We start from the raw sequence: 55,840 nt of genomic DNA, 5'->3' as shown, positions 1-55,840 counted from the left end.
AATGCGCGCATGAGCACGGTGGCGCCAATCGAGGAGTCAGTTTCGCGATGGGGAGTCGTATCCGTCGTGGAGAATTCCGCGCTGGGCATATTCATCACAATCACCTTTCGAATTTTCGGCAAAAAATTGATCGGGTGCTCTCTGCCGGGCTTGTGGCTCGGGTTCAAGCGGCGCGTCCACTTTGACAGGTGAGCTTCTTGGGCCACACCTCAAATGAGACAAGTCACTTATGTTGCGAACCGTCGAAGATATCTGCTGACGCTCCGATGGTCAAGAAAATATTTCCGCGCCATCGGTAGCAACCCGCGCAACGGCGAGAAAAGTTGCCATAAGTGTCGATGCGGCTTCGTGTTTTTCCCCAGCGGGGCGAAAGTTTGTTAGCATCCGCCAGTTTTACGACAATTTCGATCGATTACGCGCACGCTCGCTGCGCCGACCCCCAACGGATGGCATCAGACAAGGAACTCGCCGATTTTCTGGCGGGCGTCGAAAGGCGCGCGTTCAAGCAGACGGTCTACGCCGTGCGGGACGACGACGCCTCGCTCGACATCGTGCAGGACGCGATGATCAAGCTCGCCGAAAAATACGGTGACCGTCCAGCAGCCGAACTGCCGCTGCTGTTTCAGCGTATTCTGCAAAATGCCATGCACGATTATTTTCGTCGGCAGAAAGTACGCAATACTTGGGTTAGTCTGTTCTCGTCGCTCGGTAACGCCGAAGACGACGAGTTCGACCCGCTGGAGACATTCGAAGCACAAGAAGGCTCAATCGGCGCCGAAAGCAGCGAACAAAAGCTCGAACGCGAACAAGTCTTACAGTTGATTGACGACGAGATCCAAAAATTACCGGCACGTCAACGGGAGGCGTTTCTCATGCGTTATTGGGAAGATATGGATGTCGCCGAGACTGCCGCCGCAATGGGCTGCTCCGAAGGCAGTGTGAAGACGCACTGCTCGCGGGCCACTCATACGCTGGCGCAAGCGCTCAAGGCCAAAGGAATCACGCTATGAGCTCCTCTCTCGAAACAAAAGAACTTGAGTTTGCGAGGCAAGTGCGCCGCGCGCTCGATGAAAACGCCGCCAGTCTTTCGCCCGCCACCGTCGACCGCCTCGCCGTGGCGCGCCGTGCCGCACTCGCCCGCAAGAAGCCCGAACCTGTGACGGCGCCCGTGTTCGTACCGGCGCTTGCCGGTGCCGGCGGACTGTCCATGCCGCAGGTCGAACTCCCGTCACGCCGCCGCTCGCCGCTGCGGCGCTTCGCGCTCGCGTGGCCCCTCGCCGCGCTGGTCGTGAGCCTGGTGGCGATCGCCTACTGGGAAGATCAGCAACGCACCGCGGAACTCGCCGATATTGATGCCGCCATGCTGAGCGACGATCTGCCGCTCAACGCATATCTCGATCACGGCTTCAACGCGTATCTGTCGCGCGCGCACTGAGCGGAGACTCTTCGGGTGAGTTACAAGCGCGGCCTGGCCGTTGTTTTCGGATGTGCGATCGCGGCCCTGGTGTCGTTCGCCGCGACCTATCCACGTTTCTACCCGAGCGCCGTCACAGCCGCAGCAATCCCCAACAATGCCAGTGCCGGCGCGCCTGCCAAGGCCGCCGCGCCGAGCCTCGGCGTCGAGCTCCCAGGCTTGCCCAGCAACGGCCCGCTGTCATGGGCGAGGCTCACCGAAGCCGAGCACGTCGCACTCGCGCCGTTCGCGACTCAATGGGACACTTTCAGCGACGAACGCAAGCGAAAATGGATCAAGATCGCGTCGCGTTACTCAAAGTTGACGCCTGAACAGCAAAAAGGTCTGCACGACCGCATGACCGAATGGGTTCGTCTGACGCCGGATCAACGGCGTGTCGCGCGGGAAAACTACCAGGTATCGAAGGAACTGACGCGTGAAGCGCGTCAGAAAGCCTGGAAGGCCTATCAGGCGCTGCCGGAAGAACAGAAAGAGAAGCTCGCCGCGAGCGAACGCAAGCGCCGCCCCACGGTGGTCAGCGCGCCGCCGTCCGGCAAGAGCGAACTGAAGGACATCAACCGCCTCGTCAACGCGCGCGAGCACAACGCAAGCGGGGTGGTCGCCTCGGTCAACGCGTCGGGAACCGGCGCCGAACTGCCCGTCCCGCCAGCGGTTCCGCCCGCCGGAAGTTTCGTCCCGGCCACGCCCACGCCGGTGTCGCCACGCGAAGCGCCGGCGCTGTACAACGGTTCCTGAGCACCCACGCGCCCGCCCGCCTGTGACCCGTCCAGCGACCCACCCGCTCACGACCGCCGCTACGCCCCCAGCCGCGCCGCCGGCTACGCCTTCCGTGCGCCGCCGGCTGGCCACGATGCTCTACGAGGGCGTGATCCTGTTCGGCGTGGTGTTTCTCGCCGGCTACCTTTTCAGCACCCTCACGCAGCAACGCAATGGTTTGACGCACCACAACCTGCTGGCCGCGTGGATCGGGTTCGTGGTCGGCCTGTATTTCGTCTGGTTCTGGACGCATAGCGGCCAGACCCTGCCCATGAAGACGTGGCGGCTGCGCGTGGTGGCCGCAAATGGCGCGCCGCTCTCCACGGCGCGTGCCATCCTGCGCTACGCACTTGCGTGGCTGTGGTTTTTACCGCCGCTCGCACTCCATCCGCTGCTTGGACTCTCGGTGCCCCACACCCTCGTCATCGCCGCAGTCTGGTTTTTGCTATGGGCTGCGACGGCCCGCTTCGGCGCTAGCCGACAGTTTCTGCACGACCGGCTTGCGGGTACGAAAGTGGTTGCGGTGGGATAAAACCGCCCGCCTGACCGGCTCCCTCCCGCGTCCCAACCTTCCCCACGTAATAAGAAGTTCTTGTGACTGTCACGGCACGGTCACGTGCCGATGGCGCAATACGGGCACTGCAACTCGACGCGTGAGCCATGGACCCAAAAACGTCCGCGACTTCCCTGTTCCGCCAAACTGGCCCGAGCGTCGACCCCGTCGCTTTCCGGCCCGACCCCACCTCCTTCGGTAGCGGAGGGCTGCCACTGCCCCTGCCGCCACTCGGATCGGAGCCGCAGCCCGGCCGTCATGACGATGACCACGAAGAGCCGCACCGCTACCGCACCATCTGGCTCTCCGACATCCATCTGGGCTCGAGCGGTTGCCAGGCCAACTATCTGCTCGACTTCCTGCGCCACAACGACTCCGAGTACCTGTATCTGGTGGGCGACATCATCGACGGCTGGCAGCTGAAAAAGGGCTGGTACTGGCCGCAGGCGCACAACGACGTCGTACAGAAAATCCTGCGCAAAGCCCGTAAAGGCACCCAGGTCGTTTATATCCCCGGCAATCACGACGAAGCGGCACGCCAGTTCTGCGATCTAGCGTTCGGCGACATCCACGTGCGCGGCGAAGCCTTCCACACGACGCTCGCCGGCAAGCGCCTCTGGATCGTGCACGGCGACCTGTTCGACGGCGTCATCCAGCATGCCAAATGGCTCGCCTACCTCGGCGACACGCTCTACACGCTGATCCTCGTGCTGAACCGCTGGTTCAACCGTATCCGCAGCCGGCTCGGCTTCCAGTACTGGTCGCTGTCGCAGTACCTGAAGCATCAGGTGAAAAACGCGGTGAATTTCATCTCGTCATTCGAACGCGTGATGACCGACGAAGCGCGCCGCCGCGGTTGCGACGGCGTGGTCTGCGGCCATATCCACAAGGCCGAGATTCGCGACATTGACGGCGTGCTGTATTGCAACGACGGCGACTGGGTTGAAAGTCTGTCGGCGCTCGTCGAGACCTTCGAAGGCGAACTCAAGGTGATCTACTGGACCGTGATGCGCGCGCCGGAAGTCAGCGCGCAAAAGGCCCGGGCGACCGCCTGATCCTGCTTTGACGGCCGCTTCGCAGCGGCCGCTAACGACCATTTGGCAGCTGGCACCCGCGTAGTCCCTTTTAACTTCTATTGGGCCAAAACCGATGAAGATCATGATCGTCACCGATGCATGGGAACCGCAGGTCAACGGCGTGGTACGTACGCTGAAAAACACGACGCGCGAACTGACCGCACTCGGCCACCGCGTCGACCTGTTGACGCCGCTCGAGTTCAAGACGATTCCGTGCCCGACCTACCCGGAAATCCGCCTGTCGCTGTTCCCCAAGCGCAAGCTGCACCAGCGGATCGACGCGTTTGCACCGGACGCGTTGCACATCGCCACCGAAGGCCCGCTCGGCATGGCTGCCCGCGCCTACGCGCTGCAACACAAGCTGCCCTTCACGACTGCCTATCACACACGCTTTCCCGAGTACGTGCAGGCGCGCTTCGGCATTCCGCTCGCCGCCACCTATAAATTCCTGCACTGGTTCCACAAGGCGTCGCTCGCGGTGATGGCGCCCACGCCGGTCGTCAAGGCCGACCTCGAAAAGTTCGGCTTCACGAATGTCGTGCTGTGGACCCGCGGCGTCGATCTGGACATCTTCCACCAGATGGATTCGAAGGTGCTCAACACGGCGCGGCCGATTTTTCTGTACGTGGGACGCGTGGCCGTGGAGAAGAACGTCGAAGCGTTTCTGAAGCTCGACCTGCCCGGCTCGAAGTGGGTCGCCGGCGAAGGCCCGGCACTCGCCGAGCTGAAGTCGCGCTATCCGCAGGCGAACTACCTGGGCGTGCTGACCCAGGCTGAACTGGCCAAGGTCTACGCCGCCGCGGACGTCTTCGTGTTCCCGAGCCGCACCGATACGTTCGGCCTCGTGCTGCTGGAAGCGCTGGCCTGCGGTACGCCGGTCGCGGCCTACCCGGTCACCGGTCCGATCGACGTACTGGGCGACGGCGGCGCCGGCGCGATGCACGAAGATCTGCGCGAAGCCTGCCTCGAAGCGCTGAAGATCGACCGCAATCATGCGCGCGCATGGGCCGAACGCTTCTCGTGGGCAGCGGCGTCGGAGCAATTCGCCGCGCATCTGAAGCCGCTGCCGCGGCCGTCCTCGTTCCGCGAGGAGAGCGCGGCCGCGTGATGCGCCCCGCCGAGCCGCCCATGCGAGCAAGAGCTTCCACCGGGCAGCGCGCGCCGAATGGCGCGCTGCGCCCGCTCGACCCCGACGAGGCCGCCGTCGAACCGTTCGACGATGTACACGAAAGCGGCGCGCCGTTCGCTGCCGACGGCCGGGCAGACGGGTATAACGGCCATCCAGCCGCTGTGCGTGGGCCGTCGATTCGCCATGCGGCCTCGCGACCGCATGACCCCGACGCGCCCGCCGGGACCGACGCCGGCGCCGATACCCTGACAGGCGCGGATTCATTCGCCGGGAGCGGCCTGAACCGCACGCCGCGTGTGCCAACCTCGCAGCCCGAGCAACCCGAGCAGTCCGCCGACGCCCACGAACCGCTCGGCCCCGACGATCCCCTTGCTCCGCTGCCGTTCAATCCGTACAAGGGCAATCGCGGCATCACGCGGGCGTGGCACGCGATGAAAAACTCGCTGGCCGGCTTTCAGGTCGCGATCCGCGAAGAAAGCGCGTTCCGCCAGGAACTGACGCTCGCGGCGATCCTGCTGCCCTGCGGCATTTTCGTGCCCGTCGAGCCGGTCGCGCGGGTCATGTTGCTCGGCTCGGTGCTGCTGGTGCTGATCGTCGAGTTGCTCAATTCGAGCGTCGAGGCCGCCATCGATCGGATTTCGCTCGAACGCCACGAGCTTTCGCGCCGCGCGAAAGATCTCGGCAGCGCCGCGGTGATGGTCGCCCTGGGAATGTGCGTGATGACGTGGGCGCTGATCGTCGGCCCGCTTCTGGTGCATTGGATCGCCCGCTGGCTTTAGCCGCAGCCGCCGGGCCGCCCCGGCGGCCCCTTCAAGTCGCAAGAAAACCGTCACTCCGGCCTTGGTACGCGAACGCTCGGTTTATAATCGTCCGACAGTCTCAAAATATACCAACCGCGTCCGGGTGGAACGCAGCAGCGGCACGCCGCCGCGCGCCCAGCCCGGCGAAACCAGGGCCGGACGACATGGAAGCCAAACCTCCCCGCCGCACCCGCGAACGGATTCTCGAACTGTCGTTGAAGTTATTCAACGAAATCGGCGAGCCGAACGTCACCACGACGACGATCGCCGAGGAAATGGAAATCAGTCCGGGCAACCTGTACTACCACTTCCGCAACAAAGACGACATCATCAACAGCATCTTCAGCCAGTTCGAGCAGGAGATCGAAAAGCGCCTGCGCTTTCCGGACGATCACCGCGCGACGATCGACGAGATGTGGTCGTATCTGCAGTACATGGTGGATTTCACCTGGCGCTACCGCTTCCTGTACCGTGACCTGAACGACCTGCTCGCGCGCAACCGCACGCTGGAAACGCATTTCAAGCAGATCATCAGCCACAAGGTGCGCTTTGCGAGCCAGTTCTGCGAGCAGCTCGTCGCAGACGGCGAGATGGTCGTCACGCCCGACGAGTTGCACGTGATCGCCACCAATGTGGGCGTGATCGGCACCTACTGGCTGTCGTACCAGTTCGTGATGAATCCGCGCAAATACAACGAACAGGAAGCGATCCGCACGGAACTGCATCAGGTCAGCGTGCAGATCGTCTCGCTGATGGCGCCGTATCTGCGCGGCCGTTCGCGCGAACTGTTCGATGACCTGGTGTCGGGCAAACTGCCCAAGCGCGAATTCTACGATTTCCTGCCCGCCAGAGAGGGCGCGGCGCAGCGCAACGAATCGAAGGACGTTTGACGATGAAGTCGGTGTGCGTGTATTGCGGCTCCTCGAACGGAGTCAAACCCCTCTACGCTGAAGCGGCTCGCGCGTTCGGACGCGCCCTGGTCGAGGCCGAACTCGCGCTCGTCTACGGCGGCGGCAAGGTCGGCCTGATGGGCGTGATCGCCGACACCGTGATGGCCGCCGGCGGCCGCGCCATCGGCGTGATTCCCGAGTTGCTGGTCAACAAGGAAGTCGGCCACAACGGCCTGACCGAATTGCACGTGGTGCCCGACATGCATCAGCGCAAGAAAATGATGGCGGACCTGTCCGACGCGTTCGTCGCGATGCCCGGCGGCGTCGGCACGCTCGAAGAGCTGTTCGAAGTCTATACGTGGGCACAGCTCGGTTATCACCAGAAGCCGGTGGCGGTGCTCAACATCGACGGTTTCTACGACCCGCTGATTACCATGCTGCGGCACACAGTGGAAGAAGGTTTCATGCGCGGAACCTATTTCGATGTCCTGCAGGTCGAAGCCGAACCGGCCGCGCTGATCTCGAGGCTGCAACGCTATCAGCCGCCTCCCCAAGACAAATGGGCCGATAACCGCAACGCGGTTTGATGTCCGCATCGCCCTGACGGGCACCTCACGAGGTGGCAATGTCGAAGGTCGTTCTGATTACTGGCGCGAGCCGCGGCATTGGCCGCGCAACCGCGCGACTCCTCGGCGCACGCGGCTGGTCGGTCGGCGTGAACTATGCGCACAACGAAGCCGCTGCCCAGGAAACCGCGGCCGAAGTCGGCCGCGCCGGCGGTCACGCCCGCGTGATTGCCGGCGACGTCTCTCAGGAAGCGGACGTGATCGCGATGTTCGATGCCGTCGAGCACGCCTTCGGGCGCATCGACGCACTGGTCAACAACGCCGGCATCGTCGCGCCCTCGTCGCAGTTGGCCGACATGGACCTCGAGCGTCTGAAGCGCGTGTTCGACGTCAACGTGCTCGGCGCGTATCTGTGCGCGCGTGAAGCGGCGCGCCGCATGTCGAAAGACCGCGGCGGCGACGGCGGCGTGATCGTCAATCTATCTTCGGCGGCGGCGCGGCTCGGCGCGCCCAATGAGTATGTCGACTACGCCGGCTCGAAAGGCGCCGTGGATACGATGACCATTGGCCTTGCCAAAGAACTCGGTCCGCAAGGCGTGCGCGTCAATGCCGTGCGGCCCGGACTGATCGACACCGAGATCCACGCGAGCGGCGGCAAGCCCGACCGCGCGGCGGTGCTAGGCGCGACCACACCCATGGGCCGCCCGGGTAGCGCCGATGAAGTGGCCGAAGCGATCGTCTGGCTGCTGAGCGACGCGGCGTCCTACGTGACCGGTGCCGTGCTGGATGTGGCCGGCGGCCGCTAGCGCGGTTCTCTCAGAACGACGAGCCCGGTTTGCGCAAAAAGGCCCGTTCCGCCTCGCTGGACATCCGCCCCAGCAGCGCGTTGCGATGGGGAAACCGCCCGAACCGCTCGATAATCGCGGCGTGCCTCACTGCAGAGCGGTAATAGCTGGCGCTTTCGGGCTGCGCTTCAAACGGCTTGAACAGCCTGAGCGATTCGCGCTGACTGTCCGGCGACTCGTCATGCTCGAACGGCATATACGCAAAGGCCCGGTGAAACAGACCGGGGAGCATTTGGTCGGCACCGCTTGCAACCATGTGTTTCGCGATCCTCAACGCCTGCGCATCGAACGCAAACGCACGGGCGGTGCCGCGATAGCAATTGCGGGAGAACTGATCCAGCAGGATCACGAGCGCCAGCGCGCCAAGCGGGGTCTGCTGCCACCCGTCCAGGCCGCCCTTTTCCGCCTGCTCCAGTAACGCACCGAAACGCTCGTGCAGCCGCGCGTCGAAGCTGGCGTCGCGCTTGAACCAGACCTTGCGGTCCTTGCCGAACATCGAACTGCCAGGCGCGCCGAACCAGTCGTCCAGCACCTCGCGCGCGCGTGCGTCGAGCCCGGCGTAGTCCGCGGCAGCGTCATAAGCCGGGGAACCGGTCGGCGCGCTCATATTCATGCAAACTCGAGCACCAGCCGCCGCGTACGGGCGCTCTTCTTCTCGAGCTTCGCTACGCGCACCACGCCGATTTCCTGCGTGTTGCGCACATGCGTGCCGCCGCACGGCTGCAAATCCACGCCTTCGATACGCAGCAGCCGCACGCGGCCGAGGCCCAGCGGCGGCTTCACGCTCATGGTGCGTACGAGTTCGGGACGCTCGGCCATTTGCTCGTCGGTGATCCATTCGGTTGAGACGCCATGTGCGCCGCCGACCAGTGCCGCGAGCCGCGCATCCACGTGCTCCCGTTCGATTGGCTCGACAGTCGCGAAGTCGAGCCGCGCGTAGTCGCTGGTGATGCTGCAGCCGTCGACTGCATACGGCAGCACTGCGCACATCAGGTGGCTCGCCGTATGCAGGCGCATATGCCGGTAGCGGCGCGTCCAGTCGATCTGCGCCGTCACACGCATGCCAGCCGCGAGACGCGCGAGCAGCGCTTCCTGGCCGGGTGCGGGCACGTGAACAGCGTCGTTGGGCGTCGCGCCTTCGAATTTCGCCTTGCGGGTATCCGCAATCGCGATACGGGTGCCGTCGGCCAGGCTCAGCACGCCGGCATCACCCGCCTGGCCGCCGCCGAGCGGATAAAACACGGTCTGATCGAGATGAATGCCCTGCTCGTCCACAGCGGTAATGGCCGCTTCGCAGTGCGTGAGATAAGCGTCGTCGCGAAAGAGGGCGCGCGTCGTCATGGTGGGGACCTTTTCCAGTCATGCTGCAAAAGGTCATTATGCCGACCCCTCCAGCTGCGAGGAAGCTAGCCGAACGGCCAATCTGGCAACCCGCAGGCGTCGCCGTATTGGCCGAATGACCGGGCCAGTTCGATCGGCCCGGCGCGAGGTTTCAACCCGGCTGGTTGCGCATCCAGTCTGCCGTCTCGAAGAACGAATGCAGCAGACGCTCGCGCAGCGGCTCGGACAGCCCCACGTCTTCCATGGCCCAGGCCATGCAACGCAGCCACTGATCGCGCTCGTTCGACGCGATCGCAAACGGCAGATGCCGCGCGCGCAGGCGCGGATGGCCGAAGCGACTGATGTAATGATCCGGCCCACCCAGCCAGCCGCACAGGAACCAGAAGAATTTGTCGCGCGAGCCTTCGAGCGTCGGCGGATGCAGCGCGCGGATGCCCGCGAATTCGGGCTCGAGGTCCATCAGGTCATAAAAACGGTCGATGAGTTCGCGCACGCGCGTCTCGCCGCCCACCAGTTCGAAGGCCGTTTGGGCCGGCGCTTCGTCGATCGGATCGGTCATACGTCGGTCAACTGCAATCTGCAAAAGGAGTCAAATGAAAGCGCGGCTCGCGCCGCACGCAGGCGCCGTCAGGCGGCACGGTCACGCGTCGCGCAGCGACTGCAGCGCAGGTCGCGCCAGCACGTGACGCAGGCTCAGCCAGCCGCCCACGCCGGCGCACGCCACGCCCGCCGCAATGCCGGCCGGCAGGAGCCAGGGATCGAAGTTCAGGTAGAACTGGAACACCCGCGTGGCGAGCTGCCAGCCAATCACCTGCGCGCCGAGCGCCGCCATCAGCCCGGCCAGCGCGCCCACGGCGACGAACTCCGCCACCTGCACCGCACGGACTTGCCGGTGCGATGCGCCGAGCGCGCGCAGCAGCGCGGATTCTCGCATACGCTCGTCGCGCGTGCCCGCGAGCGCCGCGTACAGCACCAGCACGCCGGCGGCGAGCGTGAAGGCGAACAGGAACTGCACCGCGCCGATCACCTGCTCCAGCATGCGCTGCATCTGCGCGAGGATCGGGCCGACGTCGATCACCGTGAGGTTCGGATACGCGGCAATCAGGCCGTCAATGGTCGCGCTCTTCTGCGCGGGCAAGTGAAAACTGGTGATGAAAGTGGCCGGGAAGTCCTGCAATGCGTCCGGCGGCATCAGCACAAAGAAGTTGACCTTGAACGAGCCCCAGTCGAGCTTGCGCACGCTCGTCACCGGCGCGTCCACCTGCAGGCCGGTCACGTCGAAGCGAAGCTTGTCGCCGGGCTTCACGTGAATCAGTTTCGCCAGACCTTCCTCAATGGAGATCTGCGGCGCCCTGGTCTCGCCGTACCAGTTGCCCGCCACGATCCGGTTGTCGTCCGGCAGGCTGGTCGTATAGGAAAGGTTGAATTCGCGGTCGACGAGGCGCTTCGCGTCGTCGCTCTTGTATTCGTCCGGATTGACCGGCTTGTCGTTGATCGCGATCAGCCGCCCGCGCACCATCGGCGAGAGCACCGCATCCGGCACGCCGTGCGTGTCGAGGTAGTGCGTGACGGCGGCGCGCTGATCCGGCTGAATGTCGATGATGAACTGGTTGGGCGCATCCGGCGGCGTCGATTTGCGCCAGCCGGCAATCAGATCGTTGCGCGTCATGGCAATCAGCAGCAGGCACATCAGGCCGATGCCCAGCGCGGTGATCTGCAACGCGCTCGCACTGCTGCGCCGCTCGAGCGACGCCAGCGCATACCGCCAGCCGATGCCCGCGTTGACGCGCTCGCTGCGTACCAGCCGCGCCGCGCCCCACAATGCGAGCCGCGCCAGCGTGGCGAACACCAGCAAGCCGGCCGCAAAGCCGCCGGCCACGATGCCCCCCAGCTTGAGTTCGCCCGCCGCGACGATCAATAGTCCGGCGAATAGCACGATGCCGAGTCCATACGCGGCCCACGCGGTCCGTCCCTCTTCGCCCCATTCGCGGCGCAGCACCCGCACCGGCGGCACCTGGGTCAACGGCAACAGCGGCGGCAGCGCGAAGCCGAGCAGCAGCACGAGCCCCGCCGCAATCCCTTCGAGCGCGGGCCATGCGGTCGGATACGGCAAGACCACGTCGATCAGGCTGCCGAGCCAGCTCAGCAACGCAAGGTGTCCGGCATAGCCGAGCACGACGCCCAGCGACCCGCCCATCAACCCGAGTCCGAGGAATTCCAGCAGAAACAGCGAACGCAGCGTGCGCTGGCTGACGCCCAGACAACGCATCACCGCGCAGCCGTCCAGATGGCGGCGCATATACCGATGCGCCGCCATCGCAATCGCCACGGCCGCCAGCAAGGCCGTCAGCAGCGATACCAGCGTGAGAAAGTGGCTCGCGCGCTCCAGCGTCTCGCGCACTTGCGGCTGGCCGTCCTGCAGCGATTCGAGCGCGACGCCGCGCATCTTGCCGTCGTCGACGCGCGCATGGGCAAATTCAGCGAACTTCGCCACGTCGGGATTGGAGCCTGCCACCAGCAACCGGTACGTCACGCGGCTGCCGAACACGATCAGGCCGGTCGACTGCACTTCGTCGGCACGCAACATCAGGCGCGGTGAAAAATTCACGAAGCCGAAGCCGCGATCCAGTTCACGCGTGATGATCGCGCCAATCGTAAAAGTGCGATTGCCGACCTTCACCGGGTCGCCAACACGCAGCTTCAAGGCATCGAGCAGCGCCGGATCCACCCACACGGTGCCGGGCGCCGGAATCCCTTGCGCGGGGTGATCGGGCTGACCCGGCGCGCCGGCGATGCGCAACGCGCCGCGCAACGGATAGCCCGCCGACACCGCCTTGAGCGCGGCGAGCCGCGACACCGGCTGGGCCGCCGTCGAACTGATCATGCTGGGGAAAATGGCGGTGGTCGCCATCTGCAAGCCGAGCGTTCTGGCCTGATTGCTGAACTGCGGATCGACCGGATGATCGGAGCGCACGATGAAGTCGGCGCCGATCATGCGCCGGGCGTCGCGCTCGAGCCCTTGATGCAGCCGGTCCGCCAGAAAACCGACGCTGGAAAGCGCCGCAACGGCCAGCACCAGGGCGAGCAGCAGCATGGTCAGCTCGCCGGCGCGCCAGTCGCGCTCGGTCATGCGCCAGGCCTGGCGCAGCAGGTCGGTCCAACTCAAACGACGTCCCGGCGCAGCTCGTACCAGGGGCGCCGGCGCAACCCGTGCCGAATCGCTCAATCGTGCCGACTCCTGACGAGACGCGACACCATATGAGTCGCCATGCCGCGAAAGCCGCCCTGCACACCGCGCCACAAACGCGGCAACGCCCAGGAGGCCAGCATCAGGAAACCCACCATCAGCATCAGGAACAGCACCGGCACGAACAGCGCGAGCAGGACGCCGCCGAACACGAGGCCGTCCTCAGCCGTGGATGTCACGACATTCGAGACCGGTTCAGGCGACAGATTGATCAGCGCCCGAGTGCCCGCCTTGGCGAGATGCGCGGTGCCGGCGAGCGTGCCGCCCGCAAGCGCGGCCACGGTGAGCAGCGCCGGGTCGGCATGGCCGAACGCGCCGGCAGCCAGTACGGCGCCGGCCGGAATGCGGATAAAGGTATGAACGGCGTCCCACAGCGAATCGAACGCGGGGATCTTGTCAGCGAGGAATTCTGTGACGGTCAGCACCGCCGCTACGCCGATCACCCAGGGCGACGCCAGCGCGGACAAGGTATCGGGCAGATGGATCAGGCCGAAGCGCGCCAACACGCCGGCTATCAGGACCGTGAGATAGAGGCGAAGGCCACTGCCCCAGGACAGGCCCGCCGCAAGCGAGAGTGGTTCAAGCATGGCCGCCTCCAGGCGCGCTGCGCGTGCCGGGCGCTTCGGCCTGCAGCGGGGGCCGCTGCGACGAAGCCGCCAGACCCGCGCCTAGCCGGACGCGGGACAAGTAAAAATTGAGATCGCCTTCATTATAGCCACGTTAATTCGCAGACCGCAGAGCGGACAGTAATTTCCTGCTGCAATTGCGTCGCGCAAATGCAGCAAGAATGGCCAAAAAGACGCCGGACCGGCGCGGACAGCGCGAGGGCGGTCCTGCTGAAGTTTTGCTGAAGGTCTGCTAATAACGGGCAGGCGATTTAATGTCCTGACGAAAGCTTCAACCCGATCAGGCCGACCACGATCAGCGCGGCGCTCGCCACCCGCGCCGCAGTCAGGGCTTCGCCCATCATGACGATGCCGAAAATAAACGCACCCACGGCGCCGATTCCCGTCCATACCGCGTACGCCGTGCCGAGCGGCAACTGACGCATCGCCATTGCCAGCAGCGCAAAACTGCCGAGCGCCGTCACCACCGTGAAAACGGACGGCCACAGCCGGGTGAAACCCGCGGAGCTTTTGAGACCGGCTGCCCATGCCACCTCGAGCAAACCGGCAATCAACAGAAGAAACCACGACATGAAACACCCCCATGGGTCAGATGGGGCCGTCCCCGTTCACTGCACATGCGTAAGGTCGTCCTTACGACCTGTAATTATATCAAGACAGGCGTTTTGCCGGTTTTTCCGGGTGCGACGCAAAGACGCGGCCGGGCATGCACGCGCACGCCTCGGAGCGGGCACTCAAACCGCGCCGACCAGCCGGTAACCCACGCCCGTTTCGGTGACGATATGTTCCGGCTGTGCCGGATCCCGCTCCAGCTTCTGCCGCAAATGCGCCATGTAGATGCGCAAATAGTGATGGCTCTCCACATGCGACGGCCCCCAGACGTCGCGCAGCAACTGGCGGTGCGTCAGCACGCGGCCCGCGTGTCGCACCAGCGTGGCGAGCAGGCGGTATTCGATCGGTGTCAGATGGATCGCGGCGCCTTCACGCGTCACCTGCCGCAGCGCCAGGTCGACGGTCACGGCGCCGAAATGCACCTGCGGCGAATCGTTTGCGCCGCCCTGGTTGCGGCGGCGCATATGCGCGCGGATGCGCGCCAGCAGTTCCGACACGCCGAACGGCTTGGTCAGATAGTCGTCGGCACCGGCGTCGAGCGCCGCCACTTTCTCGGTCTCCTGAGTGCGCGCCGACAGCACGATCACCGGCAAGTCGCTCCAGCCGCGCAGTTCGCGGATCACGTCGAGACCGTCGGTGTCGGGCAGGCCCAGGTCGACGATCACCAGGTCGGGTTTGCGCGTCGCGGCTTCGACGAGGCCCTGCTTGCCGGTTTCGGCGTCGTGCACCACGATGCCCTCGCCTTCCAGCGAGGCGCGCACGAAGCGGCGAATCTGTTTTTCGTCTTCGATCAGGACGACGGTAATGCTAGGGTCACTCATGGGAGGGCTTCGAAATCTGCTGATTGGACAACTCGGGGGACAACCCGGCCGGCTGCGCGGTTGAGGGTTCAGCCGGCGGCTCGCCGTACGGCAGCGCAACCGTATCATGCGGGGCCGCTGCCCGCGACGCATCGACGGATTTATCCACGTCGCTCATGTCGTGCTCGTCTTCCAGCACTTCAGGCGTGGGCGGCGGCGTTTCCACTGGCAAGGTAAACCAGAAGCGCGCGCCTTCGACGCGGCCGTCCGAGGCGACCCGGTTGAGCGCGCCGATCGCGCCGCCGTGGGCCTGAACAATCGCGCGGCAAATCGCGAGGCCAAGACCAATGCCCGGCTTGGCGGATTCCTTCTCGCCGCGCGTGAATTTTTCGAACACGCGCGCCTCCATGCCGGCGGGCAGGCCCGGGCCGGTATCGTCGATGGTCACGCGCACGAACGGCTTGCCGTCTTCTTCGATCACCTGCGCGCCGATCACGAGCGGCGTGTCAGCCGGCGTGTACTTGGCCGCGTTCTCGAACAGGTTGGAGAACAGGCGCTCCATCAGGACCGCGTCGAGTTGCAGCAGCGGCAGATCGGCCGGCAGTCTGGTCTGCACCGGGTGTCGCGCCAGAACGCGCCGGCAGGCGCGCAACGCGGCGCCCACCGTCTCCTCCAGCAGCGACCACTGACGGTTCAGTTGCAGGCCGCCCGCCTGCAGACGCGCCATGTCGAGCAGATTGGTGACGATGCCGGTCATGCGCAATGCTTCTTCGTGGATTGCTTCGACGAGATCGTCGCCGGGTTGCGCGGGCTGCCCTTCGCGGCTTTGCGCGAGCATCGACGAAAAGCCCACGATCGTCGTGAGGGGCGTGCGCAGATCGTGCGAGATGGCCGACAGCAGCGAGTTGCGCAAGCGCTCCGATTCCATGTTGACGAGCGCGTCGCGTGCAATGTCGACGTAGTGCACCCGCTCGAGCGCGAGCGCAATCTGCGCGGCGAACGCATCGAGCATGCGCTGCTGTTCGGGCACGGCGAGCTCGCGCTTGTCGCGCATCACCACCGCCAGCACGCCCCGCGTGCGCATCGGCGCCTTCAACGGCAGATACAGCGCAGCGGCGGCGGGCAACGTGTCGGTGCCGTGGCCGGCCGGCTTCTGCTGGTCGTAGACCCACTGGCCGACGTCGATATCCAGCGCGCTGCCTTCCAGTGTCACGGCGGCGTCCGGGTCTTCGATCTTCTGCTTCACCTGATCGGCGCTGTCCGGCAGCAGGATCGCCACCCGTGCGCCGAACACTTCGCTGACGTGCCGGCTGCCCATCGCGACGATCTGCTCCATCGTCAGCGCCGCGGCCAGTTCGCGCGCCATCGCGTACATCGCGCTGGTGCGTTGCTCGCGGCGCCGCGCCACGCTCGCCTCGCGCCGCAAGCTCGAGGTCAGATGGCTGATCACGAGCGACGTCAGCAGCATGCTGAAGAAGGTCAGCAAATACTGAGTATCCGACACCGAGAACGACATGCGCGGCGGTACGAAGAAAAAGTCGAACGCCGCCACGCTGACGAACGATTGCACCACGCCTGGCCCGCGCCCCAGCCTCACGGCCGTGAAAATCACGCCGAGCAGGTAGAGCATCACGAGATTGGCCGGGTCGATGTGGTCGAACAACTGGCCGGCAATCGCCGTGATGCCGGCACAGATGCCCAGCGCCCAGCCGTAGGCTCGCGGCGGCGAACGGCGTTCGCGGGCGGCGGAAAGCGCCTCGCGCCACGCGCTCGCGCCTTCGTCGCGCATCGCGCGGCGTTCGGCGCCATTGCGCTCGGAGGACGCCGGGATCAAGGTCAGATCGAGGTCGCCCGCGTGTTCGGCGATGCGGTCGCCAAGCGGCCGCCTCAGCCAGCGCATCGCGCCGGTGCGCGATGACGCGCCCGCCACCAGCTTCGAGACGTTGCGCACCCGAGCATAGCTGACCAAGGCACTCACCGCATCCGCGCTCGCAAGAGTCGCGGTTTCCGCGCCAAGCTCGGCGGCGAGCCGCAGCGCGTTCAGCGTGCGTTCGCGGCGCTCGTCGGGCAGACGCTGCAGCTTCGGCGTCTCCACATACACCGCGAGCCAGTCGGCCTTGAGGCTGGCGGCAAGGCGCGCCGCCGCGCGCACCAGCATGGGCGCTTCGGGGCCCGGGCCGACGCACACCAGCAGTCGTTCACGCGCCTGCCAGACGCGCTGGATCGAACGGTCCGCGCGGTACTCGCGCATTTGCGCGTCGACACGGTCAGCCGTGCGCCGCAGCGCCAGCTCGCGCAACGCGATCAGATTGCCCTTGCGAAAGAAGTTGCGCACCGCGCGTTCGGCCTGCAGCGGCAGATAGACCTTGCCGTCACGCATCCGGTCGAGCAGTTCCTCGGCGGGCAAGTCGACCAGCGTGACTTCGTCGGCCCGGTCGAACACGCGGTCGGGCACCGTCTCCCAGACGCGGATGCCGGTGATCTGTCCGACCACGTCGTTGAGACTTTCGAGGTGTTGAACGTTGACCGTGGTGTAGACGTCGATGCCCGCGTCGAGCAGTTCGTAGACGTCCTGCCAACGCTTCAGGTGACGCGCGCCCTGCACGTTCGAATGCGCGAGTTCGTCGACAAGAATCAGCTGCGGCTTGCGTGCTAGCGCGGCGTCGAGATCGAATTCGCCCAGCTTGCGGCCACGATACTCGATATGCGCGAGCGGCAGCACGTCGAGGCCTTCGAGCAGCGCAGCCGTTTCGCTGCGCCCGTGCGTCTCGGCGATGCCGACCACGACGTCGACGCCGTCGTCCTTGCGGCGCCGCGCCGCCTGCAACATCGCATACGTCTTGCCCACCCCGGCCGACGCGCCGAAAAAAACCTTCAGCTTGCCGCGCTGGCGCTTCTCTTCATCGCGTTGCAGCTTGTCGAGCAACGCGTCGGGATCTGGTCGGTTCATGCGATGTGGTTATGGTTCTGGGTTGACCGCACGCCTGCGTGGAACCACGCGGCTGCGTCGGGTACATGGTGGCACGGCTGCGGCCAGGCCGCAAATGCACGGTCCTCGCGAATGGCGGCCACGAAGGGCGGCCCCCGCAAAGGGCGGCCCCTGCATAGGGCGGCCCCTGCAAAAGGGCGGCCCCCGCAATTGGGCCCCCGCGAACAATCAAGCCCGTGGCGATGGCCTCGCAAAAGACAAAGGCGGCGCCACGCCGGGCGCCGCCTTCGCTCAGCCACGCTTAACCTTGATGGGCAGCGTCCAGTGCGAGATTCAGTTCCAGCACGTTGACACGCGCCTCACCGAGCACGCCAAGCTGACGTCCCGTGGTGTAACGCTCGACCAGCGCCTCGACGTCGTTCGGCGACATCTTGCGGGCCTTCGCAACGCGGTCGATCTGATAAGCCGCCGCAGCCGGGCTGATTTCCGGATCGAGGCCGCTACCCGACGACGTGACGAGGTCGATCGGCACCGGCTTCGACATGTCGGTGCCGGCCGCCTTCAACGCGTCGATACGGCCTTTGACCTCATCGGACAATGCCGGGTTGGTCGGACCGAGGTTCGAGCCTCCCGAAGACTGCGGGTTGTACGGCATCGGGCTGGTGGCCGACAAACGGCCCCAGAAATACTGCGGCGCATCGAACTGCTGGCCGATCAGCTTCGAGCCGACCACCTTGCCGTTCACCTCGATCATGCTGCCGTTGGCCTGATCGTGGAACGCCGCCTGGCCGAAGGCCGTCATCACGGCAGGATAAGCGAGCCCGGTGATCGCCGACAGGATGACGAAGATCACAATGAGCGGACGAAATAATGATTTCATGATTGGCAATTCCTCTTGGGATGCGGCTGACGAACCGTCGGTCCGTCAGCCGTCACCTCGTTAAACCCAGCCGAGCGCGGCCAGCACCATGTCGATCAGCTTGATGCCGATAAACGGCACGATGATCCCCCCGAGGCCATACACCAGCAGGTTACGGCGCAACAGGATCGCGGCGCCGAGCGGCCGGTACTTCACGCCCTTCAGTGCCAGCGGGATCAGCGCGACGATGATCAGCGCGTTGAAGATCACCGCCGACATGATCGCGGACGACGGTGTGGCCAGATGCATGATGTTCAGCTTGTTCAGCGCCGGATACGTGCTCGCAAACGCCGCCGGGATGATGGCGAAGTACTTGGAGACGTCGTTGGCGATCGAGAACGTCGTGAGCGAGCCGCGCGTCATCAGCATCTGCTTGCCGATCTCGACGATCTCGATCAGCTTGGTCGGGTTCGAATCGAGGTCGACCATGTTGCCGGCTTCCTTCGCCGCCTGCGTGCCGGTATTCATCGCCACCGCAACGTCGGCTTGCGCCAGCGCCGGAGCGTCGTTGGTACCGTCGCCGGTCATCGCCACCAGCTTGCCTTCGGCCTGGTGCGCGCGGATCGTCGTCAGCTTGGCTTCCGGCGTGGCTTCCGCAAGGAAGTCGTCCACCCCGGCTTCCGCTGCGATCGCCGCAGCGGTCAGCCGGTTGTCGCCCGTCACCATGATGGTCTTGATACCCATCTTGCGCAGTTCGGCGAAACGCTCCTTGATGCCGCCCTTGACGATGTCCTTCAGCTCGATCACGCCCAGCACGCGCGCGCCCTGTTCGCCCTTCTCGGCCACCACCAGCGGCGTGCTGCCGCGGCGTGCCACTTCGGCGACGGCGTTGTTCACTTCAGCCGGATAACGGCCGCCGTTCACTTCGACGTAGTGCTTGACCGCGTCGGCGGCGCCCTTACGGATCTCGCGGCCCGGCAGGTCGACGCCGCTCATGCGCGTCTGTGCCGTGAAGGCGAGGAACACGGCGTGCAACGAAGCCATGTCGCGAGCGCGGATGTTGAAGCGCTGCTTGGCCAGCACCACGATACTGCGGCCTTCCGGCGTTTCGTCCGACAGCGACGACAGTTGCGCGGCATCGGCGAGCGCTTCCTCGGTCACGCCCGGCGCCGGCACGAAGGTCGAAGCCTGACGGTTACCGAGCGTAATCGTGCCGGTCTTGTCGAGCAGCAGCACGTCGACGTCGCCAGCCGCTTCAACCGCACGGCCCGAAGTCGCAATCACGTTCGCCTGCATCATGCGACTCATACCCGCCACGCCGATGGCTGACAGCAGGCCGCCGATGGTGGTCGGAATCAGACACACGAGCAGTGCGACGAGCGCGGTGATCGTCACCACATGGCCGGCCTTGACGGCGTCGACGGCGAACATCGAGAACGGCAGCAGCGTCGCAGTGGCAAGCAGCATCACGATGGTCAGTGCGACCAGCAGAATCGTCAACGCGATTTCATTCGGCGTCTTTTGACGCTTCGCGCCTTCGACCATGGCAATCATACGGTCGAGGAAGGCTTCGCCAGGATTGGCCGTGACGCGCACGACGATCCAGTCCGACAGCACGCGCGTGCCGCCCGTCACCGACGAAAAGTCGCCGCCCGATTCGCGGATCACCGGCGCGGATTCGCCGGTAATCGCCGACTCGTCCACCGACGCCACGCCTTCGACCACTTCGCCGTCAGCCGGGATCACGTCGCCGGTTTCGACCAGCACGACGTCGCCCTTGCGCAGATCGGTCGCGGTCGTGATGCGGATCGGCGACTTCGGATGCGGCTCGTTGAGCTTCTTGGCCATCACGTCTTTCTTCGCACTGCGCAGCGACGCAGCCTGGGCCTTGGAACGGCCTTCGGCCAGCGCTTCCGCGAAGTTGGCAAAGAGCACCGTGAACCACAGCCACAGCGTGACCGCGAGAATGAACCCCGCGGGCGCTTCGGCCTCACCGCCGAGCGCGGCGATCCAGAGAATGGTGGTCAGGATACTGCCCACGTACACGCAAAACATCACCGGGTTACGGAACTGTGTGCGCGGGGTGAGCTTCTTGAATGAGTCCACGATCGCCGGACGCACTAGCGCCGGATCGAACATGGACCTCGTAGCATTATGTTCAGTCATTGAATCCTCGTTTTTCCCGAATTGCCCGTATCAATGGCCGGCGATCATCATCAGATGTTCGACGCCGGGGCCGAGAGCGAGCGCAGGCACGTACGTCAGTGCGCCGACGAGCAGCACGGTGCCGAGCAGCAGCACCACGAACAGCGGACCATGCGTGGGCAGCGTGCCGCCCGTCACAGCCAGGCGTTTCTTGGCCGCGAGCGAACCGGCAATCGCCAGCACCGGAATCAGCGAGCCGAAGCGGCCAAACCACATCGCAATCGCGGTCAACCAGTTGTAGAACGGCGTGCTCACCGTGAGGCCTGCAAACGCGCTACCGTTGTTGTTGCCCGCCGAGCTGAAGGCATAGAGAATTTCCGAGAAGCCGTGCGGACCGGGGTTGGCGATACCTGCCTTGCCCGCGTCGGTCAGCACCGCGATCGACGTGCCCACGAGCACCAGCAGCGGCGTGAGCAGCACCACGATCGACACCATCTTCATCTCATACGCTTCAATCTTCTTGCCGACATATTCAGGTGTACGACCGATCATCAGGCCTGCCACGAACACGGCGAGCATGGCGAACACGAGCATCCCGTACATACCGGAGCCCACCCCGCCGAAGATCACTTCGCCCAGCTGGATCAGCAGCATCGGGTAGAGGCCGCCGAGCGGCGTCAGCGAGTCGTGCGTGTTGTCGACTGCACCGCACGACGCAGCCGTCGTGGCAACGGTGAAGATGCCCGACTGCGCGATACCGAAGCGCGTTTCCTTGCCTTCCATGTTGCCGCCCGCCTGCAGGCCGCTCGCGGACTGGTCGACGTTCAGCGCGGTGAAGGCCGGATTGCCTGCCTGCTCGGCGCTGATTTCACCCACCACGCAAGCGGCGAAGGCAATCGTCATCACGGCGAGCACGGCAATCCCCTGCTTGCGGTCCGCCACCATCTGGCCGAACACCAGGGCGAGCGCCGCCGGGATGATCAGCATCGCGACGAGCTGCAGGAAGTTGCTGAACGGCGTCGGGTTTTCGTACGGGTGTGCCGAGTTCGCGTTGAAGAAGCCGCCACCGTTGGTGCCGAGCATCTTGATCGCTTCCTGCGTCGCCACCGGGCCCATTGCGATGGTCTGCGTCGTCACCTTGGTGTCGACCGTCACCGCGTTACCCTTCGCATCCTTCACCGGATTGCCTTGCGCATCGAGCTTCGGTGCGGCGTAGGTGGTGGTCTGCAGGGTCGGCACGTCCTCATACGCCTTGAAGTTCTGGATCACGCCCTGGCTCATCAGCAAGCCTGCGACGATGACGGACATCGGCAGCAGCACGTACAGCGTGACGCGCGTGATGTCGACCCAGAAGTTGCCGATGGTCTGCGCGGTATGGCGTGCAAAGCCGCGAATCAGCGCGATGACCACGACGATGCCGGTGGCAGCGGACAGGAAGTTCTGTACCGTCAGACCGAGCATCTGCGTCAGATAGCCGGCGGTCTGCTCCGGCGTGTAATCCTGCCAGTTCGTGTTGGTGACGAAGCTGACCGCCGTATTGAAGGCGCTGTCGACCGACATCGCACCGAACTGCTGCGGATTGCCCGGCAGCCAGCCTTGAATACGCAACAGCAGGTACAGGACCAGCACGCCGAGCACGTTGAACGCGATCGTGGCGACCGCGTAGTGCTTCCAGCTCATTTCCGTCGACGGATCGACCCCGGCGATGCGGTACAGCAGCCGCTCGAGCGGGCCGCCGAAGCGCACCACGCGAGAGGTGCCGTCCATTACGCGCGTCAGATAGCGCGCAACGGGTACGGCGAGTGCAAGCAGCACGACCACGAAAATGACCGTCTGCAGGACATTATTCGAGTTCATTCAATGTCCTCCGCGCGCAGCAGCGCATAGACGAGGTAAGCGAACAGCAGCGCAGTGGCAGCGCCCGATAACCACAGAATCCAGGTCATGAGCGTGCTCCCTGGCCACGCCGGAACTGCATCAACTTCTCGCAGCCGGCAATCAAAGCAAAGGTCAGCGCCGCAAATAGCACCATCCCCCCGACGTACAGCACATCCATTTGTGTTCTCCAGTAGCGGACTTTGGATGAGTAGAACGTTATGCCGATCGACGTAAAGGCCTGGTCAAAGATGGCATGGGCGGTGTAAAAATCGCGTAAACGAAACAGGCCGCCGCGCTGGGTGCGGAACGGCCTGGTGCCGGTGGAGACTGGCTTGACGGGAGTTTTCCCGCAACCACAGGGGGCTGCCGGAGGCGCCTGATTTTTATAATGTCGTTACTGCGCCTTGATGGGCTTGCTTACGGCAAAAGGACGGTCGAGCCGGTCGTGCGGCGGCTTTCGAGTTCGCCGTGCGCGAGGCCGACCTCCGCCAGCGAATAGCGCTGGCTGATGCTCGTCTTGATGGGCGGTAGCGCCCCCGCCGCGTTACCGAAGCTCACGAAGATGCCAGATGCGAGACAACAGCGCGGGATTATTTTTCTCAGTCACGGGCCGCACCCTCAATGCTTGAATGACGGCGCGGTAACGGACTCGGGAGGCATTTCAGCGGAATGCCAAGCATGGCATTGTTGCATTAATGTAGTTGACGCGCCGCTGGCAGACATTTACGACAAACAACCACATTAATGAAACAATGCCTCAACGCGAACAAGAGTATGTGCATCTTTTATAAATAACTTTACAATTTATCCAACGTGATATACCGTCTAATAAAAACTATCGGAAATAAAATGTAGCGTCAATTTCATTATTTAGAAAAAGATCAATTTGACTGGAACTGGACCTCGGCTGCATAAACGACACAACACAGCAGCAGGAAATGAAGGATCGCCCGGCATCCACCTGAGTACATGGCGGCGACTATCAGCGCCACGCTTTTTTAATTCTTTTGTTGACTGCACCCACGGCGCCGCATGGATTGCATGGCCATTCTTTTAACAAATTAAATATTTTCAAATATTCCTATATTTGCAATTCATTTACCGATCATTACATTTGGATCGCCTATATGAGTTTAGAAACAACCGTAACCTGTCTAGAGGAGAAATGAAATGGGTAGCCAAAATGTCCCAGCCCGTGTCACGCAATGTACAGTTGAGCAGATAACCTCTTCCATCCCCGAGGGGGATCCGTCAAAGGTCACACCCAGCGCTCAATTGGTCGAAGATCTCATGTTCGATAATCTCGATCTGGTTGAACTGCGCGGTCTTCTGGAGACGGAATTCGGCATCCAGATCGATGATGCCGCGATGAGGAGTGTCGTAACTGTCGGCGACTGGATTACCTACTGTCAGGCGAATGGCGTGACCTGAGGTCGAGTGCGCCGCACGCAGGGTTCATTCGATACCACCACGCTGAACGACGTCTCGCGCCGGCAGCGATGTGCCCGTCGAAGTCATGGCACACGCAGGCGCCGCCACGGCGACGGTCCGTCCGAAACGGAGGTCGCCGTGCAGCTCTTACGGTATCAGCACCGTCGAGCCGGTCGTGCGGCGGCTTTCGAGTTCGCTGTGCGCGAGGCCGACCTCCGCCAGCGAATAGCGCTGGTTGATGCTCGTCTTGACCGTGCCCGAGGTCAGCACGTCGAAGAGTTCCTGTGACATCGCCTCGTAGTCGCCGCGCTTGCCGATATACGTAAACAGCGTCGGCCGTGTGAAGAACAGCGAGCCGCGTCCGGCGAATTCGGACGAATCGATGGGCGGCAGCGGCCCCGACGCGTTGCCGAAGCTTACGAACATGCCCAGCGGCGCAAGACAGTCGAGCGACGCGGTAAACGTGTCCTTGCCGATCGAGTCGTACACCACCGGCACGCCGGCGCCGTTGGTGATCTCGCGCACCCGTCTGGTGAAATTTTCGCGCGTGTAGACGATCGCATGGTCGCAGCCGTTCGCCCTGGCGATGTCCGCCTTTTCGTCCGAACCCACCGTGCCGATCACCGTGACGCCCAACGCCTTCGCCCACTGACATACGAGCAGGCCGACGCCGCCCGCCGCGGCCTGGATCAGGATCGTGTCGCCGGCCTTCACCGGATAGGTACGGCGCAGCAGATACTGCGCCGTGAGGCCCTGCAGCATCACCGAGGCGCCCTGTTCATAGCTGATCGCGTCGGGCAGCCTGATGACCTGCGCGGCCGGCAGCACACGCTCCTGCGCGTAGGCGCCGGGTGGGCGCGCCACGTATGCGACGCGGTCGCCGGCTTTTACGCCCGTCACACCGGGGCCGACTGCCGTTACCTCGCCGGCCGCCTCCATGCCGAGGCCGCCAGGCAGCGGCAAGGGATAGAGCCCCGTACGGAAGTACACGTCGATATAGTTGAGGCCCACCGCATGCTGCCTGATGCGGATTTCGCCGTTACCCGGCTCGCCCACTTCGACGTCGACCCACTTCATCACCTCGGGGCCACCTGTCTTGTCGAATCGAATTGCCTTGACCATCACGTCTCCTGATTGCGGTTTGACGGCTTGAAACCAATGCCTTGAAGGCAATGCGCGCGCGGCTCAGACCTTTTCGGTCAGCCGCAGCGTCAGCACCTCGAGAATCATGCGGGCGGTCGAAATATTGGTGGCGCACGGCACGTTATGGACGTCGCACGCGCGCACCAGCGCGTTGATATCCGGTTCGTGCGGCTGCGGCGTCATCGGGTCGCGCAGGAAGATCACCATGTCGACGTGGCCCTCCGCGAGCTGCGCGCCGATCTGCAGGTCGCCGCCGTGCGGACCCGACAGCATCTTCTCGACCTGCAAGCCATGCGCCTGCGAAATCCGCGTGCCGGTCGTACCGGTCGCGACGATGTCGCAGCGCCTGAGCGTATCCACGTATTCGCCCGCGAGTTTGACGATATCGTCTTTCTTGTGGTCGTGCGCGATCAGCGCGATGCGGGTGGTCATGACGTAAGGCTCCTTGCCGGGCTTCGTTGCGTTGTTGTGGTTGTGGTTCTGGACGTGGTGAATCCATGCTGGCCGGACAGCCTGTCCCGTGCTGCCCAGCCGCTACCGCTCATGACGGACGCGGCGTGCCGCTTCAGAACGTGCCTGGATAGGCGCCGCCATCGAGCAGCCAGTTCTGGCCGGTGATGAAGCCCGCATGCACGCTGCACAGGAATGCGCACGCGCGGCCGAACTCGTCGCGATTGCCGAAGCGGCCCGCGGGAATACTCTCCATGCGCTGCTTGCGCGCTTCCTCGAAGGAGATGTTGTTTGCCTTGGCCTGGGCGCTGACGGTGGTGGCAATGCGGTCCGTGTCGAACAGCCCCGGCAGCAGATTGTTGATGGTCACGCCGTCGCGTGCCACCTTGCGCGCCGCGCCGGCCACGAAGCCGGTCAGCCCCGAGCGCGCACCGTTGGACAGGCCCAGTACGTCGATGGGCGCCTTCACCGCCGAGCTGGTGATATTGACGATGCGGCCAAAGCCGCGCGCGATCATGGGGTCGATGGTCGCGCGGATCAGTTCGATCGGCGTCAGCATGTTGCCTTCGAGCGCGCGGATCCAGTCGTCGTGCGTGTACTGGCGGAAGTCTCCCGGCGGCGGCCCGCCTGCATTGTTGACGAGGATGTCCGGCTGCGGACAGGCGGCCAGCGCGGCGGCACGGCCTTCCGGCGTGGTAATGTCGCAGGCGACGGTCTTCACGTCGACGCCGCTTTGCTGGCGGATTTCCGCGGCTGTGGCCTCGAGCGTTTCGGCCGTGCGGGCGAGGATCACCAGATTCACGCCCTCGGCGGCGAGCGCTTCCGCGCAGCCGCGGCCCAGACCTTTGCTTGCCGCGCAAACCAGCGCGGTGCGTCCTGCGATTCCCATGTCCATGTCGATGTCCTCGGTGGTGTTTGCGGCCCTGCTGCCTGCGCGCCCGGGCGGCTGGCGGGCGCAGTTTCCCCCGATTCTAGAAGAATCGGTGCCGGACTGCCGCTGCTGCCCACAATCTCCGGTATCTTCCGACGGTACTTTCGGTAAACTTGCAGCCGTGGCGCGCCTGCCCGCCGGCTCTTGCAGCGGTTCGGGCCGCCGACCGATTCCGGACCGATTCCTCTTGCCGCCTCTCGCGCCCTCGCCATGACACAGGACAGCCGCTTTCCCAATCTTTTCATCCTCGACCACCCGCTGATCCAGCACAAGCTGTCGCACATGCGCGACCGCGACACGTCGACCCGCACCTTCCGCGAGCTGCTGCGCGAGATCACGCTGCTGATGGGCTACGAAATCACCCGCAACCTGCCCATGACGACGCGCCGCGTCACCACCCCGCTCGTCGAAATCGACGCGCCGGTGATCGCCGGCAAGAAGCTGGCCATCGTGCCGGTGCTGCGGGCGGGCATCGGCATGTCGGACGGCTTGCTGGAGCTGATTCCCTCGGCGCGCGTCGGACATATCGGGGTGTACCGCGCCGACGATCACCGGCCGGTCGAATATCTGGTGCGGCTGCCGGATCTGGAGGACCGCATCTTCATCCTGTGCGATCCGATGGTGGCGACCGGCTATTCGGCAGCGCACGCGGTTGACGTGCTCAAGCGCCGCAAGGTGGCCGGCGAAAACATCATGTTCCTCGCGCTGGTGGCGGCGCCCGAAGGCGTCAAGGTGTTCCAGGACGCGCATCCGGACGTGAAACTGTACGTGGCCTCGCTCGATTCGCATCTGAACGAACACGCCTATATCGTGCCGGGCCTGGGCGACGCCGGCGACCGGTTATTCGGCACGAAGAACTGACATTGCTCGCGCGCAGGAGGCGCAAAACGGCTCCGCAGCCCGCCAGGGCACCTTCTTTGCGCCACCTGCCGCACTGCCGCAACCTCGCGGCATGATAAAATTCGGATCCGCTTATCGAGCGGCTCAACTTGCACAATCGCCCGGCGCATCGCGCCTTTGCGGGGTCCGCGCAAGCCGGCGCGGGGCGCTTGAACGGTTTCTTCCACGTTTTGGCACAGCCGGCCAGCACCGCGCCGCCTCTACCGCGTTGCGTGCGGCACCGTCCGTATGGTCAGTCCAGACGGTCCGGTCCGGAAAGCCGGGCGCTTCAGCTTCAAGGTGAACACAGTCTGACATCGAGGCGCGCCTTCTCAAGCGCCCGACATCGCAACGACAATTGCACTATGCGTGCGCCCCGCTGGCGCGCGCGATGGAGAAAGGTATGGCGGGTCATTCGAAATGGGCCAACATCAAGCATAAGAAAGCAGCGGCCGATGCCAAGCGCGGCAAGGTGTGGACGCGGCTCATCAAGGAAATTCAGGTTGCCGCCCGCATGGGTGGGGGTGATATCGACTCCAATCCGCGTCTGCGGCTCGCGGTCGAAAAGGCGTATGACGCCAACATGCCGAAGGACAACGTCAATCGCGCCATTCAGCGTGGCGTTGGCGGCGTCGATGGCGCAAGCTACGAAGAAATCCGCTACGAAGGCTACGGCATCGGCGGTGCGGCCGTGATTGTCGACACGATGACCGACAACCGCACACGTACCGTCGCGGAAGTGCGTCACGCGTTCTCGAAGAACGGCGGCAACATGGGCACGGACGGCTCGGTGTCGTTCATGTTCGATCACATCGGCCAGTTCCTGTTTGCGCCGGGCACGCCCGAAGACAAGCTGATGGAAGCCGCGCTCGAAGCCGGCGCCGACGACGTGATGACGAACGAGGACGGCAGCATCGAGGTGGTCTGTCCGCCGAACGATTTCCCGAAGGTGAAGACCGCGCTCGAAGCCGCCGGCTTCAAGGCGGAACTGGCCGAAGTCACGATGAAACCTCAGACGGAAGTCGAGTTCACCGGTGACGACGCGCTCAAGATGCAAAAGCTGCTCGACGCCCTGGAAAATCTGGACGACGTGCAGGAAGTCTATACAAACGCGGCCATCGCCGACGAGTAAGCGTAGCGCGGCAGCGGTCTGGCACGCCGCCCGTCGGTTCGCTGCGGCGGGTTGGGCGCGAGTGGTACGCGAATGGCCCATCAGCCGCATGTCTGTCGCGTGCCGTTGCGTGCCGGTCGCGTACCGGTTGCGCGAGGTTGGGTTTGCATTGCGGTGCCACGGGCTGACTGTTCGCCTCGTGCGAAGGTTGCGGAATTTCACGGCTGACGCCACCCCGTCAGCCGTTCATGGTTATTAGTCTTCGGGGATTTACATGAAGTTACTCGTCGTCGGTTCCGGCGGTCGCGAACACGCACTCGCCTGGAAGCTCGCGCAATCGCCGCGGGTCCAGCTCGTCTACGTGGCGCCCGGCAACGGCGGCACTGCCCAGGACGAGCGTCTGCTCAACATCGACATCACCGAGCCGGCTGCGCTCGCTGATTTCGTCGAAAAAGAACAGATCGCTTTCACTCTGGTTGGGCCGGAAGCGCCGCTCGCGGCGGGCATCGTCAATCTGTTCCGCTCGCGTGGTCTGAAGATTTTCGGACCCACGAAGGAAGCGGCGCAGCTCGAAAGCTCGAAGGACTTCGCGAAAGCCTTCATGAAGCGCCATGCCATCCCGACCGCCGAATACGAAACCTTCGCCGACGTCGCCGCCGCCCACGCGTATCTGGACGCCAAGGGCGCGCCGATCGTGATCAAGGCCGACGGTCTGGCCGCCGGCAAGGGCGTGGTGGTCGCGCAGACGCTGGAAGAAGCGCACCAGGCCGTCGACATGATGCTGTCGGACAACAAGCTCGGCGACGCAGGCGCGCGGGTGGTGATCGAAGAATTCCTCGCTGGCGAAGAGGCGAGCTTCATCGTCATGGTGGACGGCAAGCATGTGCTGCCGCTCGCCTCCAGCCAGGACCACAAGCGTTTGCTGGACGGCGACCAGGGCCCGAACACGGGCGGCATGGGCGCCTACTCGCCCGCGCCGATTGTCACGCCGCAATTGCATGCTCGCGTGATGCGCGAAATCATCCTGCCCACCGTACGCGGCATGGAGAAGGAAGGCATCCGCTATACCGGTTTCCTGTATGCGGGTCTGATGATCGACGCGCACGGCAATCCGAAAACCCTCGAATTCAATTGCCGGATGGGCGACCCGGAAACGCAGCCGATCATGGCGCGCCTGAAGGGCGATTATTCGAAGGTCGTAGAGCAGGCGATTGCGGGCACGCTCGACACGGTGGAGCTGGAATGGGACCGTCGCACCGCGCTCGGCGTCGTGCTGGCCGCGCATAACTATCCCGACACGCCGCGCAAGGGCGACCGCATCAACGACATTCCGGCTGAAACGGATGACTCGGTAACCTTCCATGCGGGCACCACGTTTGCGGACGGCAAGCTGACCACCGCCGGCGGCCGCGTGCTGTGCGTGGTGGGCCTCGCGGATTCGGTGCGCAGCGCACAGTCGGTCGCGTACGAGGCCATCAACCAGATCTCGTTCGACGGCATGCAGTACCGCCGCGACATCGGCTATCGGGCGCTGAACCGCAAACATAGCTGAACGAGAGCCGGGTTCTTTGGGCACCACACCCGGGGATGCCCGCAGACGCCCGCGGCGCCATCGGCGCTACACTTCAGGTGTCCTGCGGTTGCCCGGAATGCCCGTGACAAGCCCGTAGATCCAGCGCAACCACGGGTCTCGGGCAACCGCTCCGCCGGCGCGTTGTGCGCAACGCCCGGCCGCCTCCTTTAACGTATCAGCGCGCGACCCGCCCGGCGCGCCGTTCCACACTGACCTGTTCATGACGGACTCGAACTACGACGTACAGGCCGTACGTAGCTGGCTGCAAGGCCTGCAGACGCACATCGCCGAGACGCTCGGCGCGTTCGACGGCACGCCGTTCGCCACCGACGCGTGGCAACGCGCGCCCGGCGAAAAGCTGCGCGGCGGCGGCACGACGCGGATTCTGGAAGGCGGCAAGTTCTTCGAGCGCGCGGGAGTCGGCTTTTCGGATGTAGCCGGCGACACACTGCCTGGCTCGGCCAGCGCCGCGCGTCCGCAACTCGCCGGCCGTGGTTTTGAGGCGATGGGCGTGTCGCTCGTGCTGCATCCGCACAATCCGTACTGTCCGACCGTGCACATGAACGTGCGCCTGCTGATTGCCACCAAAGAAGGCGAGCCGCCGGTGTTCTGGTTCGGCGGCGGCATGGATCTGACGCCCTATTACGGCTTCGAGGAAGACGCGCAGCATTTCCACCGCGTCTGCCGGGATGCGCTGCAGCCGTATGGCGACGAACTGTATCCGCGTTTCAAGCGCTGGTGCGACGAGTACTTCTTCCTCAAGCATCGCAACGAGCCGCGTGGCATCGGCGGTATTTTCTTCGACGATTTTTCGGAGCCGGGCTTCGACAAGTCGTTCGAGATGCTGCAAAGCGTCGGCAACCGCTTCCTGGACGCGTATCTGCCGATCATCGAACAGCGTCGCGACACGCCGTACGGTGAAGCGCAGCGCGATTTCCAGGCCTACCGGCGCGGCCGTTACGTCGAATTCAACCTCGTCTTCGACCGTGGCACACTGTTTGGGCTGCAAAGCGGTGGACGGACCGAATCGATCCTGATGTCGATGCCACCTGTGGTGAACTGGCGCTATAACTGGCAGCCACAACCCGGCTCGCCGGAAGCACGCCTTTACAGCGATTTTCTCGTGCCGCGCGAGTGGGTCTGACGGCCTTGCCGCCGCTCGCCGCATCGCCTGCCCGCCCGTCACGACAAAGGACTCTCACCTGAAGCCGAACGCACACCTCGTTGCCCTGCCCCGCCGGATCGGCCTCCTGGGCGGCACCTTCGACCCGATCCACGACGGCCATCTGGCGCTCGCGCGGCGTTTTGCCGAGGTGTTGCAGCTGACCGAACTGGTGCTGCTACCGGCCGGCCAGCCGTGGCAGAAGCCGGAGGTCTCGCCGGCCGCCGATCGCCTCGCGATGACCCGCGCGGCGGCAGACTCGCTGCGGCTACCCGGCGTCAAGGTGAGCGTCGCCACTGACGAGATCCACCACGACGGCCCCACTTACACGGTGGAAACACTGCAGCGCTGGCGCGACAGAGAACAGCAACAGGAAGACCCCCAAGCCTCGCTGTCGATGCTGATCGGCGCCGATCAACTCGTGCATCTCGACACGTGGCGCGACTGGCGGCGTCTGTTCGAGTTCGCCCATATCTGCGCGGCCACCCGCCCGGGCTTCGAACTCGACTCGATCCCGCCCGCGGTTGCCGCGGAGATCGCCGCGCGCGAGGCCAGCGCGCAGGTACTGCAAGCAACACCCTGTGGTCATCTGCTGATCGATACCACGCTGGCCTTCGACGTTTCGGCCACCGATATCCGCACCCATCTGCGCGAACGTCTGGTCCAGCATGCCGGCGGCCAGCAACTGAACGAGGCCGCGAGCCATGTCCCCACTGCGGTGTGGGACTATATTCTTCAACATCATCTGTACCACCGGTAACCCTATGGATATTCGCAAACTGCAACGCGCGATCGTCGACGCCCTCGAAGACGTGAAAGCGCAAGACATCAAGGTGTTCAACACCAGCCATCTGACCGGGCTGTTCGACCGCGTCATCGTCGCCTCCGGCACCTCGAACCGCCAGACCAAGGCGCTCGCTTCCAGCGTGCGCGAAAAGGTCAAGGAGAATGGCGGCGAGATCATCAGCGTCGAAGGTGAAGACGTGGGCGAATGGGTGCTGGTGGATTGCGGCGACGCCGTCGTGCACATCCTGCAACCGGCCCTGCGCCAGTACTACAACCTCGAAGAGATCTGGGGCGACAAGCCGGTGCGCGTCAAGCTCGCCACGTCCAGCCCGTTCGGCGGCGCCCGTTCGAGCGAGCCGGACGAGGACGACGAAGAGGACGAAGCACCCGCTGCAGCGAAACCGGCACGCAAGACGCCGGCGCGCCGTCGTTGAGCGCGTGACAGCGTTGCCGTACGCAAGCTTGACCGTTCGTTAGCGATTAGATCCGCGATGAAATTGCATATCCTCGCCGTCGGTCACAAGATGCCCGACTGGATCGCCAGCGGCTTCGACGAATACGCGAAACGCATGCCGCCCGAGCTGCGCATCGAGCTGCGCGAAATCAAGCCCGAGCAGCGTTCGTCGGGGCGTCCTGCGGAAAGCGTGATGGCGGCCGAGCGCCAGAAGATCGAAGCGGCGTTGCCGAAGAACGCGCGCATCGTCGCGCTCGACGAACGCGGCAAGGACTGGACCACGATGCAACTGGCCGCCGCCCTGCCCGGCTGGCAGCAGGACGGACGCGACGTCGCGTTCCTGATCGGCGGCGCGGACGGCCTCGATCCCGACCTCAAGGCGCGCGCCGACATGCTGCTGCGCGTCTCCAGCCTGACGCTGCCGCACGCAATGGTCCGCGTGCTGCTCGCCGAACAGCTTTACCGCGCGTGGACCATCACGCAAAATCATCCCTATCACCGCGTGTAGGCACGCGCTCCGTGTCGCGCCCGCGAAGACCATCCGCGTGCCGCATGTCACGCACGCTGCGTCCGGACACGCTCTCCCGATACACTTTCGACTCACGCGCAGCCGGCGCGGCGTGAACGTGCGCGTGAATCACGCGTGCGTGTCAGTCGCGGCCTGACCGCAGACTCGCCGCCCGGGATAGCCACATCAATCAGCCTCACGCATCGGTCACACGCTGCGCTTTAACGGAACCCCTGTATGTCCGCCTCGACTACCGCCTTGCATCCATTCATCTATCTCGCCTCGCAGAGCCCGCGCCGCCAGGAGCTGCTGCAACAGCTCGGCGTGCGCTACGAATTGCTGCTGCCGCGTCCGGATGAAGATGCCGAAGCGCTTGAAGCGGAGTGGCCTGGCGAGCGCGCCCACGACTACGTGGTGCGCGTCTGCAGGGCCAAGGCCGAAGCGGCGCGCGCGCGTCTCATGGCAGGCACGCATCGCGCGGCGCCGATCCTCGTCGCCGATACGACCGTGACGATCGACGACGCCATTCTCGGCAAGCCCGCCAATGCCGACGACGCCCTCGCCATGCTCACGCGCCTCGCCGGCCGTGATCACGAAGTGCTGACGGCGCTGGCCGTCGTCGATGCGAACGGTGTGTTGCTGCCCGCGGCCCTGTCGGTGTCGCGCGTGCGTTTTGCTGCGGTGCAAGCCGACGCGCTGGCGCGCTACGTGGCGAGCGGCGAGCCGTTCGGCAAGGCGGGCGCTTATGGCGTACAAGGGCGCGCCGCGGAGTTTATCGAGCATATTGAAGGGTCCTATTCAGGTATCATGGGTTTGCCACTTTATGAAACCGCTGCACTGCTACGCGCGGCGCGCATCGACTTCTAGAACAACACCATGAATGAAGAAATCCTGATCAATGTCACGCCGCAGGAAACGCGCGTCGCGCTCGTCCAGCAGGGCGCCGTCCAGGAACTTCACGTCGAACGCACGCTGTCGCGCGGACGCGTCGGCAACGTCTATCTAGGCAAGGTGGTCCGGGTGTTGCCCGGCATGCAATCCGCGTTTATCGACATCGGACTCGAACGCGCGGCGTTCCTGCATGTCGCGGACATCTGGCATCCGCGCCTTGCCGGCGAACCGCAGCAACAAGTGCCCCATCAGCCTATCGAGAAGATCGTCTTCGAAGGTCAGACCTTGATGGTGCAGGTCGTCAAAGACCCGATCGGCACCAAAGGTGCGCGGCTGTCCACCCAGGTCAGCATTGCGGGCCGCACGCTGGTGTATCTGCCGCAGGAACCGCACATCGGCATTTCACAGAAGATCGAAAGCGAAGCCGAGCGCGAAGCGATTCGCGCGCGCCTGACTGCCGTGCTGCCCGCCGACGAGAAAGGCGGCTACATCGTGCGCACCATCGCCGAAGATGCCACCAGCGAAGAACTCGCCGGCGATGTCGCGTATCTGCGCAAGACGTGGGCAACGATCCTCTCGCAAGGCCAGCGCATGCCGCCGACAAGCCTGCTCTATCAGGATCTGAATCTTGCCCAGCGTGTGCTGCGCGATTTCGTCAATGACGAGACCACCCGCATTCAGGTAGATTCGCGCGAGACCTTCCAGATGCTGTCCGACTTCGCGGCGGAGTTCACGCCGGCGGTGTCGTCGAAGTTGCATCATTACACCGGCGAAAGACCCCTCTACGATCTGTACAACATCGAAACGGAAATCCAGCGCGCGCTGTCACGGCGCGTCGATCTGAAATCCGGCGGCTATCTCGTGATCGACCAGACCGAGGCGATGACGACCATCGACGTGAACACGGGCGGCTATGTCGGCGCGCGCAATTTCGACGACACGATCTTCAAGACCAACCTCGAAGCCGCGCATACGATTGCGCGGCAATTGCGGCTGCGTAATCTGGGCGGCGTGATCATCATCGACTTCATCGACATGGAAAACGTCGAGCATCGCGACCAGGTGCTCGGCGAGTTGAAGAAGGCCCTGGCACGCGATCGCACGCGCGTCACGGTCAACGGTTTTTCACAGCTCGGCCTCGTGGAGATGACCCGCAAACGTACCCGCGAATCGCTCGCACACGTGCTGTGCGAGCCTTGTCCGGTTTGCCAGGGCAAGGGGCAGGTGAAGACGGCGCGCACGGTCTGCTACGACGTGTTGCGTGAAATTCTGCGCGAGTCGCGCCAGTTCAATCCGCGCGAGTTCCGGGTGGTGGCTTCCCAGCAGGTGATCGACCTGTTCCTCGAGGAAGAGTCTCAACATCTGGCCATGCTGATCGACTTTATCGGCAAGCCGGTGTCGTTGCAGGTGGAATCGAATCTGAGTCAGGAGCAGTACGATATTGTCTTGATGTAGGAGCAGCAGCTCCACCATCCGGTTTTCAGCAGGACGGGGCCACCGCGCCCCTACTCCCTCTGGCCGCCCCCACGGGGTGCCGGCGCGCCCCGGTACTGACTCTCAAACGTTTCATGCATGCGCCTGAGCAGCGACAAATACGGTCGCCCTTGCTCGCTAGCCACAAGTCGCGCCGCCACGCTATTGGTTTCATCCCATAGCCGCTCGAATTTTTCTCGTGCTAACGTAACAGGCAGCTTCGAGGCAATCAGGTCAGCGAAATCTTTTTCGATCGCCTCCGGTGTACGGGCAGGCTTAGCTGTCGTCTCAGGCATGGCGTGGTCACCGAACGCGTTTCAGGTTCTCTCCGACCACCGCCACGCCGCGACGCGTGCCCGTGATGGGAAGTCCAGACTTACAACGGGGTAAGGCGCACGCACAACGTCCATGCAAGGCCGGTTGCAGCGCCCGAGCTTTTACAGTCATTGTACTGTCACGGCAGTGCAAGACTGGCTCGGCAGAATCCCGAACACAACGAAAATAGAAGCTACGGGGCTTGAGCGTGACCAATAAATATAAAGTGCTGTTTCTCTGTCGTGAGAATTCGGCGCGCAGCATCATCGCGGAAGCATTGCTGCGTGAGCTAGCGGGCGATCGTTTCGAGGTATTCAGTGCGGGTTCGGAGCCTGCCGCGCGGGTCCATGCGCTCGCGATTGCGCAACTGCGCCCGGGCATTTCCGAACTCGGCCTGCTCGCGCCAAAGAGCTGGCTGGAGTTCACCGGCGAATGGGCACCGCGTATGGACCTGATCATCGCGCTCGACGAGCGCGTCGCCGAATACCATGCCCCCGCCTTTCCGGGCAAGCCGGTGTTCGCCAACTGGGAGTTCGCCGATCCGCTCGCCGAAGGCATGACGCCGGCCGAGCGAAACCGCTCGTTCGAAAAAGTCTTCTGGCAAATCGTGCGCCGCGTCACGCTGTTCATGGAACTGCCGCGCTACGCGTTACCCGCCCCGGAAGACACGCCGACGCGCGAGCCGGTTGCTCTTGCCGGCGACGTGGTGTGCTCGGGCTGCGTCAATTTGACCTGAGCGCGCGACGCGTATCCGCGAATCAAGTAGCTAGCGGGGTAAGTGGGGCAAGTGGGCGGGTAACAAAACCCGTCCACCGAGTGAGGCGTTTACTCCGTAGCCCGCGCAAGGCAGCAGAAAGCCGCTAAACGCACACGCCCGTAGCGCGCTGCACAAAGCGAATGGTTTCAGCCACTTGCATCCGTTGCCCGCGAATTGTCCACAGCCTTGCAAACAGATTATGTGGATAACTCGTGCGCACCCTGTGCGAAGTGGCATCGCCGATGCAGTGCGGGTTTTCAGGGCGTGCGCCGCCCGCGATCACGCGGCGCGAACACGGCTTTCCGCAGTTTCGCGCGCGGGCGCGAAAGCGCCGCTGCGCACGCCAAGCAAGCGCGCGAAACTGAGGCTATGCTATGGCCTCCGACCCACCCAAGGAAGCTCCCATGACACAGACTACAGGATCCATGATTACCTTTAAGCGTCCCGACGGCAAAGACGTGCAAGGCTATCTCGCCAAGCCGCAAAAGCTCGAAGGCGCGCCCGCCATTGTCGTGATTCAGGAATGGTGGGGCTTGAACGACCAGATTCGCGGCGTTGCAGACCGGTACGCCCAGGCCGGTTATCTCGCGCTGGTCCCTGACCTCTACCGCGGCAAAATGACCGTCGAAAAGGAAGAGGCTCATCACCTGATGAGCGGGCTCGACTTTGGCGACGCCGCTTCCCAGGACATCCGCGGCGCCGTTCAGTATCTGAAGACGCAAACCGCACAAGTTGCCGTCACCGGCTACTGCATGGGCGGCGCGCTGACCTTGCTGACGCTTACGCAGACTCCGGAGGTGTCGGCCGGTGTCGTGTGGTACGGCTGCCCCCCGCTCGAGTACATCGACGCGTCCAAAATCAAGGTGCCGGTGCTGGCGCACTGGGCCACACAAGATGCGTTCTTCCCGATCACGACAATCGACGATCTCGACAAGAAACTGGCCGAGGCAAAGGTCGACTATGAGTCGCATCGCTATCTGGCTGCGCATGCGTTCGCCAACGAAACGGCGGTTGGACACGGCCGCATCGCCGAGACGCAATATGACCCGGTCTGGGCACAGCTCGCATGGGATCGCACGCTGACTTTCTTCGGCCGCACCTTGTGGTCGAAGCCGGCGTAAGCCGCAGCGGCATTCCGTTGTCTCAGTGCATTGGGTAGAACTGAAGCGCGGATCAAGCCGCGCATTGAAGGTCAGCGGCGCCACGCCGCTGACCGTTGTTGATGACGCTTAGCCCGCCGCCGTGCGCATGGCGCGATATTCGCGCCGCACGATTTCCATCAGTTCCGCCACCGAGGTGCTCTGCGCCTCTTTCTCGTAGGTCACGCGGCCGCGCTGCATCAGCATCACGCGGTCGGCGATATCCAGCGTCTGCGCGTAGTTGTGCATGATCATGACGATCGACAGGCCGCCCTTGTTTTTCAGACGCAGCACGAGATCGATGATCAAACCGGCCTCGCGCGCGCCCATTGCAGCAAGCGGTTCGTCGAGCAACAGAATCTTCGCATTCGAATTGACCGCGCGCGCCACCGCGATGGCCTGCCGCTGACCGCCCGACAGTTGCTCCACCGGCAAGTCCACCGACGGTACCCGCACGCCGATTTCTTCGAGACATTCCGCCGCACGCTGACGCATTGCGCGGTTGTTCAAGAGACGGAACGGCCCTGGCCGGATGATCTCGCGGTTCAGGAACATGTTGTGATAAATGCTCAACGAATTCGCCAGCGCCAGATCCTGATACACGCACTCGATGCCTAACGCGCGTGCATGATCCACCGAACGCAGCAGGGTCTCTTCACCGTGGATGAAAAGCTTGCCGCTGGTCTGCTGCTGAAAGCCAGTGAGAATCTTGATCAGGGTAGACTTGCCCGCGCCGTTGTCGCCGAGCACGCCGAGAATCTCACCCTGCTTGAGCGTCAGGGCGACGCCGTCGAGCGCGGTCACCGCGCCGAACCGCTTGACGATGTCTTCGCCACGCAGCGCGTATTGCCCATCCGCCACGCCGGAGACGTCGGCCATCACAGCTCTCCTTTGCGCGCGAGACGAACAACGTGGATATTGAAGATCATCGCCGCGAGAATGGCTGCGCCGAGAATCATGTTGAACGTAAACGCGTTGATGCCGATCAGCGTAAAGCCGTCGTTGAGAATCCCGAGCACCGCCGCGCCGATCAGACCGCCTATGATCGTACCCGAGCCGCCCGCCAAAGGCGTACCGCCGATCACCGCTGCCGCCACGGCGAGAAACATGATCTGGTTGCCGCCCGCCTGCGGATCGATCGACGTAATGCGAAAGCCTTCGAGTATCCCCGTAAAGCCGGCCAGTACTGCGGCGAGAATGAAGTTGCCGAGTTTCAGCCGCTTCACATGGATACCCGCTTCGCTCGCACCCAGCAGATTCGCGCCCGAGGCAATGGTATGCAAACCCCAGCGCGTGTTCCGCAGCAGCACGTGCATCACCGCTGCAATCGCCAGCGTCCAGATGATCTCGCTATACCCCCAGCCGCCCATGAACTCGGCAAAACTGGCGTCACCCGGCGGCGCCACCGGCGTGCCGCGTGAGATGGTGAGCGTGAAGCCGTTGACGAAGAACAGGGTGCCGAGCGTCGTCACAAACGACGGTATGCGCAGATACACCGTCACCGCACCATTGATGAGGCCCACCACTGCTGCGGCCAGCACGCCCGCGATCAACGCCAGCCAAACCGGCGCACCGGCTTCGTGCGCGAAATGCATGATGAACGGCGCAAATGCAAACACCATCCCGGCGGACAGATCGATCTCGCCGCCAATCATCAACATGATTTCGCCGCACGCGATGATCGCCACCGGCGCAATGAACTGCGACAGGTTCTCCAGACTCGCGCTGGTCAGCAGGAAGTCGTGATTCGCCGTTTCGAAGTAGGCGCAGAGAATCAGCGCCACCGCCAGAATGCGAATCTCACTGGAGCGACCAATCGCGCCAGGCCAGCGCCTGACGCGACTGCCGGAGGTCTTCGTGTCCGTCGTGGAAGACATCAGGACTTGATCCCTCCGCTACGCGGCACGATTTGCGGCGTCGTGCTCTTGCCTTCGTAGCGCGTTTCGGTGTTGAGATACGGATCGACCGTGCCCTTCGTGACGAACTTCAGGCCCGTGTTGATATTGGCCGGACCCACCAGGCCGCCGGAGGCGAGGAACGTGAACGCTTCGACCACCGTGTAGAAGCCTTGCACGTACGGCTGCTGGTCGATCGTGAAGTCGAGGAAGCCGTCATGGATCAGCTGCACGGTTTGCGGCAACAGGTCGAAGCCGCCGCCGTGCACACCCTTGGCCGGCAGACCGGACTCCTTCATGACCTGGGCCACGCCCTGGGTGCTGCCCGCGTCGACGGCGAACATGCCTTTCAGGTCCTGATGGCCGAGGTAGAACGACTTGATCTTCGACAGTTCTTCGTTGACCGTCGCGCCCGTGGCAATCGTCTGCACGTCGATCTTCTTGCCGGACTTCTTGATGGCATCCACTGCGCCGTCGAGCCGCGGCTGGATATTGAGCTGACCGGGCGTGGCGATAAACAGCGCCACGAGGCCGCTGTCGACCAGGCTCGCAATGCGCTCGCCCATCTGATACCCGGACAGATACAGATCCTGCCCGATATAAGCGAGGCGCGGATTACTGCTGCCACGCGGCGCATCGGCGTTGTAGGCGAAGACCGGAATGCCGGCGTCGAGCGCTTTTTCGATCGGTTTGTCGAAGGCTTTCGGATCGACGATCGGCACGGCGATCGCGTCGGCCTTGGCGGCGATCGCCGCATTCACCGCGTTGACCATTTCGCCGACGTCGGCGTTGGCCGAACCGGTCCATTGATAATCGAAGCCCAGCAATGCTGAGGCATCCTGAATGCCGTACTGGGTTGGAACGAAGAACGGATTCGTCGTCACGTGGTTGACGAAAACGATCTTCCAACGTTTGTGTGAGGGGAACGGTGTTGCGTCGGCCGCTTGTGCCGTGGGTATCGCGCCGCCCAGCAGCGCCATCGCAGCGGCAAGGCCCGCGCCTTGCAGCAGGCCGCGACGCATGCTCTGCGGTTCGCGGATCGTTTCGCCCCGTTCTTCACCCTGTTTTTGTTCGCGCTCTTCGGCCATGTCTGTCTCCGTCGCTCAGTTATTCGAAACTTCGCTATTTATGACGGCGCTGGCCAGGAAAGCGCCGGTGCCGGGCATCACCACGCCCAACGGAACCTGCTTGCGCACACGCATGCGCTTCCGCATGACGATCCATAGAAAATCGTATATCACGTGTTTGCGGCGATTAATCGATGTATACCCTTAACTAGTCGGACTATTTCCGCGCCCGCTTCACTGAGACCGGATACCGCTATGTGGGCACATCGGTTTTTCGGCATCGTTCAATTAGCTTTCCAAAATGACAGCGTCATGACGCCATTCAAGCGGACGCGAATAGTATTACTATCAGGGAAAGCTTAAGGAGGAGAACATGAAGGACGCCAAACGCCCGCTACGCTCCGCTCAATGGTTCGGCTCAGCCGACAAGAACGGCTTCATGTACCGCAGCTGGATGAAAAACCAGGGCATTCCCGATCACGAGTTTCAAGGCAAACCGGTTATCGGCATCTGCAATACCTGGTCCGAACTGACGCCGTGCAACGCGCACTTCCGCAAGCTCGCCGAACACGTGAAGCGCGGCGTGCTTGAAGCCGGCGGCTTTCCCGTTGAATTCCCCGTGTTCTCGAATGGCGAATCGAATCTGCGCCCCACCGCGATGTTCACGCGCAACCTCGCCAGCATGGATGTCGAGGAATCGATTCGCGGCAATCCGATCGACGCGGTCGTCTTGCTGGTGGGCTGCGACAAGACCACGCCGGCGCTGTTGATGGGCGCGGCAAGTTGCGACGTGCCGGCCATCGTGGTGAGCGGAGGTCCGATGCTCAACGGCAAGCATCAGGGCCGCGACATCGGCTCGGGCACAATAGTCTGGCAATTGAGCGAGCAGGTGAAGGCCGGCAAGATCACCCTGCACGATTTCATGTCGGCCGAAGCGGGCATGTCGCGCTCGGCGGGCACCTGCAATACCATGGGCACCGCGTCGACCATGGCGTGCATGGCCGAAGCACTCGGTGTCACGCTGCCGCACAACGCCGCGATTCCCGCCGTGGATTCGCGCCGCTATGTGCTCGCACATCTGTCGGGCATGCGCATCGTCGAGATGGCGCTGGACGACCTGCGGCTGTCGAAGTTGCTGACGCGTGAGGCGTTCGAAAACGCGATTCGCGTCAATGCGGCGATTGGCGGTTCCACCAACGCTGCGATCCATCTGAAGGCGATTGCCGGGCGCATTGGTGTAAATCTCGAACTGGACGACTGGACGCGGATTGGCCGCGGCACGCCCACACTGGTCGATCTGCAGCCCTCGGGCCGCTATCTGATGGAAGAGTTCTATTACGCGGGCGGCCTGCCCGCCGTCGTGCGGCGCCTGGGCGAAGCGAACCTGTTGCCGCATCCCACGGCGTTGACCGCGAACGGTCAAACCCTCTGGGACAACTGCAAGGAAGCACCGCTTTACAACGACGAAGTGATTCGTCCGCTCGACCAGCCGCTCGTCGCGGATGGCGGCCTGTGCGTGCTGCGCGGCAATCTGGCGCCGAACGGCGCGGTGCTCAAGCCGTCGGCCTCGACGCCGCGCCTGCTGCGGCATCGTGGCCGCGCGGTGGTGTTCGAGAATCTAGAAGACTACAAGGCCCGTATCGTCGCGCCGGATCTCGACGTCACGGCCGATTCAATCCTCGTGCTGAAAAACTGCGGCCCCAAGGGCTACCCCGGCATGGCCGAAGTGGGCAACATGGGCTTGCCGCCCAAACTGCTCGCACAAGGCATCACGGACATGGTGCGCATTTCGGATGCGCGCATGAGCGGCACCGCCTACGGCACGGTGGTGTTGCACGTCGCACCCGAAGCCCGCGCGGGCGGTCCGCTCGCCGTGGTTCGCAGCGGCGACTGGATCGAAATGGACGCGCAGGCGGGACGTCTGCATCTGGACATCAGCGCAGCCGAACTGGCCGCGCGGCTTGCAGACTGGAACAAGGACCGGCAACCGTTGGCCGCCGACGCAAGCGGCTACCGTCATCTGTACGTCGAACATGTCCTGCAGGCCGATCAGGGATGCGATTTCGATTTCCTGGTGGGCTGCCGTGGCGCAGACGTGCCGCGGCATTCGCACTAGCGCGAAGCTAGGCGGGATGCCCGCGGCCCACTTCGAGAATGCTCTCGGCATCCGCGCTGGCGTTTTCCAGCTGCACGAGGCTCGCCTGACGCGCGCCGAGTGCGTCGCGGCTTTGAATGGCAGTGAGAATGGCCTTGTGACGCGGTAACGACAGCGCGTGCGTGTCGGGATGGCGACTGGTGAGCTTGATCGATTCGGATAGCGCTAACGACAGCATATTGCCGATATGCGCGAGCAGATCGTTGTGCGTGGCCGCCATGATTGCGCGGTGAAATTCGAGGTCCGGTTCCAGCAGCGCGCTCGCTGTCGGCGCGCACTCCATGCGTTCATACGCCGAGGCGATGCGCGCCAGGTCTTCGCTGGTTGCCGCCGTGGCGGCAAGCGCGGCCGCGGCCGGTTCGATGACGCGGCGCACGATCAGCAGCGAACGGAAGAACTCGCCTTCGGGCACGCTGCTGAGCGTCCAGTACAGCACGTCCGGGTCGAGCATGTGCCAGTCTTCACGCGGCCTGACGACGCTGCCCACGCGCGGCTTGGACACCACCAGGCCTTTGGCCACCAGCACCCGCGTCGCCTCGCGCAGCACCGGGCGGCTCACGCCATAGCGTTCGCAAAGGTCGGCCTCGGCGGGCAGGCGCTGCCCCGGCTGAACCTTGCCGCTGACGATATCCATGCCGAGCTCCTGCACAATGCGGCCATGCAGGCTCTTGCGTTGTTGCAGATGACGATAGTCCATATGAAGGAATCGCGGCTCGTGCACGCGCAGGTATTGCAGGAGCCATGCGGCGCTCTCCGCGAGCATGGGTGTGTTGCTTAGCTGTGCTCATGTGGCCGTTGATGGGCCGGCTCAGGTACGTGACCAAGCATATCACTTGATCGACGCGCCCCGCTCATGCAGCAGTTCGCGAAGAATGCTGCGATGGCAACGGCTTTCGTCATCGCAATAGCAGCCCACCGAAAAGTTCGTCGTCTTCGACAGCGCGGCCAGCAGGTCCAGCACGTGGCTGGGGTCGTGCTGCTTCATTTCGGCGCGAAAGTGGCGTGCGAACGTGTTCCATTCCGCCTCGGTGGATGCGGCCAGCGCTTGCGTGACCAGCGGCGCACTGGGCGCGAGAGTCGGCAACCAGACGTCGTAATAGTCGCGCGTGCCGAACTCCGCTTTTGGAACGCCGCGCGGCGGCCGGCGTACGGTGCCGATACGCAGGCCTTCATCGGGAGCCCGCTTTGATCCCAGTTGAACGATGCGAACAGCCATATCCGTTGTCTCCCATGATCTGACTCGAGCCCGCGGGCGCGGAGTGCAACTGTGCATATTGATGGACTCAGGACGCGCCGTTGTCGCATAGGGTGGCAGTCGCGTGCGACCGACTGTGACTATGCCAAAGGATCCGCGCAAGCGCGACCGCTAGAATGGCGTCATCACCAGATCGAAGGACGACATGCATGCTGAATGGCAAACGGATCGCGATGGTAGCGGCAATGGCAAGGAACCGTGTGATCGGTGCGGCCAACGATATCCCGTGGAAAGTACCGGGCGAACAGCGACGCTTTCGCGAGCTGACCGAAGGGCATCTGGTGGTGATGGGTCGGCGTACCTACGATTCGATTGGCCGGCCGCTGCCGAGGCGCGACATCCTCGTGTTGAGTTCGCGCGTCGTGGAAGCCGAGCGTGTCTTGACTTGCCACACCTTTGACGAAGCGGCGACGATCATCGCCCACGACTCGCGAGACGAGATTTTCATCGCCGGCGGCGAACAGGTCTACCGGCTGTTCCTGCCTTATGCAGACACGCTCTACCTGACCGAGATCGATCTGGATCCGGCGGGCGACGCCCTGTTTCCAGAGCTGCCCGCCGGTTTCACCTGCGTCGAGCGGACCGACGTGAGCGGCCCGACCGCATACACATTCTTCACCTACGCAAGGAAGCCTTAAGCTCGCACCTTAGACGTGATGGCCCGCTTCGCCGACGTGGCCACCTGCTCCGGTCAGCGTACCCGGCGCATTTTCGAGCGCGCTGTCGTGCGGCAACAGCAGCACCGCCCCCACGCCCACCAGACCGGCGCCCGCCAGACACAGCAGACCAGCGCCGAAGCCGCCGGTACTGTCCTTGATCCATCCCATGGCATATGGACCGAAGAAGCCCGCCAGATTGCCGAGCGAATTGACCGCGGCAATGCCGCATGCGGCCGCCGCGCCCGACAGGAAGGCCGCCGGCAGCGTCCAGATCACCGGTAGACAGCCGAAGATGCCGAAACCCGCAATCGACAGCGCGAGCATCTTCAGAACCGGATTATCCAGCCCCGCCGCCGCGCCGATGCCGCCGGCTGCGACCAGCAGCGCAATCGCCACGTGCCACTTCCGTTCGAGCTTGTGATCCGAATGCCGCCCCCAGAACACCATGCTGATCACGCCGACCACATAAGGCAACGACGTGACAAAGCCGGTCTGCAGATTGCTCAGGCCGAACGCCTTGACGATTTGCGGCAGGAAGAAACTCAGCCCGTAATTGGTTGCGTTGGCACCGAAATAGATCAGCGCGATCGCCAGCACGCGCGGATTGAAGAGCGCCTCGCGCACGCTGAATTTCCTCACGGCCTCGCGCTTGGCGCGCTCCTGCTCGAGCCGCGTCACGAGCCAGTCGCGTTCCTCGGCCTCGAGCCAGGTGGCTTGCGCGGGCCGGTCGGTCAGATACAACAGCACCACGCCCGACAACAGCACCGCGGGCGCCGCCTCCAGCAGATACACCCATTGCCAGCCTTTCATGCCGGCCATGCCGTCGAGCCCGAGCAACGCGCCGGAAACCGGTGCGCCGATCACGGTGGACAGCGGAATCGCGGCCATGAAATAGCCGACCACGCGCGCGCGGTACATCGCCGGAAACCACAACGTCAGAAGGAAGATGATGCCGGGAAAGAAGCCGGCTTCCGCGATACCCAGCAGCACACGCAGCGTATAAAACACGTGCGCGGGGGACAGGCCCGTGTACTTCGCAATGTCCGGAATGAACGCCATTGCGCCCGCCAGCAAGCCCCATGTAAACATGATCCGGGCAATCCAGCGCCGCGCGCCGAACTTCTCCAGCAAGAGGTTGGAAGGCACTTCGAAGAAAAAATAAGCAATGAAGAAGATCCCGGCGCCAAAGCCAAATGCGCTCGCCGACAATCCCAGATCCTTGTTCATTTGCAGCGCAGCAAACCCCACGTTTACCCGATCGAGGTAGGCAACGAAATAGCAAAGAACCAGGAACGGGACGAGCCGAGCCGTCACGCGCGCCAGAGTACGTGTCTCAATCTCCATGAACGCTCCCCTTTACGAGAAATCTATGTGGATTTCAAACGCCTGAGCGGCGACCCGCTCAAACTAGCAAAAGAGTAGTCGTCGAATGGCTGGCGGGAAAGCGTTTTCTTAACAATGACGTGGCGCGGCGTTCGCAATGGTCGTGCAACGACTCATGATGCATGCCGCATGCGCTACTGGATCAGACTCAGCCGTACGGTGCGCGCCAGTTCGTCGAGCTGGAACGGCTTGCGAAGGATGCTGCAGCGTCTTACCGCGAGGCGTGAGATATCGACGTCCGCATAACCTGTCGCGAGAATGACCGGCAGGTCATCGCGCAACTGTCGCGCGGCGGAGATCACGTCGATGCCGTTCATGCCCGGCATGGCGAAGTCGACCATCATCAGATCCGGCCGGTCGCCCATCAGCCGTCCGAGACCTGCCTTGCCGTCGGGCGCCTCCGTCACGATGTAGCCGAGCATCTTGAGCGAATCGACCAGCATCGCTCTCACCTCGCTGTCGTCCTCCACCACCAGAATGCGCTTGATACCCACCACCTTCTGCTCGACATCCGAGACCTCCTCCGAGACCGGCGCCGCGCCTTCGCGCAACGGCAGCCACAGTGCGACCGTCGTGCCACGACCCACTTCGCTCGTGAGCCGCGCCGTGCCGCCCGTTTGCCGCGCAATGCCGTACACCTGGCTCAACCCGAGCCCCGTGCCCTTGCCGATGGGCTTGGTGGTAAAGAAGGGATCGAAAACGCGCGAGATCACCTCGGCGGGAATGCCCGAGCCCGTATCGCTGAACTCGGCGACGACGTACGGGCCCGCCGTCATGGTCTGGTCCGGCGCGAGGCGCCTGGTGACGCGCGCGCTCAAGGTGCCCCCGCCGGGCATCGCATCGCGCGCATTGATGGCCAGATTCAGAATGGCCAGCTCGAGCTGGTTGGCGTCGGCTTCGGTCCACAGTTCTTCGCCGTCGAAGTGCGTCGAATAACGGATCGTCGAGCCGAGCGAAACCGTAATGATGTCGTGCATGCCCTGCAACAGGTTCACCACATCCACGGCTTTCAGGTCGAAATTGCTGGTACGCGAAAACGTCAGCAACTGGCCGGTCAGTTTCGCGCCACGTTCGGTGGCCCGCTTCGCGGTCGCGGCCATGGTGCGCACGCGCTCGTCGCTGCTGACCCGCGCAATCAGCTCGGCGTTGACCATGATGACGTTCAGCAGATTATTGAAGTCGTGCGCAATGCCGCCCGTCAGTTGCCCGAGCGCCTCCATCTTTTGCGATTGCACCAGCACCGCCTGCACCTTCGCACGCTCATGAATTTCTTTCATCAGGCGATCATTGGCCGAGGCCAGCTCGTGCGTGCGCGCGGCGATGCGGCTTTCGAGCGAATCGTTGAGCTGAACCAGCGCGGCCTGGGCCTCGATCCGTTCGGCCAGATGCTGACGTGAGATATCCAGATGCTGGCGCGAATCGTACTGACGCATACGCGCGCGTAGCGACGAGGCCACCGCGCGGCGCAAGGTTTCCGAATTCAACGGCCGTTCGAGGACCACCACGTTGCCGAGCCGCTCGAGCACTTCCAGACTGCGCGCGGAGCGCCGCTCCTCGCGTTTGCTGGCGAGCAGGATGAACGGGAAGTCGGACCACGCGGGCTGATGTTCGAGCCAGTCGAACAGGCGCGATGCGTGATCGCCGGCGAGTGTTTCTTCCGTGACGAGCGCGGTGCCCGCACCCTCACGAAGTGCGTCGGTCAACGCGCCCGCGTCGGCGCACGCCACGCATTCGCGGTGATCTCTGGTCAGCACTTCGGCTATCACGTCGGCATCGCGACCGAATGGGGCGAGTATCAGGACGCGCCGTTCCATGGAATGATCAACCGGCACGGGCGATCACGTGGCCGTTCGTCGAAAGCATCGCGGTATCGCCCTTGTAGGAAGGCAAACCGGTCAGCACGCCTTCGAAGTCGCGCAGCGCCTCGCCCACTTCCACGCCGTCGCTGCTCAGACGGAATTGCCGGATCGAGCGTTCATGCGCATTGGCCCGGCTCTTCACGGCGGCGATCGCAGTCAACACTTCGCCCTGATGTTCGAAATAGCGGAACAGCACGACGACATCGCTGAGGTAGCTGATGTCGACGTCGTTCTGCACCTCGCCGATGATGCCATGCTGGCCGAGCACCAGCATCGTGACGACCCCCTGCTGATTCAGATAGCCCAGCAGCTCGTGCATTTGCAGCAGCAGGTAGCGCTCGCCAGGCATCGCCTGCAAATAGGCGTTGAGGCTGTCGATGGCGACATATTTCATCTGCCGCCGCTCGACGGCGTCGCGCACGTCGCTTGCGAATTCACCCGGCGAAAGTTCGGCCGGATCGATCTGCCGAACCGTCAGCAGTCCTGTCTCGACGTGCGGCGCGAGATCCATGCCGAGCGTCCTCGAACGCAGCAACAGCGTGTGGAGCGTTTCGTCGAACAGATAGTAGATGCAGCGCTCACCACGATTGAGCGCGGCGATCAGACACGACACCACCGTGGTGGTCTTGCCGACGCCGGACGGCCCGATCATCAGCGCACTGGTGCCCGGGATCAGGCCGCCGCCGAGCAGCGTGTCGAGGCGCGCCGTGCCGGTGCTGCGCGGCTTCGAATCGAATTCGACGTGATGCTCGGCCGCCACCAGGCGCGGATACACCTTGATGCCGCCGGTATCCAGCGTGAAGTCGTGATAGCCCTCGCGGAACTTGATGCCGCGCATTTTCGCAATGCGCATGCGGCGGCGGTTGCCGCCGTAGTCGTGGGCCATGCTGTCGAGACTGATCACGCCATGCGCAATGCTGTGCAATTGCAGATCGCCGGGTTCCGACGAGTTGTCGTCGAGCAGCAGCACCGTGCATTCGCGCGTGGCCAGATAGCGCTTCAGCGCGAGAATCTGCCTGCGGTAGCGCAACGGATTCTGCGACAGCAGCCGCAATTCCGACAGGCTGTCGAGGACGATGCGTACCGGCTTCAGTTCATCCACTTGCTGGATGACGTCGCGTACCGTCTCGCCCAGTTCCACTTCGGCGGGCTGCAACACGGTCTGCTCGTAGCGCGGGTCGAGTCCTTCGTCCGACAGCAGCTCGACAATCCTGAAGCGGCTGACCTCCCAGCCGTGACTTTCCGCGACCGAAATCAGCTCCGATTTCGTCTCGGACAGCGTGATGTAGAGCCCCTGCTGTCCCTGCGCGGCGCCGCGCAGTAAAAACTGCAACGCCAGGGTAGTTTTACCTGTACCAGGCGCGCCCTCGACGAGATACATGCGGTGCGGCGTCAGTCCGCCGCCTAGAACGTCGTCGATCCCTTCGATCCCGGTAGAAAGGCGCGTTGTGCGTGGGTTAGCTGTTTTCTCAATCATGATATGACGTCGCGTATCTGACGTGATAGTGGATATGGTTTGGTTCTGAAAGCGCAGCTTCGCGCTCGTTCGCAAGCCAGCGGCTCATATTGAGCAAATTGCGGGCCAATCGTGACGCGGATCGGGCGCGACGGTTTCGCCGTCCTGAGTGCAGTCCGCTCCGACAACACCAGCCCGTTCCCCCGTATTTTCAAATTCAGTATTGCCAATCCGCGCCGCACTCGCGGCCTTGAATGTGGGAACGTTCAGATTGGCGCCTGCTCCTACTTTTCACGAAGGCATGACCGCGCACCGTCGCGGTGCTGCCGGCCGGTTCGCACCGCCAACCCGAGATCCCTGCCATCCTGATGAGGACCTGAATGGACGCACGCAGAGGGCGCTCGATCGAAGTGGACTTCTTCCGCGGGATCGTGCTGATTGTCATCGTTCTTGACCACATTCCCGGCAGTGCGTTGTCGCATTTGATGCTGCACGCCTACGCGTTCTGCGATTCCGCCGAAGTGTTCGTGTTCCTCGGCGGCTATGCGTCCGCCGCCGCTTACACCGCCGTCCTCGAACGGCATGGCACGGGCGCCGCGCAATCGCGTTTCATCAAGCGCTGCTGGGAAATCTACCGCGCGTATCTGCTCACCGCCGTGCTCACGCTCGTCTCCGGCGCGTTGCTGGCGCGGTTGCATCTGAACCGGCCCATGGTCGAGTTGACCGGCTGGCCGCCGTTTGCCAGCCAGCCCTTGCGCGAAGCGCTGGATATCGTCGTGCTGCGGCGCCAGCCTTATTTGTCCAGCGTGCTGCCCATGTATGTGATCTTCGCGCTCTGCGTGCCGTTCGCCGTGCCGCTCGCACGCCGCTCACGGGCAGCGGCGCTGCTGCTGAGTGTGGCGATCTGGGCGGCCGCACGGCCGCTCGCCGTATTCTTTAGTATTGACGACGTCAGCGATTGGGCTTTCAATCCGTTTGCATGGCAACTGATGTTCGTGCTTGGCATCGTGAGCCGCGTGCAACCCGTCAGCGAGCATTTCCATGCGTCGAAGACGGCGCGCCGGCTGGTGGGCGCCGCGCTCCTCGCCGTGCTCGGCTTCGCCATTGTCAAACTCTTCGTGCTGACGCAACCGTTGCCCGGCACGCTTAAACAGAACCTGTCGATGGATCGCGTGATCAACTTCCTCGCTATTGCATGGCTGACCGCCCGGCTGGTGCGCATGGGCAGCATTGCGCGGCTCGCGCAGAGGATGCCGGCCGTGGTGCGCGTCGGACGCACCGGGCTCGTCTGCTTCGTCACGGGCACGCTCGTCTCGCTGATCGTCGATACGGCCACGCCGCACGCCTTTCACGGCGTCGCCGGCGCGCTGGTGGCGCTGAGCGGCGATCTGGTCGCCATCACCGCGATGCTGGTGATCGCGCGTGGCTGGAACGGCTGGAAAGGCGGCGATGCGTCGCGCGTCGCCGTGAACAGCGCCGGGTGCGGATGAGCGCGAGGCGCGCGGCGTTCGCGAACGGCCCACCGTCAGCCGGCGTCGCGCGGCGCGCTGATCGGAGCGTGACGTGCAGGCAGCTCGTGCCGAGGTTTGTCCGCGCGTTCTTTTGCGTGTCCTTTTACGGGTTCTGTTACGCGCTGTTCTGGCTCGTGCCCGGCGCTGCACGGGCGCAATCGAAACCGCCCGAACTCGCCGCGCAATGCCGCGCCCTCTACGGCGTCACACTGCCCGCGCAAGTCATTGCGATGCCCACGCGCGGTGTGCACATCGACAGTGCCGCGATGATTCCCGCCACCACCGCCGGCAACCAGAGTCACGAGTATTGCCGCATCACCGGCAGCATCAAGGCCATTTTGCCGAGCACCCCTGACATCCACTTCGACCTGAATCTGCCGGCACGCTGGAACGGCCGCGCGTTGCAGATCGGCGGCGGGGGGTATGACGGCGTGGTGGTGAGCGGCACTGGCGTGATGCCGTTTTCACCGGATCACGCGCCGCTCGCCGAGGGCTATGCGACCTTCGGCGACGACTCGGGCCACACGGGCAATTCCGCGCTCGCGGTGTTCGGCCTCGTTAACGAAGCGGTGATCAATTTCGGCTACGCACATCTGAAGAAAACGCATGATGCGGCCGTTGCATTGATCGAGCGTGTGTACGGCCGCCCGCCGGAGCGGATGTATTTCGCCGGCGGGTCGACCGGCGGCCGCGAGGGCTATACGGTGATGCAGCGCTTTGCCGACGACTACGACGGCGTGATCGCCAATTCGCCCGCCCTGAATTTTTCCGGCGTGCGGCTGCTCGGCGTCGCACTCGGCCAGGCGGAGTACGGCACGCCCGGCGGCTTCGTGCCGCCTGCTCTGCTCGAGCGTGTCTACCGCCGCTCGCTCGAAGTGTGCGACGCACTGGACGGCGCGCGCGACGGCATCGTCAGCGACGTGGAAGCGTGCCGGCAGCACGAGCAGGAAATCGTCGACTCGCTGCGCTGCCCGCCGCAAGACGCACCCACGAACCACGCCGACGACTGCCTCACCGACCCGCAGATCGCCACGCTAAGCATGCTGCGCGACGGCCTGTCGCTGCCCTACCCGCTCGCGTGGAACGCGAACCGCTATGCCGGCTACAACGTCTTCGAAGGCACGCAATGGACCGGCTTCCTCGGGCTTGCGCATGGTCCGGAACTCCTGCCGTCGCCCGGGTTCTTCGCCAACGGTTATCTGTTCACCCAGGGCGACAGCTATGTCCGCTATTTCGTGCTGCAGAACGAGGCATTTCACTCGCTGAGCTTTAATCTGATGCATCCTGGCAGCTACCGCCAGCAGCTATTCGCGCTCTCGCAGACCATCGGCGCCATGGATACCAACCTGTCGCGCTATATCGCGCGCGGCGGCAAACTGATCACGCTGCAAGGACTCGCCGACGAAGTCATCAGCCCCAATCAGACCATTGCGTACTACGACGCGTTGATCGAACGCTATGGGGCGGCCAGAGTCGATTCGTTCATGCGTCTCTACATGGTGCCGGGTTATCAGCACGGCAACGGCGTGTTCATTCCATCCGTGGATCTGCTCGGTGCACTCGATAACTGGGTGACGCGCGGCGTATCGCCGGAAACGCTGAGCGCGACGGATATTGCCCCGCCCACCAATGGACGCACGCGTCCGTTATGTCGTTATCCGATGTTTCCGCGCTATCTCGGCAAGGGCAATCTGAATCGTGCGAGCAGTTTTGCGTGCGCCGAACCATAAAAGTGCATGACGCAAGCCTGATTGCGCACGACGGCTGTTTTCGCGGAAGGCGCGGCCGCGCGAAACATGGACACCCTCACGTTCACAGCCGCTGCGCGCATTAACCCCTAGCCGGTGCGGCTTGACTTCATTGAATTTGGGCCTACCGTAAACACAAACACCGCGCGTTTGCTGAGCATCACATCGGGAATGGACTTAGGGCCGCTGTTTCCGATATCGGGCGAGCCGGAAGCAAAGTGCCGGCATGACGCCCTCGGCAAGGGGCAGCGCCGCGAGCCTGCGGGCGCGCGAGAACCGGCTCCAGCAAGGAATCACCATGGGCAACAGATACGAACGCTCACGCCTGCAGCGTTCTTTCACCTACAAGGGCATTCAGTACCACCCGGGCATGCTCGTGGTTCTGGCTTCGCAGATCGTCTGTCTTGCGGCTTTTTCGTTTGCCGCCAATCTCCTGAGCAGCGACAAGCTGCTCTCCGTGACACTCGGCTTCAGCCTGCTGTTCGGGCTGATCCTGTCGCTCGGATTCTTCGGCACCTGGAGCCAGTTTCGCGACGACATCGACCTGCGCACCTTCATCAACACCAATCCGGTCGAAGCCGCCATTGCGATCGCCACGGCCGGGGAAGTCGTGGCGATTCTGGCGATGTCGCCGGTCACCTGAAGGCGCGGACCTGAAGGCCCTGACCTTGAGGGCCCTGCTTTAGGGAATCAGCCAGAGCGCCGCGCCGTAAATCACCAGTGACACCGCAAACGTGACCGCCGTGTAGCCCATCACCCGCTGAATGCGGATGCCGGCAATCGCGACCACCGGCACTGCCCAGAACGGCTGCAGCATGTTCGACACGTTCTCGGCCATCGCCACGCCCATCGCCGTACGCGGTACCGACGCGTGCAGGCTCAACGCGGCGGGCAGCACGAACGGTCCCTGCACGGCCCAGTGGCCGCCTGCGCTAGGAATCAGCAGCGTAATGATGAGCGAGCTGAGATAGCTCAAGACGGGCAGCGTGACCGGCGTGGCGATGGCCACGAAGGTCTTGGCGATGGTCGATGCCAGCCCGGTCCCCGTCATGATGCCCATGATGCCGCCGTACACGGGATACTGCAGCAGCATCGAGCCGGTCTGACGCGCGGCGCGGCGGATGGCGTCGGCATAGGCGATCGGCGTGCGTTGCAGCGCGAGTCCCACCAGCAGAAAGATCAGGATGGTCGTGTTGATGTCGAGTTCGAAGCCCTTCGCATGCCACGTCATCGCCAGATAGCCGATGCCGAGGATCAGCAGGATCAGCGTGGCCAGCACCGAGCGCTCGGCGCGCGCTGCAAACGAAGTCGGCGCGGCGCCCCGTGCATGCGGATCGTCATGCGCGCCGGCCGGGGCGCCGGCTTCGGGCGCCGCCTCGCTGAATGCCACTACATGCTCCGGCTTCGGATGCATCTTGATGAAGATCGCTGTCATTACCACCACTACTGCCACGGTCGGAATGAACACGAACGGCGCGAACACGGTCTGGCTCAACGGAATCACCTGACCGGTGGCTTTTTCCACCAGGTTCAGCGCATTACCGTGCGACGCTTGCGACAACGCGATCGAACTCGACAGTCCGCTATTGCATACCGACCACGCCGAATAGCTGCCCGCGACGAGCCACGCGAAATCCACCTTCACGCGTTTGGCGATTTCGCGCGACAACAACGCGCCGACGATCAGGCCCAGGCCCCAGTTGAGCCATGCCGCGACCGCGACGATCGGGAACACCAGCAGGGCGGCGCGCGCGGGTGTGCTCACACCGGCGGCCATCGCACGCAGGCCGCGCTGCACGATCGGCGCTTCGGCGATCGCGTAGCCAGTCGCGAGAATCAGAATCATCTGCAGCGCGAAGCCGAGAATGCCGAAGGTGCCGCCGTACCATGAGGTCAGGATCACGGGCACGCTGGCATGCGGCGCGAATATGAAGGCCAGCACGATGACCACGAGGGTCAGGCCGATTGAAAGTACGAACGGGTCAGGCATGACCTGTTCGAACACATACACGAGGCCTGCCACGATACCGCGGCGGCGCTCGCCGGGATGGCTGGCACGGGGTTGCGTTGAATCGATGTCGTTCTTTTCCATGATGTCTCTTCCTCTGGCCGCGTGTTGTCCTGCGGCACGACTTTCCAGGCTGGTCTCGCTTCTCGCGCGGGTCCTTGCAAATGCAGCATACGCGCATGGGCTTGCGCAGTATTCGCGGCACGAACCCTACCTGATTTTTTTATTTGCTGCACGGTCGCCGGCATCCGGTGTGACGGTGTAGCGCACTGACTCGCGTAGCGCCAAAAAGCCGACGAATGCCGAACACCGCGGGCGAAAAAAGAGGGCGGCCCATGGCCGCCCTCTTGTGCATCCTGAACGTACGTTACGTACTTTAGAACGCCGTCCCGATCTGGAACTGGAATTTCTGATACTGGTCGCCCTGGTGTTTGACGAGCGGGAAACCCAGGCTGAGCTTGAGCGGCCCGATTGGTGAAATCCACGCCAGACCCGCACCGTATGCATACCGCAGGCCGTTCGCGCCGATACTGTTGCCTTCCGTGCCCCAGACGTTACCGCCGTCGAAGAACGTGAAGACGCGCAGCGTGCGGTCATAGCCCGTACCCGGCAGCGGGAACGTCAACTCGATGTTACCCACCAGCATCTTCGAGCCGCCGATCGGGTCGCCGGTCGTCGCGTCACGCGGACCCAGCGAGCTCGGCTCGTAGCCCCGCACCGAACCAATACCGCCTGCGTAGTAGTTCTTGAAAATCGGGTAAGGCTTGCCGTCGAGGCCGTTACCGTAGCCGCCCTGGAAGTTCAGGCCGAGCACGAAGCCGCGCGCAAACGAGTAGTAGTACTGTGCCTGCAAGTCCGCCTTGTAGTACGGCGTACTACCGAGCGGCGAGCCGTATTCGGCGTTCGCCTGCGTGAAGTAACCGCGGCTCGGTACCAGTGCGCTGTCGCGATTGTCGCGCGACCAGCCGATCGTCAACGGCACGTTGTTCGACACGCGGCCGAAGTCGTTCACGTAGTCGATGTAGCTCTGCGGCGTGGTCGCGTCGACATCCAGACGGTTCTGCTCGAAGCCGAGGCCGAAATAGACCATGTCGGATTCGGAGAACGGGATACCGAACTTCATGTCCGCGCCTGCGGTAATGATCCGGAAGCTCGTGTCGGTCGTGTTCGAGTAGTACAGCGGCTCGCTCGTCCGATAGTAGACGTCGGTAATCCGCTTGATACCGTCCACCGTGAAGTACGGGTCGACCTGGGTGACCGTCAGGGTACGGAAGGTCGTGGCGGTATTCACGTTCACCGCGAGACTGGTACCCGA

The 55,840-nt window shown here is 63.7% G+C and carries 53 protein-coding genes and 1 pseudogene; 27 read left to right on the top strand and 27 right to left on the bottom strand.

The window, feature by feature from the left end; genetic code table 11:
- The first annotated feature begins 446 nt into the window (after positions 1-446).
- The 10 genes from VGH41_RS12200 (at position 447) to VGH41_RS12155 (ending at position 8,050) form a co-directional block, all read left to right on the top strand.
- Entirely contained in the window at positions 447-1,010 is a 564-nt protein-coding gene (locus VGH41_RS12200) for an RNA polymerase sigma factor (protein ID WP_331597694.1), read from the top strand.
- Entirely contained in the window at positions 1,007-1,435 is a 429-nt protein-coding gene (locus VGH41_RS12195) for a DUF3619 family protein (protein ID WP_331597690.1), read from the top strand. Before VGH41_RS12200 ends, VGH41_RS12195 begins: the two co-directional genes overlap by 4 nt.
- 15 nt (positions 1,436-1,450) lie before the next feature.
- A complete protein-coding gene (locus VGH41_RS12190; RefSeq protein WP_331597689.1) occupies positions 1,451-2,209 on the top strand; it encodes a DUF3106 domain-containing protein in 759 nt (252 codons plus the stop codon).
- Positions 2,210-2,231: 22 nt separating this feature from the next.
- Positions 2,232-2,762, top strand: coding sequence for an RDD family protein (locus VGH41_RS12185; RefSeq protein WP_331597688.1), 531 nt, complete (start codon positions 2,232-2,234; stop codon positions 2,760-2,762).
- A gap of 128 nt (positions 2,763-2,890) precedes the next feature.
- Positions 2,891-3,838 carry a UDP-2,3-diacylglucosamine diphosphatase gene (locus tag VGH41_RS12180; protein ID WP_331597687.1) on the top strand — a complete coding sequence of 316 codons (948 nt, stop codon included), beginning with the start codon at positions 2,891-2,893 and terminating at the stop codon, positions 3,836-3,838.
- 94 nt (positions 3,839-3,932) lie between these two features.
- Positions 3,933-4,967, top strand: coding sequence for a glycosyltransferase family 1 protein (locus tag VGH41_RS12175; RefSeq protein WP_331597685.1), 1,035 nt, complete (start codon positions 3,933-3,935; stop codon positions 4,965-4,967).
- 20 nt (positions 4,968-4,987) lie between these two features.
- Complete coding sequence (locus VGH41_RS12170) at positions 4,988-5,767, top strand: diacylglycerol kinase (protein WP_331597684.1); 780 nt, start codon at positions 4,988-4,990, stop codon at positions 5,765-5,767.
- A 185-nt stretch (positions 5,768-5,952) separates the two neighbouring features.
- Positions 5,953-6,678: a TetR/AcrR family transcriptional regulator gene (locus VGH41_RS12165; protein WP_331597683.1), complete on the top strand. Its 726-nt coding sequence runs from the start codon at positions 5,953-5,955 to the stop codon at positions 6,676-6,678.
- 2 nt (positions 6,679-6,680) lie between these two features.
- Positions 6,681-7,265, top strand: a complete 585-nt coding sequence (locus tag VGH41_RS12160) for a TIGR00730 family Rossman fold protein (RefSeq protein WP_331597681.1) — start codon at positions 6,681-6,683, stop codon at positions 7,263-7,265.
- A gap of 38 nt (positions 7,266-7,303) precedes the next feature.
- Positions 7,304-8,050, top strand: coding sequence for an SDR family oxidoreductase (locus VGH41_RS12155; RefSeq protein ID WP_331597680.1), 747 nt, complete (start codon positions 7,304-7,306; stop codon positions 8,048-8,050).
- 10 nt (positions 8,051-8,060) lie between these two features.
- Here the strand turns inward: VGH41_RS12155 and VGH41_RS12150 are convergent, their stop codons facing one another.
- From VGH41_RS12150 to VGH41_RS12085, 14 genes and pseudogenes are all read right to left on the bottom strand, one after another.
- Complete coding sequence (locus VGH41_RS12150) at positions 8,061-8,696, bottom strand: DUF924 family protein (RefSeq protein WP_414696640.1); 636 nt, start codon at positions 8,694-8,696, stop codon at positions 8,061-8,063.
- Positions 8,697-8,698: 2 nt separating this feature from the next.
- A complete protein-coding gene (locus VGH41_RS12145; protein WP_331597678.1) occupies positions 8,699-9,430 on the bottom strand; it encodes an alanyl-tRNA editing protein in 732 nt (243 codons plus the stop codon).
- 151 nt (positions 9,431-9,581) lie between these two features.
- Positions 9,582-9,989, bottom strand: a complete 408-nt coding sequence (locus VGH41_RS12140) for a group II truncated hemoglobin (RefSeq protein ID WP_331597677.1) — start codon at positions 9,987-9,989, stop codon at positions 9,582-9,584.
- Between the two features lie 81 nt (positions 9,990-10,070).
- Positions 10,071-12,560: an ABC transporter permease gene (locus VGH41_RS12135; RefSeq protein WP_331597693.1), complete on the bottom strand. Its 2,490-nt coding sequence runs from the start codon at positions 12,558-12,560 to the stop codon at positions 10,071-10,073.
- A gap of 92 nt (positions 12,561-12,652) precedes the next feature.
- Positions 12,653-13,264 (bottom strand): DUF4126 domain-containing protein, encoded by a 612-nt coding sequence (locus VGH41_RS12130; RefSeq protein ID WP_331597676.1) that lies wholly within the window; start codon positions 13,262-13,264, stop codon positions 12,653-12,655.
- Between the two features lie 290 nt (positions 13,265-13,554).
- Positions 13,555-13,875, bottom strand: a complete 321-nt coding sequence (gene sugE, locus VGH41_RS12125; protein ID WP_331597674.1) for a quaternary ammonium compound efflux SMR transporter SugE — start codon at positions 13,873-13,875, stop codon at positions 13,555-13,557.
- Between the two features lie 162 nt (positions 13,876-14,037).
- Positions 14,038-14,736: a two-component system response regulator KdpE gene (kdpE, locus tag VGH41_RS12120; protein WP_331597672.1), complete on the bottom strand. Its 699-nt coding sequence runs from the start codon at positions 14,734-14,736 to the stop codon at positions 14,038-14,040.
- Positions 14,729-17,665 (bottom strand): DUF4118 domain-containing protein, encoded by a 2,937-nt coding sequence (locus tag VGH41_RS12115; protein ID WP_331597671.1) that lies wholly within the window; start codon positions 17,663-17,665, stop codon positions 14,729-14,731. Before VGH41_RS12115 ends, kdpE begins: the two co-directional genes overlap by 8 nt.
- Positions 17,666-17,945: 280 nt before the next feature.
- Positions 17,946-18,524, bottom strand: coding sequence for a potassium-transporting ATPase subunit KdpC (gene kdpC, locus VGH41_RS12110; protein ID WP_331597670.1), 579 nt, complete (start codon positions 18,522-18,524; stop codon positions 17,946-17,948).
- Positions 18,525-18,584: 60 nt separating this feature from the next.
- Positions 18,585-20,669, bottom strand: coding sequence for a potassium-transporting ATPase subunit KdpB (kdpB, locus tag VGH41_RS12105; protein ID WP_331597669.1), 2,085 nt, complete (start codon positions 20,667-20,669; stop codon positions 18,585-18,587).
- A gap of 30 nt (positions 20,670-20,699) precedes the next feature.
- Entirely contained in the window at positions 20,700-22,505 is a 1,806-nt protein-coding gene (kdpA, locus tag VGH41_RS12100; RefSeq protein ID WP_331597668.1) for a potassium-transporting ATPase subunit KdpA, read from the bottom strand.
- Entirely contained in the window at positions 22,502-22,594 is a 93-nt protein-coding gene (kdpF, locus tag VGH41_RS12095) for a K(+)-transporting ATPase subunit F (protein ID WP_063495262.1), read from the bottom strand. The genes kdpA and kdpF overlap by 4 nt, the downstream gene beginning before the upstream one ends.
- Complete coding sequence (locus tag VGH41_RS12090; protein WP_063495261.1) at positions 22,591-22,704, bottom strand: hypothetical protein; 114 nt, start codon at positions 22,702-22,704, stop codon at positions 22,591-22,593. Before VGH41_RS12090 ends, kdpF begins: the two co-directional genes overlap by 4 nt.
- 239 nt (positions 22,705-22,943) lie before the next feature.
- Positions 22,944-23,105 (bottom strand): annotated as a pseudogene (locus VGH41_RS12085) (quinone oxidoreductase); the annotation flags it as partial.
- A 591-nt stretch (positions 23,106-23,696) separates the two neighbouring features.
- Here VGH41_RS12085 and VGH41_RS12080 point away from each other — a divergent pair.
- Complete coding sequence (locus VGH41_RS12080; protein WP_331597666.1) at positions 23,697-23,957, top strand: phosphopantetheine-binding protein; 261 nt, start codon at positions 23,697-23,699, stop codon at positions 23,955-23,957.
- 147 nt (positions 23,958-24,104) lie between these two features.
- Here the strand turns inward: VGH41_RS12080 and VGH41_RS12075 are convergent, their stop codons facing one another.
- From VGH41_RS12075 to VGH41_RS12065, 3 genes are all read right to left on the bottom strand, one after another.
- Positions 24,105-25,079, bottom strand: coding sequence for a quinone oxidoreductase (locus VGH41_RS12075; RefSeq protein ID WP_331597665.1), 975 nt, complete (start codon positions 25,077-25,079; stop codon positions 24,105-24,107).
- A 63-nt stretch (positions 25,080-25,142) separates the two neighbouring features.
- The gene (locus VGH41_RS12070) at positions 25,143-25,532 is read right to left on the bottom strand and encodes a methylglyoxal synthase (protein ID WP_331597664.1); all 390 of its coding nucleotides are present in this window, start codon (positions 25,530-25,532) and stop codon (positions 25,143-25,145) included.
- Between the two features lie 133 nt (positions 25,533-25,665).
- Positions 25,666-26,445, bottom strand: coding sequence for an SDR family oxidoreductase (locus VGH41_RS12065; RefSeq protein ID WP_331597663.1), 780 nt, complete (start codon positions 26,443-26,445; stop codon positions 25,666-25,668).
- Between the two features lie 246 nt (positions 26,446-26,691).
- On the opposite strand from VGH41_RS12065, the gene upp reads away from it, so the two are divergent.
- The 11 genes from upp to VGH41_RS12010 all read left to right on the top strand — a co-directional run bounded on the left by upp (position 26,692) and on the right by VGH41_RS12010 (position 37,511).
- Entirely contained in the window at positions 26,692-27,342 is a 651-nt protein-coding gene (upp, locus tag VGH41_RS12060; protein WP_331597662.1) for a uracil phosphoribosyltransferase, read from the top strand.
- Positions 27,343-27,763: 421 nt separating this feature from the next.
- Positions 27,764-28,492 (top strand): YebC/PmpR family DNA-binding transcriptional regulator, encoded by a 729-nt coding sequence (locus VGH41_RS12055; RefSeq protein WP_331597661.1) that lies wholly within the window; start codon positions 27,764-27,766, stop codon positions 28,490-28,492.
- A gap of 253 nt (positions 28,493-28,745) precedes the next feature.
- Positions 28,746-30,023: a phosphoribosylamine--glycine ligase gene (gene purD, locus VGH41_RS12050; protein WP_331597660.1), complete on the top strand. Its 1,278-nt coding sequence runs from the start codon at positions 28,746-28,748 to the stop codon at positions 30,021-30,023.
- A gap of 241 nt (positions 30,024-30,264) precedes the next feature.
- Positions 30,265-31,188 (top strand): oxygen-dependent coproporphyrinogen oxidase, encoded by a 924-nt coding sequence (gene hemF / locus VGH41_RS12045; protein WP_331597659.1) that lies wholly within the window; start codon positions 30,265-30,267, stop codon positions 31,186-31,188.
- Positions 31,189-31,246: 58 nt separating this feature from the next.
- Positions 31,247-31,966 carry a nicotinate-nucleotide adenylyltransferase gene (locus VGH41_RS12040; RefSeq protein WP_331597692.1) on the top strand — a complete coding sequence of 240 codons (720 nt, stop codon included), beginning with the start codon at positions 31,247-31,249 and terminating at the stop codon, positions 31,964-31,966.
- A gap of 4 nt (positions 31,967-31,970) precedes the next feature.
- Positions 31,971-32,426: a ribosome silencing factor gene (gene rsfS / locus VGH41_RS12035; protein WP_331597658.1), complete on the top strand. Its 456-nt coding sequence runs from the start codon at positions 31,971-31,973 to the stop codon at positions 32,424-32,426.
- A 57-nt stretch (positions 32,427-32,483) separates the two neighbouring features.
- On the top strand, positions 32,484-32,954 hold the full coding sequence (gene rlmH / locus VGH41_RS12030; protein ID WP_331597657.1) for a 23S rRNA (pseudouridine(1915)-N(3))-methyltransferase RlmH: 471 nt from the start codon (positions 32,484-32,486) through the stop codon (positions 32,952-32,954).
- A gap of 237 nt (positions 32,955-33,191) precedes the next feature.
- Entirely contained in the window at positions 33,192-33,821 is a 630-nt protein-coding gene (locus VGH41_RS12025) for a Maf family protein (RefSeq protein WP_331597656.1), read from the top strand.
- Positions 33,822-33,830: 9 nt separating this feature from the next.
- Entirely contained in the window at positions 33,831-35,300 is a 1,470-nt protein-coding gene (rng, locus tag VGH41_RS12020; protein WP_331597655.1) for a ribonuclease G, read from the top strand.
- Between the two features lie 541 nt (positions 35,301-35,841).
- Entirely contained in the window at positions 35,842-36,369 is a 528-nt protein-coding gene (locus VGH41_RS12015; protein WP_331597654.1) for an arsenate reductase ArsC, read from the top strand.
- Positions 36,370-36,794: 425 nt separating this feature from the next.
- Positions 36,795-37,511: a dienelactone hydrolase family protein gene (locus VGH41_RS12010; RefSeq protein WP_331597652.1), complete on the top strand. Its 717-nt coding sequence runs from the start codon at positions 36,795-36,797 to the stop codon at positions 37,509-37,511.
- Positions 37,512-37,619: 108 nt separating this feature from the next.
- Here VGH41_RS12010 and VGH41_RS12005 read toward each other — a convergent pair whose 3' ends face one another.
- The 3 genes from VGH41_RS12005 to VGH41_RS11995 are packed head-to-tail and all read right to left on the bottom strand — an operon-like array spanning position 37,620 to position 40,446.
- On the bottom strand, positions 37,620-38,408 hold the full coding sequence (locus tag VGH41_RS12005; RefSeq protein WP_331597651.1) for an ATP-binding cassette domain-containing protein: 789 nt from the start codon (positions 38,406-38,408) through the stop codon (positions 37,620-37,622).
- Positions 38,408-39,406, bottom strand: coding sequence for an ABC transporter permease (locus VGH41_RS12000; protein ID WP_331597650.1), 999 nt, complete (start codon positions 39,404-39,406; stop codon positions 38,408-38,410). The genes VGH41_RS12005 and VGH41_RS12000 overlap by 1 nt, the downstream gene beginning before the upstream one ends.
- Positions 39,406-40,446, bottom strand: a complete 1,041-nt coding sequence (locus tag VGH41_RS11995) for a sugar ABC transporter substrate-binding protein (protein WP_414696639.1) — start codon at positions 40,444-40,446, stop codon at positions 39,406-39,408. The genes VGH41_RS12000 and VGH41_RS11995 overlap by 1 nt, the downstream gene beginning before the upstream one ends.
- Before the next feature lie 418 nt (positions 40,447-40,864).
- On the opposite strand from VGH41_RS11995, the gene VGH41_RS11990 reads away from it, so the two are divergent.
- A complete protein-coding gene (locus VGH41_RS11990) occupies positions 40,865-42,607 on the top strand; it encodes an IlvD/Edd family dehydratase (RefSeq protein ID WP_331597648.1) in 1,743 nt (580 codons plus the stop codon).
- Positions 42,608-42,614: 7 nt separating this feature from the next.
- Here VGH41_RS11990 and VGH41_RS11985 read toward each other — a convergent pair whose 3' ends face one another.
- Both VGH41_RS11985 and VGH41_RS11980 read right to left on the bottom strand, forming a co-directional pair.
- A complete protein-coding gene (locus VGH41_RS11985; RefSeq protein WP_331597691.1) occupies positions 42,615-43,343 on the bottom strand; it encodes a FadR/GntR family transcriptional regulator in 729 nt (242 codons plus the stop codon).
- 132 nt (positions 43,344-43,475) lie between these two features.
- On the bottom strand, positions 43,476-43,862 hold the full coding sequence (locus VGH41_RS11980) for a DUF488 domain-containing protein (RefSeq protein ID WP_331597647.1): 387 nt from the start codon (positions 43,860-43,862) through the stop codon (positions 43,476-43,478).
- Positions 43,863-44,050: 188 nt separating this feature from the next.
- On the opposite strand from VGH41_RS11980, the gene VGH41_RS11975 reads away from it, so the two are divergent.
- Positions 44,051-44,539, top strand: coding sequence for a dihydrofolate reductase (locus VGH41_RS11975; protein WP_331597646.1), 489 nt, complete (start codon positions 44,051-44,053; stop codon positions 44,537-44,539).
- 9 nt (positions 44,540-44,548) lie between these two features.
- On the opposite strand, the gene VGH41_RS11970 is transcribed toward VGH41_RS11975, so the two are convergent.
- From VGH41_RS11970 to VGH41_RS11960, 3 genes are all read right to left on the bottom strand, one after another.
- Positions 44,549-45,904 carry an MFS transporter gene (locus VGH41_RS11970; protein WP_331597644.1) on the bottom strand — a complete coding sequence of 452 codons (1,356 nt, stop codon included), beginning with the start codon at positions 45,902-45,904 and terminating at the stop codon, positions 44,549-44,551.
- 173 nt (positions 45,905-46,077) lie between these two features.
- The gene (locus VGH41_RS11965) at positions 46,078-47,757 is read right to left on the bottom strand and encodes a response regulator (protein ID WP_331597643.1); all 1,680 of its coding nucleotides are present in this window, start codon (positions 47,755-47,757) and stop codon (positions 46,078-46,080) included.
- Between the two features lie 7 nt (positions 47,758-47,764).
- Positions 47,765-49,279 (bottom strand): ATPase domain-containing protein, encoded by a 1,515-nt coding sequence (locus tag VGH41_RS11960; protein ID WP_331597642.1) that lies wholly within the window; start codon positions 49,277-49,279, stop codon positions 47,765-47,767.
- Positions 49,280-49,638: 359 nt separating this feature from the next.
- Here VGH41_RS11960 and VGH41_RS11955 point away from each other — a divergent pair, with 359 nt between their 5' ends.
- The 3 genes from VGH41_RS11955 (at position 49,639) to VGH41_RS11945 (ending at position 53,160) form a co-directional block, all read left to right on the top strand.
- Positions 49,639-50,748, top strand: coding sequence for an OpgC domain-containing protein (locus tag VGH41_RS11955; protein ID WP_331597641.1), 1,110 nt, complete (start codon positions 49,639-49,641; stop codon positions 50,746-50,748).
- A gap of 86 nt (positions 50,749-50,834) precedes the next feature.
- The gene (locus tag VGH41_RS11950; RefSeq protein WP_331597640.1) at positions 50,835-52,499 is read left to right on the top strand and encodes a tannase/feruloyl esterase family alpha/beta hydrolase; all 1,665 of its coding nucleotides are present in this window, start codon (positions 50,835-50,837) and stop codon (positions 52,497-52,499) included.
- Positions 52,500-52,815: 316 nt separating this feature from the next.
- The gene (locus tag VGH41_RS11945; protein ID WP_331597639.1) at positions 52,816-53,160 is read left to right on the top strand and encodes a hypothetical protein; all 345 of its coding nucleotides are present in this window, start codon (positions 52,816-52,818) and stop codon (positions 53,158-53,160) included.
- Between the two features lie 39 nt (positions 53,161-53,199).
- On the opposite strand, the gene VGH41_RS11940 is transcribed toward VGH41_RS11945, so the two are convergent.
- Together VGH41_RS11940 and VGH41_RS11935 are read right to left on the bottom strand one after the other, a co-directional pair.
- The gene (locus tag VGH41_RS11940) at positions 53,200-54,609 is read right to left on the bottom strand and encodes a TIGR00366 family protein (RefSeq protein ID WP_331597638.1); all 1,410 of its coding nucleotides are present in this window, start codon (positions 54,607-54,609) and stop codon (positions 53,200-53,202) included.
- 292 nt (positions 54,610-54,901) lie between these two features.
- A partial coding sequence (locus tag VGH41_RS11935) for a BamA/TamA family outer membrane protein (protein ID WP_331597637.1) occupies positions 54,902-55,840 on the bottom strand: 939 nt, incomplete at its 5' end.

The sequence above is a fragment of the Paraburkholderia sp. genome, assembly GCF_036488795.1.
Classification (GTDB): domain Bacteria; phylum Pseudomonadota; class Gammaproteobacteria; order Burkholderiales; family Burkholderiaceae; genus Paraburkholderia.
The sequence above is the reverse complement of the archived record's forward strand: the minus strand, read 5'-3'. Positions and strand labels throughout refer to the sequence as shown.

Coding starts and splice junctions, on each gene's coding strand:
- VGH41_RS12200 (WP_331597694.1), top strand. CDS start 447: ATGGCATCAGACAAGGAACTCGCCGATTTTCTGGCGGGCGTCGAAAGG.
- VGH41_RS12195 (WP_331597690.1), top strand. CDS start 1,007: ATGAGCTCCTCTCTCGAAACAAAAGAACTTGAGTTTGCGAGGCAAGTG.
- VGH41_RS12180 (WP_331597687.1), top strand. CDS start 2,891: ATGGACCCAAAAACGTCCGCGACTTCCCTGTTCCGCCAAACTGGCCCG.
- VGH41_RS12175 (WP_331597685.1), top strand. CDS start 3,933: ATGAAGATCATGATCGTCACCGATGCATGGGAACCGCAGGTCAACGGC.
- VGH41_RS12170 (WP_331597684.1), top strand. CDS start 4,988: ATGCGAGCAAGAGCTTCCACCGGGCAGCGCGCGCCGAATGGCGCGCTG.
- VGH41_RS12165 (WP_331597683.1), top strand. CDS start 5,953: ATGGAAGCCAAACCTCCCCGCCGCACCCGCGAACGGATTCTCGAACTG.
- VGH41_RS12160 (WP_331597681.1), top strand. CDS start 6,681: ATGAAGTCGGTGTGCGTGTATTGCGGCTCCTCGAACGGAGTCAAACCC.
- VGH41_RS12155 (WP_331597680.1), top strand. CDS start 7,304: ATGTCGAAGGTCGTTCTGATTACTGGCGCGAGCCGCGGCATTGGCCGC.
- VGH41_RS12150 (WP_414696640.1), bottom strand. CDS start 8,696: ATGAGCGCGCCGACCGGTTCCCCGGCTTATGACGCTGCCGCGGACTAC.
- VGH41_RS12145 (WP_331597678.1), bottom strand. CDS start 9,430: ATGACGACGCGCGCCCTCTTTCGCGACGACGCTTATCTCACGCACTGC.
- VGH41_RS12140 (WP_331597677.1), bottom strand. CDS start 9,989: ATGACCGATCCGATCGACGAAGCGCCGGCCCAAACGGCCTTCGAACTG.
- VGH41_RS12135 (WP_331597693.1), bottom strand. CDS start 12,560: ATGACCGAGCGCGACTGGCGCGCCGGCGAGCTGACCATGCTGCTGCTC.
- VGH41_RS12130 (WP_331597676.1), bottom strand. CDS start 13,264: ATGCTTGAACCACTCTCGCTTGCGGCGGGCCTGTCCTGGGGCAGTGGC.
- sugE (WP_331597674.1), bottom strand. CDS start 13,875: ATGTCGTGGTTTCTTCTGTTGATTGCCGGTTTGCTCGAGGTGGCATGG.
- kdpE (WP_331597672.1), bottom strand. CDS start 14,736: ATGAGTGACCCTAGCATTACCGTCGTCCTGATCGAAGACGAAAAACAG.
- VGH41_RS12115 (WP_331597671.1), bottom strand. CDS start 17,665: ATGAACCGACCAGATCCCGACGCGTTGCTCGACAAGCTGCAACGCGAT.
- kdpC (WP_331597670.1), bottom strand. CDS start 18,524: ATGAAATCATTATTTCGTCCGCTCATTGTGATCTTCGTCATCCTGTCG.
- kdpB (WP_331597669.1), bottom strand. CDS start 20,669: ATGACTGAACATAATGCTACGAGGTCCATGTTCGATCCGGCGCTAGTG.
- kdpA (WP_331597668.1), bottom strand. CDS start 22,505: ATGAACTCGAATAATGTCCTGCAGACGGTCATTTTCGTGGTCGTGCTG.
- kdpF (WP_063495262.1), bottom strand. CDS start 22,594: ATGACCTGGATTCTGTGGTTATCGGGCGCTGCCACTGCGCTGCTGTTC.
- VGH41_RS12090 (WP_063495261.1), bottom strand. CDS start 22,704: ATGGATGTGCTGTACGTCGGGGGGATGGTGCTATTTGCGGCGCTGACC.
- VGH41_RS12080 (WP_331597666.1), top strand. CDS start 23,697: ATGGGTAGCCAAAATGTCCCAGCCCGTGTCACGCAATGTACAGTTGAG.
- VGH41_RS12075 (WP_331597665.1), bottom strand. CDS start 25,079: ATGGTCAAGGCAATTCGATTCGACAAGACAGGTGGCCCCGAGGTGATG.
- VGH41_RS12070 (WP_331597664.1), bottom strand. CDS start 25,532: ATGACCACCCGCATCGCGCTGATCGCGCACGACCACAAGAAAGACGAT.
- VGH41_RS12065 (WP_331597663.1), bottom strand. CDS start 26,445: ATGGACATGGGAATCGCAGGACGCACCGCGCTGGTTTGCGCGGCAAGC.
- upp (WP_331597662.1), top strand. CDS start 26,692: ATGACACAGGACAGCCGCTTTCCCAATCTTTTCATCCTCGACCACCCG.
- VGH41_RS12055 (WP_331597661.1), top strand. CDS start 27,764: ATGGCGGGTCATTCGAAATGGGCCAACATCAAGCATAAGAAAGCAGCG.
- purD (WP_331597660.1), top strand. CDS start 28,746: ATGAAGTTACTCGTCGTCGGTTCCGGCGGTCGCGAACACGCACTCGCC.
- hemF (WP_331597659.1), top strand. CDS start 30,265: ATGACGGACTCGAACTACGACGTACAGGCCGTACGTAGCTGGCTGCAA.
- rsfS (WP_331597658.1), top strand. CDS start 31,971: ATGGATATTCGCAAACTGCAACGCGCGATCGTCGACGCCCTCGAAGAC.
- rlmH (WP_331597657.1), top strand. CDS start 32,484: ATGAAATTGCATATCCTCGCCGTCGGTCACAAGATGCCCGACTGGATC.
- VGH41_RS12025 (WP_331597656.1), top strand. CDS start 33,192: ATGTCCGCCTCGACTACCGCCTTGCATCCATTCATCTATCTCGCCTCG.
- rng (WP_331597655.1), top strand. CDS start 33,831: ATGAATGAAGAAATCCTGATCAATGTCACGCCGCAGGAAACGCGCGTC.
- VGH41_RS12010 (WP_331597652.1), top strand. CDS start 36,795: ATGACACAGACTACAGGATCCATGATTACCTTTAAGCGTCCCGACGGC.
- VGH41_RS12005 (WP_331597651.1), bottom strand. CDS start 38,408: ATGGCCGACGTCTCCGGCGTGGCGGATGGGCAATACGCGCTGCGTGGC.
- VGH41_RS12000 (WP_331597650.1), bottom strand. CDS start 39,406: ATGTCTTCCACGACGGACACGAAGACCTCCGGCAGTCGCGTCAGGCGC.
- VGH41_RS11995 (WP_414696639.1), bottom strand. CDS start 40,446: ATGCGTCGCGGCCTGCTGCAAGGCGCGGGCCTTGCCGCTGCGATGGCG.
- VGH41_RS11990 (WP_331597648.1), top strand. CDS start 40,865: ATGAAGGACGCCAAACGCCCGCTACGCTCCGCTCAATGGTTCGGCTCA.
- VGH41_RS11985 (WP_331597691.1), bottom strand. CDS start 43,343: ATGGACTATCGTCATCTGCAACAACGCAAGAGCCTGCATGGCCGCATT.
- VGH41_RS11980 (WP_331597647.1), bottom strand. CDS start 43,862: ATGGCTGTTCGCATCGTTCAACTGGGATCAAAGCGGGCTCCCGATGAA.
- VGH41_RS11975 (WP_331597646.1), top strand. CDS start 44,051: ATGCTGAATGGCAAACGGATCGCGATGGTAGCGGCAATGGCAAGGAAC.
- VGH41_RS11970 (WP_331597644.1), bottom strand. CDS start 45,904: ATGGAGATTGAGACACGTACTCTGGCGCGCGTGACGGCTCGGCTCGTC.
- VGH41_RS11965 (WP_331597643.1), bottom strand. CDS start 47,757: ATGGAACGGCGCGTCCTGATACTCGCCCCATTCGGTCGCGATGCCGAC.
- VGH41_RS11960 (WP_331597642.1), bottom strand. CDS start 49,279: ATGATTGAGAAAACAGCTAACCCACGCACAACGCGCCTTTCTACCGGG.
- VGH41_RS11955 (WP_331597641.1), top strand. CDS start 49,639: ATGGACGCACGCAGAGGGCGCTCGATCGAAGTGGACTTCTTCCGCGGG.
- VGH41_RS11945 (WP_331597639.1), top strand. CDS start 52,816: ATGGGCAACAGATACGAACGCTCACGCCTGCAGCGTTCTTTCACCTAC.
- VGH41_RS11940 (WP_331597638.1), bottom strand. CDS start 54,609: ATGGAAAAGAACGACATCGATTCAACGCAACCCCGTGCCAGCCATCCC.